This is a genomic window from Staphylococcus simiae, assembly GCF_017357005.1.
GTDB classification, from domain to species: domain Bacteria; phylum Bacillota; class Bacilli; order Staphylococcales; family Staphylococcaceae; genus Staphylococcus; species Staphylococcus simiae_A.
Window position 1 is genome coordinate 1,153,430 of record NZ_CP071589.1, and the last position, 57,671, is coordinate 1,211,100.

General features: G+C 30.6%; 47 protein-coding genes (2 of these 47 running past the window's edge). 34 read left to right on the plus strand and 13 right to left on the minus strand.

What is annotated here, in order from left to right; translation table 11 throughout:
• Both guaC and J3R86_RS05225 read left to right on the plus strand, forming a co-directional pair.
• On the plus strand, positions 1-420 hold the 3' end of the coding sequence (gene guaC / locus J3R86_RS05220) for a GMP reductase (RefSeq protein WP_207518364.1). It extends 558 nt beyond the left edge of the window; only the last 420 of its 978 coding nucleotides appear in the window; its start codon lies beyond the left edge, outside the window; its stop codon occupies positions 418-420.
• Positions 421-440: 20 nt separating this feature from the next.
• Positions 441-1,457, plus strand: coding sequence for a CAP domain-containing protein (locus J3R86_RS05225; protein WP_207518519.1), 1,017 nt, complete (start codon positions 441-443; stop codon positions 1,455-1,457).
• A gap of 326 nt (positions 1,458-1,783) precedes the next feature.
• Here J3R86_RS05225 and lexA read toward each other — a convergent pair whose 3' ends face one another.
• Positions 1,784-2,407, minus strand: a complete 624-nt coding sequence (gene lexA / locus J3R86_RS05230; protein WP_207518365.1) for a transcriptional repressor LexA — start codon at positions 2,405-2,407, stop codon at positions 1,784-1,786.
• Positions 2,408-2,550: 143 nt separating this feature from the next.
• Between lexA and sosA the strand changes: the two genes are divergently transcribed.
• The 8 genes from sosA (at position 2,551) to sbcC (ending at position 12,820) form a co-directional block, all read left to right on the plus strand.
• A complete protein-coding gene (sosA, locus tag J3R86_RS05235) occupies positions 2,551-2,784 on the plus strand; it encodes a DNA damage-induced cell division inhibitor SosA (RefSeq protein WP_207518366.1) in 234 nt (77 codons plus the stop codon).
• A 184-nt stretch (positions 2,785-2,968) separates the two neighbouring features.
• Complete coding sequence (locus tag J3R86_RS05240; protein WP_207518367.1) at positions 2,969-3,208, plus strand: DUF896 domain-containing protein; 240 nt, start codon at positions 2,969-2,971, stop codon at positions 3,206-3,208.
• Between the two features lie 120 nt (positions 3,209-3,328).
• A complete protein-coding gene (tkt, locus tag J3R86_RS05245) occupies positions 3,329-5,317 on the plus strand; it encodes a transketolase (protein WP_207518369.1) in 1,989 nt (662 codons plus the stop codon).
• Between the two features lie 549 nt (positions 5,318-5,866).
• Positions 5,867-7,153 (plus strand): group II intron reverse transcriptase/maturase, encoded by a 1,287-nt coding sequence (gene ltrA / locus J3R86_RS05250; RefSeq protein WP_207518488.1) that lies wholly within the window; start codon positions 5,867-5,869, stop codon positions 7,151-7,153.
• Positions 7,154-7,660: 507 nt separating this feature from the next.
• Positions 7,661-7,903, plus strand: a complete 243-nt coding sequence (locus tag J3R86_RS05255) for a YneF family protein (RefSeq protein WP_002465162.1) — start codon at positions 7,661-7,663, stop codon at positions 7,901-7,903.
• Between the two features lie 168 nt (positions 7,904-8,071).
• Positions 8,072-8,539, plus strand: coding sequence for a CcdC family protein (locus tag J3R86_RS05260; RefSeq protein ID WP_207518370.1), 468 nt, complete (start codon positions 8,072-8,074; stop codon positions 8,537-8,539).
• A gap of 123 nt (positions 8,540-8,662) precedes the next feature.
• A complete protein-coding gene (sbcD, locus tag J3R86_RS05265; protein WP_207518372.1) occupies positions 8,663-9,787 on the plus strand; it encodes an exonuclease subunit SbcD in 1,125 nt (374 codons plus the stop codon).
• A 3-nt stretch (positions 9,788-9,790) separates the two neighbouring features.
• Positions 9,791-12,820: an exonuclease subunit SbcC gene (gene sbcC / locus J3R86_RS05270; protein WP_207518373.1), complete on the plus strand. Its 3,030-nt coding sequence runs from the start codon at positions 9,791-9,793 to the stop codon at positions 12,818-12,820.
• 369 nt (positions 12,821-13,189) lie between these two features.
• Here sbcC and mscL read toward each other — a convergent pair whose 3' ends face one another.
• Positions 13,190-13,546 (minus strand): large conductance mechanosensitive channel protein MscL, encoded by a 357-nt coding sequence (gene mscL / locus J3R86_RS05275; protein ID WP_207518375.1) that lies wholly within the window; start codon positions 13,544-13,546, stop codon positions 13,190-13,192.
• Positions 13,547-13,685: 139 nt separating this feature from the next.
• Here mscL and J3R86_RS05280 point away from each other — a divergent pair, with 139 nt between their 5' ends.
• The 4 genes from J3R86_RS05280 to menI all read left to right on the plus strand — a co-directional run bounded on the left by J3R86_RS05280 (position 13,686) and on the right by menI (position 21,224).
• Entirely contained in the window at positions 13,686-14,759 is a 1,074-nt protein-coding gene (locus tag J3R86_RS05280; protein ID WP_207516515.1) for an IS30 family transposase, read from the plus strand.
• Positions 14,760-15,094: 335 nt separating this feature from the next.
• A complete protein-coding gene (locus J3R86_RS05285; protein ID WP_207518377.1) occupies positions 15,095-16,738 on the plus strand; it encodes a glycine betaine uptake BCCT transporter in 1,644 nt (547 codons plus the stop codon).
• Between the two features lie 1,016 nt (positions 16,739-17,754).
• The gene (gene acnA / locus J3R86_RS05290) at positions 17,755-20,460 is read left to right on the plus strand and encodes an aconitate hydratase AcnA (RefSeq protein ID WP_207518378.1); all 2,706 of its coding nucleotides are present in this window, start codon (positions 17,755-17,757) and stop codon (positions 20,458-20,460) included.
• Between the two features lie 296 nt (positions 20,461-20,756).
• Complete coding sequence (menI, locus tag J3R86_RS05295) at positions 20,757-21,224, plus strand: 1,4-dihydroxy-2-naphthoyl-CoA hydrolase MenI (protein ID WP_207518379.1); 468 nt, start codon at positions 20,757-20,759, stop codon at positions 21,222-21,224.
• Positions 21,225-21,342: 118 nt separating this feature from the next.
• Here menI and J3R86_RS05300 read toward each other — a convergent pair whose 3' ends face one another.
• Both J3R86_RS05300 and plsY read right to left on the minus strand, forming a co-directional pair.
• Entirely contained in the window at positions 21,343-21,639 is a 297-nt protein-coding gene (locus tag J3R86_RS05300) for a HesB/YadR/YfhF family protein (RefSeq protein WP_207518381.1), read from the minus strand.
• 169 nt (positions 21,640-21,808) lie between these two features.
• On the minus strand, positions 21,809-22,417 hold the full coding sequence (gene plsY / locus J3R86_RS05305; protein ID WP_207518383.1) for a glycerol-3-phosphate 1-O-acyltransferase PlsY: 609 nt from the start codon (positions 22,415-22,417) through the stop codon (positions 21,809-21,811).
• A gap of 206 nt (positions 22,418-22,623) precedes the next feature.
• On the opposite strand from plsY, the gene parE reads away from it, so the two are divergent.
• The 6 genes from parE (at position 22,624) to mprF (ending at position 34,334) form a co-directional block, all read left to right on the plus strand.
• Positions 22,624-24,618 (plus strand): DNA topoisomerase IV subunit B, encoded by a 1,995-nt coding sequence (parE, locus tag J3R86_RS05310; protein WP_207518520.1) that lies wholly within the window; start codon positions 22,624-22,626, stop codon positions 24,616-24,618.
• Positions 24,615-27,017 carry a DNA topoisomerase IV subunit A gene (gene parC, locus J3R86_RS05315; RefSeq protein ID WP_207518384.1) on the plus strand — a complete coding sequence of 801 codons (2,403 nt, stop codon included), beginning with the start codon at positions 24,615-24,617 and terminating at the stop codon, positions 27,015-27,017. The genes parE and parC overlap by 4 nt, the downstream gene beginning before the upstream one ends.
• A 273-nt stretch (positions 27,018-27,290) precedes the next feature.
• Positions 27,291-28,751, plus strand: a complete 1,461-nt coding sequence (locus tag J3R86_RS05320) for a glutamine transporter AlsT (protein WP_207518386.1) — start codon at positions 27,291-27,293, stop codon at positions 28,749-28,751.
• A gap of 647 nt (positions 28,752-29,398) precedes the next feature.
• A complete protein-coding gene (glcT, locus tag J3R86_RS05325; RefSeq protein WP_207518387.1) occupies positions 29,399-30,250 on the plus strand; it encodes a glucose PTS transporter transcription antiterminator GlcT in 852 nt (283 codons plus the stop codon).
• Between the two features lie 133 nt (positions 30,251-30,383).
• A complete protein-coding gene (locus J3R86_RS05330; RefSeq protein WP_207518388.1) occupies positions 30,384-31,592 on the plus strand; it encodes an AI-2E family transporter in 1,209 nt (402 codons plus the stop codon).
• A gap of 219 nt (positions 31,593-31,811) precedes the next feature.
• Entirely contained in the window at positions 31,812-34,334 is a 2,523-nt protein-coding gene (gene mprF, locus J3R86_RS05335) for a bifunctional lysylphosphatidylglycerol flippase/synthetase MprF (protein ID WP_207518389.1), read from the plus strand.
• A 149-nt stretch (positions 34,335-34,483) separates the two neighbouring features.
• On the opposite strand, the gene msrA is transcribed toward mprF, so the two are convergent.
• Positions 34,484-34,993, minus strand: coding sequence for a peptide-methionine (S)-S-oxide reductase MsrA (gene msrA / locus J3R86_RS05340; RefSeq protein ID WP_207518390.1), 510 nt, complete (start codon positions 34,991-34,993; stop codon positions 34,484-34,486).
• A gap of 136 nt (positions 34,994-35,129) precedes the next feature.
• Here msrA and J3R86_RS05345 point away from each other — a divergent pair, with 136 nt between their 5' ends.
• Complete coding sequence (locus J3R86_RS05345; protein ID WP_207518391.1) at positions 35,130-36,113, plus strand: LCP family protein; 984 nt, start codon at positions 35,130-35,132, stop codon at positions 36,111-36,113.
• A gap of 360 nt (positions 36,114-36,473) precedes the next feature.
• On the opposite strand, the gene J3R86_RS05350 is transcribed toward J3R86_RS05345, so the two are convergent.
• A complete protein-coding gene (locus J3R86_RS05350) occupies positions 36,474-36,659 on the minus strand; it encodes a 2-hydroxymuconate tautomerase (RefSeq protein ID WP_002464985.1) in 186 nt (61 codons plus the stop codon).
• 147 nt (positions 36,660-36,806) lie between these two features.
• Between J3R86_RS05350 and J3R86_RS05355 the strand changes: the two genes are divergently transcribed.
• Positions 36,807-38,069 (plus strand): Y-family DNA polymerase, encoded by a 1,263-nt coding sequence (locus tag J3R86_RS05355; protein WP_207518392.1) that lies wholly within the window; start codon positions 36,807-36,809, stop codon positions 38,067-38,069.
• A gap of 159 nt (positions 38,070-38,228) precedes the next feature.
• Here J3R86_RS05355 and J3R86_RS05360 read toward each other — a convergent pair whose 3' ends face one another.
• The gene (locus J3R86_RS05360) at positions 38,229-39,320 is read right to left on the minus strand and encodes a prephenate dehydrogenase (protein WP_207518393.1); all 1,092 of its coding nucleotides are present in this window, start codon (positions 39,318-39,320) and stop codon (positions 38,229-38,231) included.
• Between the two features lie 153 nt (positions 39,321-39,473).
• On the opposite strand from J3R86_RS05360, the gene J3R86_RS05365 reads away from it, so the two are divergent.
• From J3R86_RS05365 to J3R86_RS05415, 11 genes are all read left to right on the plus strand, one after another.
• Positions 39,474-40,505, plus strand: coding sequence for a M42 family metallopeptidase (locus tag J3R86_RS05365; protein ID WP_207518394.1), 1,032 nt, complete (start codon positions 39,474-39,476; stop codon positions 40,503-40,505).
• A gap of 498 nt (positions 40,506-41,003) precedes the next feature.
• Entirely contained in the window at positions 41,004-42,410 is a 1,407-nt protein-coding gene (locus tag J3R86_RS05370; protein WP_207518395.1) for an anthranilate synthase component I, read from the plus strand.
• Positions 42,407-42,979 carry an anthranilate synthase component II gene (locus J3R86_RS05375; protein ID WP_207518396.1) on the plus strand — a complete coding sequence of 191 codons (573 nt, stop codon included), beginning with the start codon at positions 42,407-42,409 and terminating at the stop codon, positions 42,977-42,979. Before J3R86_RS05370 ends, J3R86_RS05375 begins: the two co-directional genes overlap by 4 nt.
• Positions 42,979-43,983 carry an anthranilate phosphoribosyltransferase gene (trpD, locus tag J3R86_RS05380; protein ID WP_207518397.1) on the plus strand — a complete coding sequence of 335 codons (1,005 nt, stop codon included), beginning with the start codon at positions 42,979-42,981 and terminating at the stop codon, positions 43,981-43,983. Before J3R86_RS05375 ends, trpD begins: the two co-directional genes overlap by 1 nt.
• Positions 43,980-44,768, plus strand: a complete 789-nt coding sequence (trpC, locus tag J3R86_RS05385; protein ID WP_207518398.1) for an indole-3-glycerol phosphate synthase TrpC — start codon at positions 43,980-43,982, stop codon at positions 44,766-44,768. The genes trpD and trpC overlap by 4 nt, the downstream gene beginning before the upstream one ends.
• Positions 44,768-45,394: a phosphoribosylanthranilate isomerase gene (locus tag J3R86_RS05390; protein ID WP_207518399.1), complete on the plus strand. Its 627-nt coding sequence runs from the start codon at positions 44,768-44,770 to the stop codon at positions 45,392-45,394. The genes trpC and J3R86_RS05390 overlap by 1 nt, the downstream gene beginning before the upstream one ends.
• A complete protein-coding gene (trpB, locus tag J3R86_RS05395) occupies positions 45,395-46,609 on the plus strand; it encodes a tryptophan synthase subunit beta (RefSeq protein WP_207518400.1) in 1,215 nt (404 codons plus the stop codon).
• Complete coding sequence (trpA, locus tag J3R86_RS05400; RefSeq protein WP_207518401.1) at positions 46,602-47,333, plus strand: tryptophan synthase subunit alpha; 732 nt, start codon at positions 46,602-46,604, stop codon at positions 47,331-47,333. The genes trpB and trpA overlap by 8 nt, the downstream gene beginning before the upstream one ends.
• A 283-nt stretch (positions 47,334-47,616) precedes the next feature.
• Positions 47,617-48,879 (plus strand): aminoacyltransferase, encoded by a 1,263-nt coding sequence (locus J3R86_RS05405; RefSeq protein ID WP_207518402.1) that lies wholly within the window; start codon positions 47,617-47,619, stop codon positions 48,877-48,879.
• Between the two features lie 17 nt (positions 48,880-48,896).
• Positions 48,897-50,156, plus strand: coding sequence for an aminoacyltransferase (locus tag J3R86_RS05410; RefSeq protein WP_207518403.1), 1,260 nt, complete (start codon positions 48,897-48,899; stop codon positions 50,154-50,156).
• A gap of 584 nt (positions 50,157-50,740) precedes the next feature.
• Positions 50,741-51,508 carry a Cof-type HAD-IIB family hydrolase gene (locus J3R86_RS05415; RefSeq protein ID WP_207518404.1) on the plus strand — a complete coding sequence of 256 codons (768 nt, stop codon included), beginning with the start codon at positions 50,741-50,743 and terminating at the stop codon, positions 51,506-51,508.
• A gap of 121 nt (positions 51,509-51,629) precedes the next feature.
• Here J3R86_RS05415 and J3R86_RS05420 read toward each other — a convergent pair whose 3' ends face one another.
• The 6 genes from J3R86_RS05420 to J3R86_RS05445 form a co-directional block, all read right to left on the minus strand.
• Positions 51,630-52,088 carry an SWIM zinc finger family protein gene (locus J3R86_RS05420; protein WP_207518405.1) on the minus strand — a complete coding sequence of 153 codons (459 nt, stop codon included), beginning with the start codon at positions 52,086-52,088 and terminating at the stop codon, positions 51,630-51,632.
• A gap of 226 nt (positions 52,089-52,314) precedes the next feature.
• On the minus strand, positions 52,315-53,013 hold the full coding sequence (locus J3R86_RS05425) for an ABC transporter ATP-binding protein (protein WP_207518406.1): 699 nt from the start codon (positions 53,011-53,013) through the stop codon (positions 52,315-52,317).
• Complete coding sequence (locus J3R86_RS05430) at positions 53,006-53,779, minus strand: ATP-binding cassette domain-containing protein (protein ID WP_207518407.1); 774 nt, start codon at positions 53,777-53,779, stop codon at positions 53,006-53,008. The genes J3R86_RS05425 and J3R86_RS05430 overlap by 8 nt, the downstream gene beginning before the upstream one ends.
• Positions 53,766-54,584, minus strand: coding sequence for a nickel transporter permease (nikC, locus tag J3R86_RS05435; protein ID WP_431607773.1), 819 nt, complete (start codon positions 54,582-54,584; stop codon positions 53,766-53,768). Before nikC ends, J3R86_RS05430 begins: the two co-directional genes overlap by 14 nt.
• A 1-nt stretch (position 54,585) precedes the next feature.
• Complete coding sequence (gene nikB, locus J3R86_RS05440; protein WP_207518409.1) at positions 54,586-55,569, minus strand: nickel ABC transporter permease; 984 nt, start codon at positions 55,567-55,569, stop codon at positions 54,586-54,588.
• A 295-nt stretch (positions 55,570-55,864) separates the two neighbouring features.
• Positions 55,865-56,209, minus strand: coding sequence for a hypothetical protein (locus J3R86_RS05445; RefSeq protein ID WP_207518410.1), 345 nt, complete (start codon positions 56,207-56,209; stop codon positions 55,865-55,867).
• A 416-nt stretch (positions 56,210-56,625) separates the two neighbouring features.
• Here J3R86_RS05445 and pepF point away from each other — a divergent pair, with 416 nt between their 5' ends.
• Positions 56,626-57,671: the 5' portion of an oligoendopeptidase F gene (gene pepF / locus J3R86_RS05450; protein ID WP_207518411.1), read on the plus strand. The gene runs 766 nt beyond the window's last position; only the first 1,046 of its 1,812 coding nucleotides appear in the window; it begins with the start codon at positions 56,626-56,628; the stop codon falls past the right edge of the window.

Sequence of the window (57,671 nt, forward strand, 5' to 3'; positions counted from 1 at the left end):
TGGCAACTTGCTGCTTTAAATTTATGTAGTAAAGCAGCACGTAAGCCGTTGATTGCAGATGGTGGTATACGTACTCATGGTGATATTGCGAAATCAATTCGCTTTGGAGCATCAATGGTTATGATAGGTTCATTATTCGCTGCTCATGAAGAGTCTCCAGGAGAAACAGTTGAGCTAGATGGTAAACAATATAAAGAGTATTTTGGTAGTGCTTCTGAGTTCCAAAAAGGTGAACATAAAAATGTTGAAGGTAAGAAAATGTTTGTTGAACATAAAGGTTCGTTAACAGATACGTTAACTGAAATGCAACAAGATTTACAAAGTTCAATTTCATACGCCGGTGGTAAAGACTTGAAATCATTGCGAACAGTAGATTATGTTATTGTCAGAAACTCTATATTTAATGGAGATAAAGACTAATTTAATAGAAGGTGTTATAAATTAGAAGAATTTTTGGATTAATAATCATTCTTTTATGTTTAGCTTTAATACTACCTATAAAAGAATTTAAGCCACTTGTAACTTTGCAAAGTGAAGTTAAAGACTATATAGATATTCATATAAATAAAGAAATATCTTCGTCAGAAAATAAATTAGATACACCCAAAAAACAAGAATTTGCATTTAATAATGTTCAAATGAATAGTTCTAAAAAACAAATAGAAAAAGATTTGGGCAAAGCAAAAAGAGTAACATACAATGAATATGGTACTAAATGGTATACATACTATAATAATGATTATGATAATTTTATTATGGTGAGCTATATAAATGATAAAGTAAATGCACTATATTCAAATCAAAATGTTATTACTTCAAAAAATAAAATTAAATACAATACTCCTAAAGATATAGTGAGAAATCGTTTGGGTGAACCGGAAAAAGAAATCGATAAAGGTAATATTCGCTTCGAACAAAATAATAAAGAATACGATGTTTTTCATAATAAACATATATATACAACCGTGTTTTATGATGAACATAATAAAAATTCAGTTACTGCAATTTTACAAGTAAGTGATAGTATGGAAAATAGGTTGAAACAACAATATGGAGCGCCTTCTCAGTCATTAGCGAATAGTTTCGAACTGCAAAATTTTGACTTGGTAAATGCTGAACGTCGACAACATCAATTGCCAACTTTAAAATATTCTAAAGAAAATTCTGATACGGCTCGTGAGCATAGTAAAGATATGGCTACAAAGTATTACTTTGACCACACAAATTTAAAAGGGCAGTCACCGTTTGACCGATTGAAACAAGATGGAATAGAATTTAATGCAGCTGGTGAAAATTTAGCGTATGGACAAACTAGTAGCATATTTGCACATCAAGGGTTAATGAATTCACTTGGTCATAGAAAAAATATTTTAAATCAATCATTTACTAAGTTAGGTGTTGGTGTGTCCTTTAACGATGAAAGACAACCGTATTGGACAGAAAATTATACTAATTAACGTTTGTTTTATTGTTAACATGGGTATCTATATCTTGTAAGGAAGTAGATAATATGACAACAAAACAACAACATAAAAATGAGGATATTTTAGAGAAAATTAAAAAAATTCTTAGCTCAGAAAAATCAAATAACAATAAGAAAAAATGATATTTAAAATAAGAGACCAATTCTAAAAAAATGAATTGGTCTTTTATTATATGGTCAAATATTGAGAGGTAATATAAAACTATAATAAATTTGAAATGAGCGTATTTTGACAATTGATATTTCGATTGAATAAAGTATTGAAGAATAGTTGGATGATACAATTATATTAAACTAGGATTACATTTCTCGATATAATCCAATGACTTTACCAATTACTATTACTTTATCTAAATAGATTGGATCCATTGTATTATTTTCAGGTTGCAATCTGTATCTGTTCTTTTCTTTGAAAAATCTTTTTACTGTTGCTTCTTCTTCCTCTGTCATTGCAACAATGATATCTCCATTTTCAGCAAAAGTTTGGCTTCGTACAATTACTTTGTCACCATCTAAAATACCTGCTTCAATCATGCTGTCACCGACAACATTTAAAATAAATATGTCGCTATTATGAGTAGAAGTTAAATGCTCAGGCAATGGAAAATATTCTTCTATGTTCTCGACAGCAGTTATAGGTATACCTGCAGTTACTTTACCAATTACTGGTACGTGGATCGTCTCTTCCATATTAATATTGTCATTGTTTTGCTCACTTACTATTTCGATTGCACGAGGTTTCGTAGGGTCTCGTTTGATATAGCCTTTTTCTTCTAATCTAGATAAATGTCCGTGGACTGTTGAACTAGAGGCTAATCCAACTGCTTCTCCAATTTCACGAACACTCGGTGGATAACCTTTTGACTGAACTACTTGCTTTATATAATTGTATATTTCACTTTGTCGCTTTGTTAATTCTCTCATATATTGGCACTCCCTAATTTGATTTAAACTAATTATAGCATTAATTATAAAATTGAACAAACGTTTGTTCGTAAAAATGTTGACATAGAACACGCGTTCTGTTAAAGTTTGAATACAAACAAATGTTCTAGGAGTGATTTTAGGTGTTCAATAATATAAATAAAGCTGTTTTAACATATATATCAATCTTTTTAATTTCATGTGCTGTTTTTACAGTGTTTATCATAAGTGTTAACATTAGTGCTCATACAGAACAAACGTACGAAATGACTGACCATCAGTTACGTCAGAATAATAACAATCGTTCGTACGAACATACGAACTCTGCAAACGATAACGAACAAAGTTCGCAAAAAGTGTTCGCATCAATAAATTAATTTCTGATGAATATCAATGTTAAACAAAATTCTAGCCTACTATGAGAAATCATATAGTGGGCTTTTTGTTATTTTTTACTTCTATAATTAAAATGTTTCATTAAAGATTTAGTTACTTTTATAAATGATGGATATTTGTTATATTTCTCGTAGAATGAACTAACTAGAGAAAGTAGGAATTGTTATGAGTGAGAATGATTTGAATATAGACAGAATTAATGAACTTGCTAGGAAGAAAAAAGAACAAGGTTTAACAGAGGAAGAAGCGAAAGAGCAATCTAAATTACGAAAAGCCTATTTAGATAGTTTTAGAAAAGGATTCAAACAACAAATTGAAAATACAAAAGTGATTGATCCTGAGGGAAATGATGTTACTCCTGAAAAAATCAAGGAAATACGTGATAAAAATAACGAAAAAAAGTAATTTGTAACAAATTAAAGAAGATTCTGATAAATAGCTAAAATGTAAGTGTTTTACTTATCTTTTTATTATATAATCAGTTATAATGAACGTGATAAAATAGAAGAAGGGAAGATATAATTTATGTTTAATGAAAAAGATCAATTAGCTGTTGATACAATTCGTGCTTTAAGTATTGACACTATCGAAAAAGCGAATTCTGGACACCCGGGATTACCTATGGGCGCAGCTCCAATGGCATACACTTTATGGACACGTCACATGAATTTTAATCCTCAATCAAAAGATTACTTTAACAGAGATCGTTTTGTTTTATCTGCAGGTCATGGTTCAGCTTTGCTTTATAGTTTATTACATGTATCTGGTAGTCTTGAATTAGAAGAGCTAAAACAATTTAGACAATGGGGTTCTAAAACTCCTGGACATCCAGAATTTAAACATACTGATGGCGTTGAAGTTACAACAGGTCCATTAGGACAAGGTTTTGCTATGTCAGTAGGTATGGCTTTAGCTGAAAGTCATTTAGCTGGTAAATTTAATAAAGATCAATTCAATGTTGTTGATCATTACACTTATGTTTTAGCTTCAGATGGAGATTTAATGGAAGGTATTTCACATGAAGCCGCTTCATTTGCTGGACATAATAAATTAAGTAAATTAATCGTATTATATGATTCAAATGATATTTCATTAGATGGTGAATTAAATAAAGCATTTTCCGAAAATACTAAACAACGCTTTGAATCATATGGCTGGAATTATTTATTTGTTAAAGATGGTAATGACTTAGAAGAAATTGACAATGCTATCAATGAAGCTAAATCACAAGAAGGTCCTACTATTATCGAAGTTAAAACTACTATCGGATTTGGATCTCCAAATAAAGCTGGTACAAATGGCGTTCACGGTGCTCCTCTAGGCGAAGATGAAAGAAAATTAACTTTAGAGAATTATGGTTTAGACCCTGAAAAACGTTTTAATGTTCCTGATGAAGTATATGAAATCTTCCAAACAACAATGTTACAAAGAGCTAATGAAGATGAGTCTAAATGGGAAGCATTAATTAAAGAATATAGTGATGCGTATCCTGAACTTGCTGAAGAGTTTAAATTGGCAGTTAGTGGTAAATTACCAGCTAATTATCGTGATGAGTTACCTCGTTTCGACTTAGAGCATAACGGTGCATCACGTGCAGATTCTGGCGAGGTAATCCAAGCTTTAAGTAAATCTGTACCATCATTCTTTGGTGGCTCAGCTGACCTTGCTGGTTCAAATAAATCAAACGTTAAAGATGCAGCAGACTATACTCCATCAACACCAGAAGGTAAAAACATATGGTTTGGTGTACGTGAATTTGCAATGGGCGCTGCAGTAAATGGTATGGCAGCACACGGTGGATTACATCCATATGGCGCTACATTCTTTGTATTTAGTGATTATTTGAAACCGGCACTACGTTTATCATCAATTATGGGCTTAAATTCAACATTTATTTTCACACACGATTCAATTGCTGTAGGTGAAGATGGTCCTACTCATGAACCAATCGAACAATTAGCTGGATTAAGAGCTATCCCTAATATGAATGTTATCCGTCCAGCAGATGGTAACGAAACAAGAGTTGCTTGGGAAGTAGCATTAGAATCAGAAAGCACACCAACTTCTCTAGTATTAACTCGTCAAAACTTACCAGTACTTGATGTACCAGAAGATGTAGTTGAAGAAGGCGTTCGTAAAGGTGCATATGTTGTTTATGAAACTTCAGAAACTCCTGAATTCTTACTATTAGCAACTGGTTCAGAAGTGAGTCTAGCAGTAGATGCTGCTAAAGATATTGAAAAACAAGGTAAAGGAGTTCGCGTTGTTTCAATGCCAAACTGGAATGCATTTGAACAACAATCTGATGAATATAAAGAATCAGTTATTCCTTCTTCTATTACAAAACGAATTGCTATTGAAATGGCTTCTCCACTTGGTTGGCATAAATATGTTGGCTCTGAAGGTAAAGTTATCGGAATAGATGGTTTCGGTGCAAGTGCCCCTGGAGATTTAGTAGTAGAAAAATATGGTTTTACAAAAGAGAATGTATTAAACCAAGTATTAAACTTCTAAATAATACACTTATAAGAGTCTAGTTTAACTAGGCTCTTTTTTAATTGTGCGCCCGGCATGGGTAATTACTAGACGGTGAAAGTCCGTTACAGGCTTGGTAGTAGGAACTGTTAGCGAAAGACAAGGGTGTCCATTGTGAAATGGAATCTGAAGGAAGTCGGACGCAAACACTCGCACTGACGAACAGAAATATCATACAAGGCTATGTGGAATGGATGAATCTGCAATACAAGATAAAGTCCGATACTACCCGAGTTCTATATAGTAAATGATGCAGTGGAATGAGTGGAAAGTGGTTACTCTTACCCGGGGAGGTCTCATCAGCGATAAAAAAAATCGTAGTAATAACGAATGATGAGAAGTCAGCAGAGGTCATAGTAGGTAGAAATACTGAAGGACTGAACAATATTCATACAAAGTAAAGAATGGAGGTTAGAGATTTACAACGTACAGAATACAATTAATGATTGGCAACTCATAGAAAGATAAGTAGTGGAACGAAAAAGGATATATGAGTGCGTACAGTAAATCTTAGGTGAAATGAAAGAAATGTATCGTGAGTCTCCATCTATGATGGAGCTTGTTGTAAGAGAGAATAATATACAAAAAGCAATTAAGAAAGTGAAGAAAAACAACGGTGCACCTGGCATCGATGGCATGCGAGTAAGTGAATTAACATCACATTTCGCAAAATACTTTCCACAAATTAAACAAAAACTGCTTGATGGCACGTATAAGCCACAAGCAGTAAGAAAGGTTGAAATACCTAAATCAAATGGGAAAAAGCGCGTGCTTGGAATCCCTGTCGCAAGAGACAGAGTTATCCAACAAGCCATTAAACAAGTCATTGAACCTAGTATCGACCGTACTTTCTCAAAACACAGTCATGGCTTTAGACCGAATCGTAGTACAGGAACTGCACTTAAAGAATGTGCAACATACTATGAAGAAGGTTACTTAGTTGCAGTTGATTGTGATTTAAAACAGTGCTTTGATATGTTGAACCATGATAAATTAATGTATCTATTTGAACGACATGTTCAAGATAAAGCCATTTCTAAATTTATTCGTAGAAGCCTACAGGTTGGTGCAATCGACCTCAATGGTAATTATCGAAGTAGAGAAATAGGTGCACCGCAAGGTGGTGTTATTTCCCCGTTACTTTGTAATATTTATCTTCACGAATTAGATAATGAATTGGAGAAACGTGGTCATCGCTTTGTTCGTTATGCAGATGACTTCGTCATCTTTGTACGTACAAAACGAGCGGGTCAACGTGTCATGGAAAGTGTGACAAAGTTTATCGAAAAAGACCTTAAACTTATTGTAAATAGTGAAAAGAGCAAGGTAGGTTCTATCACACGTTTAAAGTTCTTGAGTTGTCTAATGACCAAAGTAAATGGGACTTATCGTTTCAGACCGACTATGGAAGCAAGAAGAAATTTAAAACGCACCTTAAGACGTCTAACGAAACGAAATAGACCAGGTACCTTTAAAGAGATTATATCAGAAATTAATCAAGTAACACGAGGGTGGATAAATTACTTTGGTAAAGGATTTATTACAGGTTTTGTAACGAAGTTACAATCATGGTTAAACCGACGCATTAGACAACTAATCCTCAAAAGATGGAAAAGAATAAAAACCAAATATAAGATGTTACGTAAGTATGGACTTGACCATAAGAGTGCAATGAAAATTGCCAATTCAAGAAAGAAATACTGGCGCTTATCATCAACGCATGAAGTTCATCGTGCACTTACAACAAAACGTCTCTACAAGTGGGGGTTAGAACCATTAACCCAACTCGCAGAGACGGCTTACGCAAGATATTGAACCGCCGAGTACGGAACCGTACGCTCGGTGGTGTGAGAGGACGGATAATCAAATAATGGTTATCCTCCTACTCGATTTTAAAGATTATATATTTGTAAGTATTTTATTAAGGTTGATAAGTTGAGTTTAATTAAAGTAGTTTGAAGTCGTCTTTTTAAAATATGGTCAAATATATCAAAGTCTGTTTAAATAATTTTAACGATAGTTTGTTAGTCGGAATAGTAATCCGGTGTTATAAAATTATGACTATTGAATGTTTATTGAATTAGAGAACAAAAAGGTTTGTCGGTAATTGAACTGTTAGTCTAATTAATAAAACAAACAAACAACAATCAATAATCCGTGATAAATTATAAATTGTTAAATAAATATTTTTAAAGCACTGTTATAACCCTCTAATCTTTGGTATCATTTTGAGTGGCGAAATAAATGCTAAGATCAATAAGTTATTGAAATAATTAGTTGAATTTAGTAAAATTCAGAAGAATACAGAAAGCAGGTGAAACAATGGCAACTTGGTTAGCAATTATTTTAATTTTAATAGCCCTAATCGCAGGATTAGTAGGTGGATTCTTCTTAGCAAGAAAATACATGATGGATTATTTAAAGAAAAACCCACCAATTAATGAAGAAATGCTTCGTATGATGATGATGCAAATGGGTCAAAAACCATCTCAAAAGAAAATTAATCAAATGATGACTATGATGAATAAAAATATGGATCAAAATATGAAAAATCCAAAAAAATAATATCATTTATTGCAGTAAAGATTGTTCACACGATGGAACAATCTTTATTTTTTTATAAATTTCAAATATTTGCTGATATTGAATATACTAAATGACTTCACAATGAATAAGTGATATAATTTTTTGGTGTAATTGATATAATAGTATATTAATAAGAAGGTGTCTTTAGTGCTATATTTAATTTTTTCAATTGTTGTGGCTTTTTTTATGGGTGCAATGGTTATAGTTATAAGAATGAAAGCACAAAATTATCCAGTAAATGAAAAGAAAATTATATTACCACCATTTTTTATGTCAACAGGTGCGTTAATGTATGTTGTTCCATATTTTAGACTAACCGGTCAAGAAATGTTAGAGTCACTTATTTTAGGTGTACTATTTTCAACTGTGCTTATATGGACATCCCGTTTTGAAATTAAAGGCTCAGATATATATATGAAACGTTCAAAAGCATTTCCAGTGATTTTAATATCTTTATTAGTTATTAGAACAGTAATGAAAATATTTATTAGTAAAGAAATTGATCCAGGAGAAATAGGTGGAATGTTCTTCTTATTAGCATTTTGTATGATAGTACCATGGAGAATAGCTATGCTTTATCAATATAAAAAGTTAAAAAAATCACTAATACAATAAAACTATAGCCACTTATTTGTAGCGTTTAACGTTATTGATAAGTGGTTTTGTTTTAACTTGATTTCAATATAAGAAATGTATAAAATAATAATAAGCGAACAAACGTTCTTATAGGAGGATTAAATGAAGATAATACATACTGCTGACTGGCATTTAGGAAAAATATTGAATGGGAAGCAATTGCTTGAAGACCAAAAATATATATTGACTAAATTTATAGACCAAATGAAGCAACAACAACCAGATGTTATTGTGATTGCTGGGGATTTATATGATACAACTTATCCTAGTAAAGATACTACAAAATTATTAGAAGAGACTATTGCAAAGCTAAATTTAGAACTTAAGATTCCAATTATCATGATAAGCGGAAATCATGATGGTAAAGAAAGATTAAATTATGGAGCTGGTTGGTTTGAACACAACCAATTATATATTAAGACGAAACTAGAAGATTTTTTAGAACCAATAATATTGAATGGCATAAATTTTTACACTTTACCGTATGCAACAGTTAGTGAAATGCAATTTTACTTTGAAGATGATCAGATAAAGACACACCAACAGGGGATAGCCAGGTGTATATCAGAAATAACCAATCATATTAATACTAATGGGATAAACATACTCATTAGTCATTTAACAGTTCAAGGTGGTAAGACATCAGACTCTGAACGTCCTTTAACAATAGGTACAGTGGAATCTATAGAATCATCAGTTTTTAATCCTTTTAATCATGTCATGCTAGGTCATTTACATCACCCTTTCAGCATTAATGATAAAAAGATTAAATATAGTGGTTCATTACTACAGTACTCGTTCTCAGAAGCAGGACAAGCAAAAGGATATAGACAGGTCACGATTGATAAAAATGACAATATAGAAGATACGTTTGTACCATTAATTCCTTTAAGACAACTTGAAATAGTTGAAGGAGAGTATCAAGACGTGATAGAAGAAAAAGTTAAGGTCAAAAATAAGGACAATTATTTTCATTTTAAATTAAAAAATATGTCTCATATTATTGATCCAATGATGCATTTGAAGGAAATTTACCCTAACACACTAGCTTTAACAAATGAGACTTTTAGTTTTAATGAAACTAATGACCAGGTAGATATTGAAGAACGTGACGATTTTTCAATTATTGAACAATTCTTCCAATACATTACTGATGAAACATTAACTGATGTTCAATCGAAAAAAATAATCAATATCTTAGAGGACATTGAGAGAAAGGAGGAATAAAATATGAAACCATTAGAATTGCAATTAGTAAATTTTGGCCCATTTTTAGAGGAACATATAGATTTTAGACAGATTGAAGATAATGAGTTATTTTTGATAAGTGGTAAAACTGGTTCTGGTAAAACAATGCTTTTTGATGCTATGGTGTATGCATTATTTGGAGAGGCTTCAACTAAAGATAGAAAAGAATCAGATTTGAGAAGTCATTTTGCGGATGGAAAAGAACCGATGACAGTAACTTTTATATTTGAATTACATAATAGGCAATATAAAGTTACAAGACAGGGGCCATTTTTAAAAGAAGGAAATGTTACAAAAACTAATGCCAAACTTGATGTTTATGAAAAAATAGATAATAAATTTGAATTAAGAGAAAGCAAAGTTACACTTGGAAATCAATTTATTATTGATTTATTAGGTGTCAATGCTGACCAATTCAGACAACTATTTATTTTACCTCAGGGTGAATTTAAAAGATTTTTATTATCTAATAGTAGGGAGAAACAAGGCATATTAAGAACTTTGTTTAATAGTGAAAAATATGAAAATATACAAAATGTAATAACAGATGATGTAAAGTCAGAAAAGCAACAGATAGACAATAGATATCAACAAATTGATGCATTGTGGCAAAGTATTGATCACTTTGATGACGAAGTTTTAATGATGATACTATCGACATCAAGTCAACAAACTGAAAAAATACTTTACTATATTCCAGAAATATATAAGATATCTGAGAAAATCTTAAATGAATATCAACTCAAACAACAACAAAGTAGCAAGGACTTTGAAAATATCGAACGAAAATTAAATCAAAATATTGAACTTTTAAATAATATCAAATTATTAGAACAACAACAGTACAATCTTAGTTTATTAAAAGAACATCAAAATGAGATAGACAATAAAAAACAAATTATATTTAACTTGAATGAAATTGCCACTTTAACTACATATTTAGATAATAAAGAGCAAATAACTGTAAAATACAACAATACTATAAATAGTATTAACCAAAGTAACAAACTAATTGAGTCTATTAATTCAGAGAAATTAGCAATTAATCATCAATTTGAACAACTTAATGCTAAAAAAGAAATTGTTAAAAATAAAGAAGAGTTTATCAATGCAACTCAATATATAGAACAACACATTGATAAATACAAGAATAGTTATCAAGATATTGAACAAGTTAAACAACAATTTGAACAAGATTATATTAAACAAGGCGAATTAAAAAACAATTTAAATCAATTAAATAATGATTTAGAATTCCATCAACAAGACTATGATATAGTAATCACGTTAACAACTGAAATAAACAATTTAAACAATAATATTAAAAATATGAAAGACCAATTAGATGCAAAAGCAAAAATGAAAGAAAAACAACAACAGTTGACTGAATTACAATTACAGAAAAGTAATCAATTAGATTTAATGACTGAATTGAAAAATAAACATAACAGCTTAGATAAAGATTTATTAGACTTAACTAATAAAGAAGATTTTGTTAATGAAATAAAAGCGGCAGTATCAATTGGAGAAGTATGTCCTATTTGTGGTAATGAAATAAATGATTTAGGAGAACATATTGATTTTAATTCAATCAATAAGAGACGTAATGATATAAAGAAAATAGAAGCTGATATTGCAACTGTCCAATCAAATATAGCTGTAAAAGATAATGAAATTAAAAATGTTGAGGAACAAATTGCTAATATTTCTATAAATGATATAAATACAAATAATCTACAAGATTTACAATATAAACTAACCGTAAAACAACAACAGTTAGAGCAACAACAAGAAATAAATAAAAGAGTTGAGAATAAAGTAAAACAAAAAGAAAGTTTCATTCAACAACTACATCAAACAGAACTATCATTAAATAATAATGACAGTAAACTACGTCAACATAGAGAGAATATAATGGAGTTTAAAAAAGTAACAAACTTTGATGATATTTCTGAATTTTTAAATGTATATAAAGAATATGTGGAAAGTATACAGAGGTATCATGAGCAACTAGACGACTTAACTAAACAACTAAATGAAGTCGAACAGAAAGGTAAGATTGAACATAACAACTTTGAACATTATCAACAACAATTAAATGATTATGAGGTACAGTTAAACGATATAAACCTTCATATTGAACAAGAGCAACAACGCCTAAATATAACTTCATTACAAGAAATAGAAGATCTTGTCCAATATCGACAACAAAAAGAACAAATACAACATGATATTGATCAATATTATCAACAGTTACACGAATACGAAATAGAAATTAAAAGATTAAAGCAATTAACAGAACATAAAGAATTATATAATCACGAGAAGTTAATAAAGGACTATGAAATAGCTAAGCAACAGCAAGAACATGATATAAGTGAGTTGTCTAAAGTTCAATTTCAATGGCAAGAAATATTCAAGAAAATTAAAGATATTGAACAGCATATAAACTATTTGAATAAAGAATTGAAAGAACAACAACAAATTTTCCAATTATCAGAAATACTAAATGGTAAAAATAACAAAAAATTAAATCTTGAAAATTATGTTTTGATTTACTATTTAGATAAAATTATTACTCAAGCTAATTTACGTTTAGCAAACATGACAGATAATCGTTACCAATTGAAGCGGAGAGAAGCGGTATCACAGGGATTAAGTGGTTTAGAAATCGATGTTTTTGATTTGTATTCTAATAAATCAAGACATATAAGTTCTTTATCAGGGGGAGAAACATTCCAGTCTTCATTAGCACTGGCATTGGGTCTTAGTGAAATTGTGCAACAACAAGCAGGTGGTATCTCACTTGAATCTATATTCATTGATGAAGGCTTTGGTACACTAGATCAAGAAACTTTAGAAACTGCATTAGATACTTTGTTGAATATTAAGTCGACTGGTAGAATGGTAGGCATAATTTCTCATGTAAGTGAGTTGAAGAATAGGATACCATTAATTTTAGAAGTGAAAGCAAATCAATACCAAAGTACTACTGCTTTTAGAAGAAATTAATATCATTTTAATTATGTAATAGAAATAAGATTGAACTATTTTTACTTACCATATTATATATTTCTATTAATTATAAAACTATGATAGTTATCTATAAATATATGGTGAAAATAGAAAAATAATATTTGATAAATCAAATGATACTTTAATGTGAATACAATTTGAAACAACACATTGTTATGATAATAATTATGTCATTTTAATAGAGGAAATAGGGATAATAGTCGAACTGGTATGAAGTATATTTATTTAATTAACTAGGGAGATAAAAAAACACGACAATATCGTTAAAAGTATAGTCTTAAAGCAAATTACTAAATTTGTAAAGACTAACTATAGATATTGTCGTGTTTTTTTATAAAGACTAATTTAGTTTTTTTCTCTTAATAAGTCTCTGATTTCTGTAAGTAAGACAGTATTTTCTTCAAGTACTTCTTCTTCATCTTCTTTTTTCATTAATGTGTTAGCAATTTTTACGAAGATGAATAATGCAAATGCGATAATGATAAAGTCGATAATTGACTGGATAAATAGACCATATTTAATTCCCCAGAATGACCATTCTTTTGCAAAGTCAACTGAGCCGAAAATTTTACCAATTAATGGCATTATAATATATTGAACTAATGCTGTTACAATCTTGTTGAATGCAGCTCCCATAACAACAGCTACAGCTAAATCAAGTACATTCCCTTTTGAAGCGAACTCTTTAAATTCTTTTAACATAATACTACCTCTCTTTTTTTAAATGTAAATTTCATTGGTGGATTTTATAATCAACTTAGCCACCTATAAATAAAAAACGTCACGTGAATTTCATGTTATTATTGAGGCTCTCACACTCTTCAATAAAGGATGAATTCACATGACGCAAAATCATTGTAACACGATAAAACATAAAGGAACACACCTAACTTATGAAGAACGCATTCGTATCGAAACCCTTAAAGATTTAGGCTTTTCTAATCGTGCTATTGCACGTGAATTAGGACGTGCGCCTCAAACTATCCATAATGAAATAAAACGCGGTACTACACGTCAAATTTCACGCCAAAAATATCAAGATAAAGTTTATGAATATGAACAATTCCAATATATTCCATCACTCGCACAACAAAATTACTACAAGAATCGACAACGTTGTGGCGCACAATCTTTATGGCGGAAAAATCCTCATTTTATAGCTTGGGCTGATGACTTAATGATTCAACAACGTTGGTCACCTGAAGCTGTTGTGGCATGTGCTCATCGTGAAAATGTATTCCGTAAAGATTTAATACCATGTGTGACAACTTTATATGCTTGGATTAATGATAATATCATGGCGACTAAAAATATCCATCTTTTAGAGAAGTTAAAACGTCGAATGTCTAATCAAACTTATCATCGTACACATCGTCGTATTTTAGGTCCAAGTATTGAACAGCGTCCACAGGACGTCCAATCTCGTCAAACCTTTGGACATTGGGAAATCGATACTGTCATCAGTACCAAAGATAAATCTAAACCTGTCATCTTAACACTCGTTGAACGTGCTACACGTTTTGAAATCTTAAAGCTGATTAATGATAAAAGCGCTCATTCAGTCTCACAAGGATTAACATCAATATTTAAGCATTTAAAGTCGCTCACACCACATATATTCAAATCAATCACAGCAGATAATGGCTCAGAATTCGCATCATTATATGAAGAATTTGGTCATGACATCAATATTTATTTCGCACATCCATTTTCATCATTTGAACGTGGTACCAGTGAAAATCAACATAAAATGTTACGTCGATTTATACCTAAAGGAACTGATCTATCAACCGTGAGTCAATGTCGCTTAAAACAAGTGCAACAATTTATGAATGATTATCCTAGAAAAATCCTAGGCTATGACACAGCTCATCATAGAATGGCTCAAGCATTAAAAGTATTAAATCTATTATAGTTATTTAACAGCTAAATACTTTAGCTGTTACTAACCCAAGATGAGTCATAGATAGAATATCTACCACTCATCTTGGGTTTACAAAACAGAAAAGAGCCTAAAACGTTAGTACTACTTAAAAAATATAAGTGGCTAACTTAAACTTGAAATTTACGTGTAAATTTCATTATACAACATATAAAAAAATTAGAAAATACTAATTTTAAGAAAATTTGATTATCGAGTTGAGCTTTGTTATCCTATACAGGTGCGTTAGTATAAATTAATTTTTTTAGATAAAACTTTAATTTATTTCTATTGAAAACTAAATATTGAATTGAAGGGAGTAATTAATTATGAATTCTTCTTCACCAAATAATGGTAGTGAAAAGAAGTTTTCTCCAGTCTTTATTTATAGTGCTATTGTAGTTGCAATAGTTGTGTTGATTGGTGCGATTTTACCTGAACAATTCAACAGTGTAACGAATAGTATTAAAATGTGGATTACTGAAAATTTAGGTTGGTATTATTTAATACTGACAACTGTTATTGTTTTCTTTTGTGTATTCCTTATCTTTAGTCCAATTGGTAAACTCAAATTAGGTAAACCTAATGATAAACCAGAATTTAATACTGTTTCTTGGTTTGCAATGTTGTTTAGTGCAGGTATGGGAATTGGATTAGTCTTCTATGGTGCAGCAGAGCCAATGGCGCATTTTGCAACACCACCTACTGCTGATCCTAAAACAACTGAAGCATATACAGAAGCTTTAAGATCAACATTTTTCCATTGGGGATTCCATGCTTGGGCAGTGTATGGTGTAGTAGCACTGGCATTAGCTTATGCTCAATTCCGTAAGGGAGAACCAGGATTACTTTCAAGAACTTTACGTCCAATATTAGGAGATAAAGTAGAAGGACCTATTGGAACGTTTATTGATGTTCTCTCTGTTTTTGCCACTATTGTAGGTGTAGCTGTATCATTAGGTATGGGTGCATTACAAATAAACGGTGGTTTAAACTATCTGTTTGGTGTTCCCAATGCAACTTGGGTACAAGCAATTATTATTGTTATAGTCACTATTTTGTTTATAGCTAGTGCATGGTCTGGTTTAAGTAAAGGTATTCAATACCTTAGTAACTTAAATATTGGATTAGGAACTGTACTCATGATAGCTGCATTAATTGTTGGTCCAACAGTTCTAATTTTAAATATGCTAACTAGTTCTACTGGTAGCTTGTTAAATACATTCCTATATAATAGCTTTGACACAGCAGCACTTAATCCTCAAAAACGTGAATGGATGTCTTCATGGACACTTTACTATTGGGGTTGGTGGTTAAGCTGGAGCCCATTCGTAGGTGTGTTTATTGCAAGGGTATCTAAAGGACGTTCAATCAGAGAATTCATTTCTGGAGTTCTTTTAGTTCCTGCAATTGTAAGTTTCATTTGGTTTAGTGTCTTTGGTGTCTTAGGTATTGAAACAGGTAAAAAATACAAAGAAGTATTTAATATGACTCCAGAAACACAACTCTTTGGAGTATTCAATCATGTACCATTCGGCGTTGTACTATCATTAGTTGCATTATTATTAATTGCATCTTTCTTTATTACTTCAGCCGATTCTGCGACATTCGTTTTAGGAATGCAAACAACATTTGGTTCATTAAATCCATCTAGTATGGTTAAAGTTGTTTGGGGTGTTGCACAAGCACTTATCGCTTTCGTACTATTATTAGCAGGTGGCGGTAATGGTTCTGAAGCACTTAATGCTATTCAAAGTGCAGCAATCATAAGTGCATTCCCATTCTCCTTTGTCGTCATACTCATGATGATAAGTTTCTACAAAGATGCTAATCAAGAACGAAAATTTTTAGGACTTACATTAACGCCTAATAAACATCGTTTACAAGAGTATATTAAGCATCAACAAGAAGATTATGAATCAGATATTCTTGAAAAACGTCAATCACGTAGAAATCAAGAAAAAGAACAATAGAATTATTTAATTAGACCTATGAGCAACTGCTCGTAGGTCTTTTTGTGATTATTTAATTTTTTAGGACTGATAAATAAAATGTAAATAATTAAAAATAGAAATTATTTTAAGGACAAGACACCTGTGGTTGGGACCCAGCAAAGAGAAACTTCGAAACAGTTTCAACAAGCAATGTAGAGACCCGTCATAGAAAAAAATTAAAAGGATTACAGTTGCACTATATGTACAACTGCATAAAAGCTACTAAAGATTGTAAATCTAAGTAGCTTTAAATGTGCAAGACGGGCAAGGTTGGGAAAGAACTAGTAAAGATTAAAAATTTAAGTAGTTTTAAAGGATTACAATTGATTGCTATGAAAAAGGTTTACAGTTTATTAATTCATAATAAACTGCATAAGATTTTCTAGCTATTAAAATAGCAGAAACTCTAACAATTGCATTGGGACCCAGCATAGAGAAACTGTTTCACAGTTTCTACAAGCAATGCAAGCTGGGCAAGAGCTACTAAAGATTAAAAATCTAAGTAGCTCTAAATGTGCAAGCTAGGTTGCGAGGCTTAAAAATTATTATGTATTAATCTAATTTGAGAGAGAACCTTTTTAAACGAATAAAAATGAAATATATAATAGGATGGCTAAACTCTTACTTCAGAAATTCACTAAATTATGCATCCAGTAATTTAGTATTTAAAATAGCATAATTTTAATATGTGATTGTAATTGAAGATATAATGTCAAACAATGACAGTATTAAAAAAACGTTAAAGTTAATACCCAATACAAATATTGATATTTGATTATAACATTGCCCTTAATTGACATTGATAACTATTCTCAATTAATAATAAATACTTATTACACTTTAACTTTATGATAAGTTTTGCTTATAGATACCGATTAAAAAGTCGAAACGATATTTAAGCGTTTTCTAGTCTAGATGAGTTGTTAAACAATACATATAATTATACAATTTAATTAAGGCATATAAATATAAATTTAACCAAGGGGGATTAATTTATGGCTGCAAATATGAAAGAACAATCAAAAAAGCAATTTTCATTAAATGGTCAAAATTATACTTATTATGATTTGAAATCTTTAGAAGACAATGGCTATACAACAATTTCAAAATTACCTTATTCTATCCGTGTGTTACTTGAATCTTTACTTCGTCAGGAGGACGATTTTGTTATTACTGATGAGCATATTAAAGCACTAAGTCAATTTGGAAATGAAGGTAACGAAGGGGAAGTTCCATTTAAACCTTCACGTGTTATTTTACAAGACTTCACGGGTGTGCCAGCAGTAGTAGATTTAGCATCTTTACGTAAAGCTATGGATGATGTAGGTGGAGATATTAACAAAATTAACCCGGAAGTACCTGTTGATTTAGTTATTGATCACTCAGTACAAGTTGATAGCTATGCCAATCCAGATGCGCTTGAACGCAATATGAAATTAGAATTTGAACGTAACTATGAACGTTATCAATTTTTAAACTGGGCAACAAAAGCATTTGACAATTATAACGCTGTTCCACCTGCAACAGGTATTGTCCACCAAGTTAACTTAGAATATTTAGCTAATGTAGTTCACGTGAGAGATGTAGATGGTGAACAAACAGCTTTCCCTGATACATTAGTAGGTACAGACTCACATACAACTATGATTAATGGTATTGGTGTTCTTGGTTGGGGTGTTGGTGGTATCGAAGCTGAGGCAGGAATGCTTGGTCAACCATCTTATTTCCCAATTCCTGAAGTAATTGGTGTTAGATTAACAAATGCATTACCACAAGGTGCTACAGCTACTGACTTAGCATTACGTGTGACACAAGAATTACGTAAAAAAGGTGTTGTAGGAAAATTTGTTGAATTCTTTGGTCCTGGTGTACAACATTTACCATTGGCTGACCGTGCAACAATTGCGAACATGGCACCTGAATATGGTGCAACATGTGGTTTCTTCCCAGTTGATGAAGAATCACTTAAATATATGAAGTTAACTGGTCGTTCTGACGAACATATCGCTATTGTTAAAGAATATTTACAACAAAATCATATGTTCTTCGATGTTGAAAATGAAGATCCTAATTATACTGATGTTATTGAGTTAGATTTAGCAACAGTTGAAGCATCATTATCAGGTCCAAAACGTCCTCAAGACTTAATTTTCTTAAGTGATATGAAAACAGCTTTCGAAGATTCAGTTACTGCTCCTGCAGGTAACCAAGGACATGGATTAGATGCTAGTGAATTTGATAAAACTGCTGAAATTGAATTTGCAGATGGTTCAAAAACTACAATGACTACTGGAGATATTGCTATAGCCGCAATTACGTCATGTACAAATACATCTAACCCATATGTTATGTTAGGTGCTGGATTAGTTGCTAAAAAAGCTGTCGAAAAAGGCTTACAAGTACCAGAATATGTTAAGACTTCATTAGCACCAGGTTCAAAAGTTGTAACTGGGTACTTAAGAGATTCAGGTTTACAAGAATATCTTGATGATTTAGGATTTAATTTAGTTGGATATGGTTGTACTACTTGTATTGGTAACTCAGGTCCATTGTTACCAGAAATTGAAAAAGCAATTGCTCAAGAAGACTTATTAGTTACATCTGTTTTATCAGGTAACCGTAACTTTGAAGGTCGTATTCATCCATTAGTTAAAGCTAACTATTTAGCTTCTCCACAATTAGTAGTGGCATATGCGTTAGCTGGTACAGTTGATATTGATTTAGAACATGAGCCAATTGGTAAAGGTAAAGATGGCGAAGATGTTTATCTTAAAGATATTTGGCCATCAATTAAAGAAGTTTCTGATACAGTAGATAGTGTAGTTACACCAGAACTATTTAAAGAAGAATATGAAAATGTATATAGTAATAATAAATTATGGAATGAAATAGATGTTACTGACAAACCATTGTATGATTTTGATCCTAATTCAACTTATATTCAAAATCCAACATTCTTCCAAGGCTTATCAAAAGAACCTGGTAAGATTGAACCTTTAAATAATTTACGTGTTATGGGTAAATTTGGTGATTCAGTGACAACAGACCACATTTCTCCAGCCGGAGCCATTGGTAAAGATACACCAGCAGGTAAATATTTATTAGATCATGATGTACCAATTCGTGAATTTAACTCTTATGGTTCTCGTCGTGGTAACCATGAAGTAATGGTACGAGGTACGTTTGCTAATATTCGTATCAAAAACCAATTAGCACCAGGAACTGAAGGTGGTTTCACAACTTATTGGCCAACTAATGAAATTATGCCAATTTTCGATGCAGCAATGAAATATAAAGAAGATGGTACTGGCTTAGTTGTTCTTGCAGGTAATGACTATGGTATGGGTTCTTCTCGTGACTGGGCTGCCAAAGGTACTAATTTATTAGGTGTTAAAACTGTTATAGCACAAAGTTATGAACGTATTCACCGTTCAAACTTAGTAATGATGGGTGTACTTCCATTAGAATTTAGAAAAGGTGAATCAGCTGACTCATTAGGTTTAGATGGTACTGAAGAAATTTCAGTTAATATTGATGAATCAGTTCAGCCTCATGATTTTGTTAAAGTTACAGCTAAAAAATCTGATGGCGAATTAGTAGAATTTGATGCTATGGCACGTTTTGACTCATTAGTAGAAATGGATTACTATCGTCATGGTGGTATTTTACAAATGGTATTAAGAAATAAATTAGCTCAATAATTAAATTTAAACAAGACTATGCTATGTGTTTCATGGCATAGTCTTTTATTATATATGTTAAACTTAGGGGGGGGATTATGGTTCTGTACTAAATTGGACTGATGCATAATTATTTTTTCAAGCCTCGCGTTGCCCAACCTGCATTGCATGAAAAAACTGGATAACCAGTTTTTCTATGTTGGGTCCCTACCTCAGGAGTCTCGGCTTCAAAATAATTTATATTTTAAACTATTCACTTTTTATTTATCAGTCCTAAAAAACAAAGAACCGGAATTATATGTGAAAGAAGGAATAAAATGATATATAGTATTACTGAAATTGAAGCTAGATATGCAGAAACTGATAAGATGGGTGTCATATATCATGGTAATTATGCAACTTGGTTTGAAGTTGCACGTTTAGATTATATTTCAAAATTAGGTTTTAGTTATGCAGCAATGGAAAGAGAGGGTATTATTTCTCCTGTAACTGAATTAAATGTTAATTATAAAAAGTCTCTATTTTATCCTGAAAAAGTTAAAATAAAAACATGGGTAGAAAAATATTCAAGACTTCGCTCATTATATCGTTATGAAATTTATAATGAACAAGGTGAACTAGCAACAACCGGATCAACTGAGTTAATTTGTATTAAAGAAGATACTTTTAAGCCAATTCGCTTAGATCGCTATTTTCCAGATTGGCATGCTGCGTATAGTAAAGTAGATCAATTGAATAAACAACAACTAAATTTTGAAGTTGTTAATGGTATAGATGAACTATAAAAAAAGCAGTTGCAAATTAAGATAGTTTCTTAATTTAAGCAACTGCTTTTCAACTGTTGTTATTTCAATTTCTTTATAAATTAGGTGGATTAGTTAAAGTATAATTATGAAATAACCTTTACTTAACAGTGTATGAAATTTCATCTTCGTGATCAACAACGTCAACCACAATTTGGTCATCTTCAAAATACCATAAATCTTTTTCGGCAACGACAATATCTAAGCCATTGTATTGTTGCTCATAGCCAATTTCAATGTCATCTTTATTTTCAACGGTAAATGCGGGACTAAATCCTTGTTTCAATTGAAATTCGCCACCATAACGAACAAAGAAGACTAATACTTTATTACCCTCAGGTAATTCTAATTCATCTTTAAACCAGTCTACTGCTTCATTAGTTAATTCTATTTTCATTAAAATGACCTCCACAATTAAGTTAATTTTAATCATTTTGACCATTGAATTATAGCATAGACTGATAATTTTTTATATTAATTGATTTATTATAAATAAAAAATACTCCATTAGTTGCAAAAAAATAAATTTTGCGAACAGTGGAGTAAAGTATAGTGTTATGATGTAATTACATCCATTTAATTTTAGGTTCTTCACCTTTAAAAATTCTGATAATATTAGTTCGGTGTCTTATTATAAGTATAATCGCAACCAAAGCACTTACAACTAATAAGATATAGTCTTGAATAATCAACGATCCAATAACACAACAAATTGCAGCTACTATACTTGATAAAGAAACATATTTAAATATTTTAAGTACTGCAAAGAATATAACTGCTAGAATTAAGAGTAAAATAGGATTAACACCTAAGACTACTCCGGCACTAGTTGCAACCGCTTTGCCACCTTTAAATTTTAAATATACTGGATAAACATGACCCAGAATAGCAAATAATCCTACAATAAGTCCGTTAGTAAAAAAAGAACTTATCGGACCGTCAGCATGTACAGGTAACCAAATAGGAAAGAATACAGTTATAAATCCTTTGAAAATATCTAAAAATGTTACAACAAACCCTGCAGGTCTTCCGAGTACTCTGAAACTATTTGTTGCACCAGTATTACCACTACCAAATTGTCTAATATCTTTTTTGAAAAACAATTTACCAATTACAAACCCGCTAGGGAATGCACCAATGAGATAACTCAGTAGTAACATGATGATTATCATCATAATTATTACACATCCTTTATTGACTTAGCATCATTTTATCACATTCGTTTTAGTTAGGGCGAATAAATTTTAATACTAATCATTATTATCTATAAAAAGTAGTTGAAACTTAATTGATACTTGCAATTTAAGGAGATTTATATAAGAATAACTATTGTATAGTTTTAAAAACGAACGTACGTTTGCAGGAGGCGAAATCATTGGCAATGAATAAACAAAATAATTATTCAGATGATTCAATACAAGTATTAGAGGGTCTGGAAGCAGTTAGAAAAAGACCAGGTATGTATATTGGATCTACTGATAAGCGTGGACTACATCATCTGGTATATGAAGTTGTCGATAACTCCGTCGATGAAGTATTAAACGGTTACGGAAATGAAATAAACGTAACAATTAACCAAGATGGTAGTATTTCAATAGAAGATAATGGACGTGGGATGCCAACAGGTATACATAAATCAGGGAAACCTACAGTAGAAGTAATATTTACTGTATTACATGCAGGAGGGAAATTTGGTCAAGGTGGCTATAAAACTTCTGGTGGATTACACGGTGTTGGTGCCTCAGTAGTGAATGCTTTGAGTGAATGGTTAGAGGTTGAAATACATAGAGACGGCAATATTTATCAACAAAGTTTTAAAAATGGTGGTGTACCTGCATCAGGGTTAATAAAAAAAGGTAAAACTAAAAAGACAGGTACTAAAGTAACATTTAAACCAGATGCAACAATCTTTAAAGCATCAACTTCTTTTAACTTTGATACTTTAAGTGAACGTTTACAAGAGTCAGCTTTTCTTCTTAAAAATTTAAAAATTAACTTAGTTGATTTAAGAAGTGGCAAAGAACGCCAAGAATTATATCATTATGAAGATGGTATTAAAGAATTTGTAAGTTATATCAATGAAGGAAAAGAAGTTTTACATGATGTAGCTACTTTTTCAGGTGAATCTAACGGAATTGAAGTAGATGTAGCTTTTCAATATAATGATCAATATTCTGAAAGTATTTTAAGCTTTGTAAATAATGTTAGAACTAAAGATGGCGGTACTCATGAAGTTGGTTTTAAGACTGCGATGACACGTGTGTTTAATGATTATGCAAGACGTATTAATGAATTGAAAACTAAAGATAAAAATTTAGATGGTAATGATATACGCGAAGGTTTAACCGCAGTTATTTCTGTTCGAATTCCCGAAGAGTTATTACAATTTGAAGGACAAACTAAATCTAAATTAGGTACTTCTGAAGCTAGAAGTGCTGTAGATTCAGTTGTTGCTGACAAACTACCATTTTATTTAGAAGAAAAGGGTCAATTGTCTAAATCATTAGTGAAAAAGGCTATTAAAGCGCAACAAGCTCGTGAAGCCGCACGTAAAGCTCGTGAAGATGCACGTTCAGGTAAAAAGAACAAACGTAAAGATACATTATTATCAGGCAAACTAACACCTGCACAAAGTAAAAATACCGATAAAAATGAATTATATCTAGTCGAAGGAGACTCAGCAGGTGGTTCAGCTAAATTAGGAAGAGATCGTAAATTCCAAGCAATCTTACCTTTAAGAGGTAAAGTTATTAATACTGAAAAGGCTAGACTTGAAGATATATTTAAAAATGAAGAAATCAACACTATTATTCACACTATAGGTGCTGGTGTAGGTACAGATTTTAAACTTGAAGATAGTAATTATAATCGAGTTATTATTATGACAGATGCCGATACTGATGGAGCACATATTCAAGTATTACTATTAACATTCTTCTTTAAATATATGAAACCGTTAGTTCAAGCAGGAAGAGTATTTATCGCTTTACCACCGTTATATAAACTTGAAAAAGGTAAAGGCAAAACAAAACGTATTGAATATGCGTGGACAGATGAAGAATTAGGTAAATTACAACAAGAATTAGGAAAAGGATTTACTTTACAACGTTATAAAGGTCTAGGTGAAATGAATCCTGAACAATTATGGGAAACGACAATGAACCCAGATACCCGTACGTTAATTAGAGTTCAAGTTGAAGATGAAGTTCGATCATCTAAACGTGTTACAACATTAATGGGTGATAAAGTTGCGCCACGTCGTGAATGGATTGAAAACCATGTAGAATTTGGTATGCAAGAAGATCAAAGTATTCTTGATAATTCTGAAGTTCAAGTACTAGAGCAAGAACAATTTAATGAGGAGGAAACGAAGTGAGTGAAATAATTCAAGATCTATCACTAGAAGATGTTATTGGTGATCGTTTTGGTAGATATAGTAAATATATTATTCAAGAACGTGCACTCCCTGATGTTAGAGATGGTTTAAAACCAGTACAACGTCGTATCTTATACGCTATGTACTCTAGTGGTAATACCTATGATAAAAACTTCCGTAAGAGTGCTAAAACTGTCGGTGACGTTATAGGACAATATCATCCTCATGGTGACTCCTCAGTTTATGAAGCAATGGTACGTCTTAGTCAAGATTGGAAATTAAGACATGTATTGATCGAAATGCACGGTAATAATGGTAGTATCGACAATGATCCACCTGCTGCAATGCGTTATACGGAAGCTAAATTGAGCCAATTGGCAGAAGAGCTATTGAGAGATATCAATAAAGAAACGGTCGCATTTATTCCTAACTATGATGATACAACATTAGAACCTATGGTATTACCATCAAGGTTCCCTAATTTATTAGTTAATGGCTCAACAGGTATATCAGCTGGATATGCAACAGATATACCACCTCATAATTTAGGTGAGGTTATTCAAGCCACTTTAAAATATATCGATAATCCTGATATTACAGTAAGTCAGCTTATGAAATATATGAAAGGTCCTGATTTTCCAACTGGTGGAATAATTCAAGGTGTTGATGGTATTAAAAAGGCCTATGAATCAGGTAAGGGACGTATTATTGTACGATCGAAAGTGGATGAAGAAACGCTACGTAATGGACGTAAACAATTAATTGTTACTGAAATTCCATATGAAGTTAATAAAAGCAGTTTAGTTAAGCGTATTGATGAACTGCGTGCAGATAAAAAAGTGGACGGTATTGTTGAAGTTCGCGATGAAACTGATAGAACTGGTTTACGTATTGCTATTGAACTTAAAAAAGATGTCAATAGTGAAGCCATCAAAAACTATCTATATAAAAATTCTGATTTACAAATATCTTATAACTTTAATATGGTTGCTATTAGTGATGGTAGACCTAAATTAATGGGTATTAGACAAATTATAGATAGTTATTTAAATCATCAAATTGAAGTTGTGGCAAATAGAACTAAATTTGAATTAGATAATGCTGAAAAGCGTATGCACATCGTTGAAGGATTGATTAAAGCGTTATCTATTTTAGATAAAGTAATTGAATTAATTCGTAGTTCTAAAAATAAACGTGATGCTAAAGAAAATTTAATTGCTACCTATGATTTTACTGAGGAACAAGCTGAAGCTATTGTTATGTTGCAATTATATCGTTTAACAAATACAGATATTGTAGCATTACAAGAAGAACATAAAGAACTTGAAGAATTAATTAATTATTTACGTAATATTTTAGATAATCATGATGCCTTATTAACAGTTATTAAAGATGAATTAACAGAAATTAAGAAGAAATTTAAAACTGATAGGTTATCTACTATTGAAGCTGAAATTTCTGAAATTAAGATTGATAAAGAAGTGATGGTACCTAGCGAAGATGTTGTGTTAAGTTTAACAAGACATGGTTACATTAAACGCACATCAATTAGAAGCTTTAATGCTAGTGGTGTGACAGAAATTGGATTAAAAGATGGCGACAGTTTACTGAAGTTCCAAGAAGTAAATACGCAAGATACTGCAATTGTATTTACTAATAAAGGACGTTATCTATTTATTCCTATTCATAAATTGACAGATATCCGTTGGAAAGAATTAGGACAACATGTTTCTCAAATCGTTCCAATCGATGAAGATGAAGCGGTTATTGATATATTTAATGAAAAAGATTTTAACACTAATGCTTTTTATATCTTTGCAACTCGAAATGGTATGGTGAAGAAAAGTACGGTGCCACAGTTTAAGACTAGTAGATTTAACAAACCGCTAATAGCAATAAAATTAAAAGATTCTGATGAAGTAATTAATGTGATGCGTTTCGAAGATGATCAATTAATTACTGTTATTACTCATCGTGGAATGTCGTTAACATATAATACGTCAGAGTTATCAGATATAGGATTACGTGCTGCAGGTGTTAAATCAATTAATCTTAAAGATGATGATAAAGTTGTAATGACTGAGGGAATTCATGACAAAGATTCAATATTAATGGCTACACAACGTGGTTCATTAAAACGTATTGGATTTAAAGTTCTACAAATTGCTAAACGTGCACAACGTGGTATTACACTTTTAAAAGAATTGAAGAAAAATCCTCATCGCATTGTAGCTGCTCATGTCGTAACAGCACAACATCAACAATATAAAATTTATTCAACAACAAATGAAGAGGTTGGTATTATCACTGATATTCACAAGTCAGAGCAGTATACTAATGGATCATTTATTGTTGATGTAGATGACTTTGGTAATATTATTGATATGTATGTAGATTAAAAAAATATATGCAATCAATCAATTAAATGATAAAATAAAGTAATGTTTATTTGTAAAAAAACAAGGGATTTATATTAAAATACTGTCGATTCAGTTTTTCTAATGATTTAAGTTGAATTGATTATATTAATATAGATCTCTTGTATTGTATAAACAAAATGATGATCAATATGATAAATTAAAAGAAGGATAATAAAAGTTATTGGTTTTTAACTTTAATATTGATCAATTGATTAACACAAAACATACATAGAGGATGCGAGGGGTTGTATTTTGAAAGATTTTGATAATTTAATTCCGGGATGGTTTAAAGATTTTGTCCAAATCGGAAATGATTTAATATGGTCGCAGTACTTAATTGGCTTGCTCTTAACAGCAGGGTTCTTTTTCACAATTAGTTCCAAATTTGTGCAATTAAGAATGCTACCAGAAATGTTTAGAGCATTAGTAGAAAGACCTGAAACATTAGAAGATGGAAAAAAAGGAATCTCACCATTCCAAGCATTTGCAATTAGTGCTGGTTCAAGAGTTGGTACTGGTAATATTGCAGGTGTTGCGACAGCAATCGTTCTTGGTGGTCCTGGCGCAGTATTTTGGATGTGGGTCATTGCATTTATCGGGGCTGCAAGTGCTTTTATTGAAGCAACGTTAGCTCAAGTTTACAAAGTCCATGATAAAGATGGTGGTTTCCGTGGTGGACCAGCTTATTATATTACTAAAGGTTTAAATCAAAAATGGTTAGGTATTACATTTGCAATTTTAATTACAGTTACATTTGCCTTTGTTTTTAATACAGTACAATCAAATACTATTGCTGAATCATTAAATACACAATATAATGTTAGCCCAGTTATTACTGGTATTATTTTATCAATTATTACAGCGATAATCATTTTCGGCGGTGTACGTAGTATTGCAACATTATCTTCTTACATCGTTCCAATCATGGCTATTATTTATATTGGTATGGTATTAGTTATTTTAATTTTTAATATTGATCAAATTGTTCCTATGATTGGTACAATTATTAAAAGTGCTTTTGGCTTTGAACAAGTTACGGGTGGTGCTGTAGGTGCTGCTGTGTTACAAGGAATTAAACGTGGTTTATTCTCTAACGAAGCTGGTATGGGTTCAGCACCCAACGCTGCAGCTACTGCGGCTGTGCCACACCCAGTAAAACAAGGTTTAATTCAATCATTAGGTGTATTCTTTGATACTATGTTAGTTTGTACAGCTACAGCGATAATGATTTTATTATATTCTGGTTTGAAATTTGGTGAAAGTGCACCTCAAGGTGTTGCAGTAACACAATCAGCTTTAAATGAACATTTAGGTTCAGCTGGTGGAATATTCCTTACAATTGCAGTGACTTTATTTGCGTTTTCTTCAGTTGTTGGTAACTATTACTATGGTCAATCAAATATCGAATTTTTATCTACTAATAAGATTATTTTGTTTATTTTCAGATGTTTAGTAGTTGCATTAGTATTTATTGGTGCAGTCGCTAAAACAGAAACTGTATGGAGTACAGCAGATTTATTTATGGGATTAATGGCCATTGTAAATATTATTTCCATTATTGGTTTATCTAACATTGCTTTTGCATTGATGAAAGATTACCAGCAGCAGAAAAAAGAAGGCAAGAACCCTGTATTTAGACCTGAAAACTTAGAAATCAACTTATTTGGTATAAGTGCTTGGGGTATTAATAAATCTAATAAATTAAATAAATAACAAACTACATTATAAATACAATATGTATATATTGAGTTTAAATAAAAACAACTTCTATTTTAGCGAATAGAAGTTGTTTTTTTAGTATACTTTTTTAGTTCTCTAACAAATTGGATTGAGTCATAATTAATTTTTCAAGTCTCGCACTCCAGCTTGCACATTTAGAGCTAGTTAGATTTATAATCTTTACTAGCTCTTATGCAATTGTTACGCTAGCAATCAATTGTAATCTTTTATTTTTGATTTTTAATCTTTAGTAGCTCTTGCCCAACTTGCACATTATTGTAAAAATTCTTTGTTAAGAATTTTTCTGTGTTGGGTCCCTTGCCCAGCTTGCACATTATTGTAAAAGTTCTGTTAACAGAACTTTTCTTTGCTGGGTCCCTGCATCAAGAGTTTCGGTTTCAAAATTATTTTCATTTTAAATTATTCGCTTTTTAGCAGTCTTAAAAATAGAGAGCTTTTTTGAACTTGTTTCTAATAATCATGCTAAGTATTTCAATTTTTAATAAATCATTTTATAATAATAAACTATATTTTGTCATTATACTTAATTTGTATTTGAATAGTTCAGCTTTACAAGGTTTAATACTTTTAACATGTTGCTATACAAGATATAATTTAAAAAGGAAAAATAGGTGATGTTAATGGGAAGATATAAAGTATCAAAAGCTTTAAATAATAATGTTGTTATATGTACAAAAGATCGTCAAGAAGTAATCTTAATTGGCAAAGGCATTGGTTTCAATAAAAAAGAGGGAATGATCTTGAACAATGACCTTATTACTATAGATAAAATTTACACTTTAGAGAGTGAACAACAAAAAGAACATTATAAAACTTTAGTTGAAATTGCTGATGATGATGTATTGCAAGTTATTATTGAATCATTAAATTTTATTTCCAATACAGCAATCAATGTGGATGCTAAACAATTGGTAGTTTCTCTAACTGATCACATTATTTTTGCATATAAGCGTTTAAAACAAAACCAAATTATTGCAAATCCATTTGCGATGGAAACAAAGCAATTATATAGTGAAGCTTATCAAATAGCCCAGCAAGTTATAGATAAGTTGAATGTTGATCTAGATGTTAACTTCCCTGAAGATGAAGTGGGGTTTATAGCTTTACATATTGCCTCTAATACAGAAGATTTATCAATGAGAGAAATGACGTTGATGAATGATATTATGAATAGAAGTATTAAAATTATTGAAAGTGATTTAAATACTGTTGTAGATAAGCAATCACTTCAATATCAGCGATTTATAAGACATGTACAGTTTTTAATTCGACGCTTAAAAAAACAAGAATATGTACATGCACAAGATGACTTCATAAAAATGATAAAAGGTCATTATCCAATTTGCTATAATACAGCATTTAAAATCTTAACTATGATTCAAAAACAATTTGATGTTCATATTAGCGACTCTGAAATAATTTATTTAACTTTGCATATTCATCATTTTGAAGGGAATATAAAGCGGAGTTAAAGTTTCGTTAAAGATAAAATTCAAGTGTTTTTAAAACTTAATTATGTGGTATGATAATTATTAGCAAATTTTACATTAATTTATTGAAATATTAAATTAATTATAAACTTTAGTAGTGGTGGTGTTTATATCATTGAATGAAAATGACAAAGTAACAAGAAAAAATTTATTGAAATTTACTGAATCACGATATATGAAATTTATTGGTGGTAATGATTTAGTATTTTCTTTAATTGCGTTAGTTTTATTAGGTATTGTGATTTTTATCTTTGATAAGGTTTCTTATGTATTTGAACCTTTTATCATTATTTTTAAAACAATTGCAGCGCCTATTATTGTATCTTTAATTCTATTTTATTTATTAAATCCTATAGTGAATTTGATGGAACGATATAGAATTCCAAGAATTGCAGGCATTACAATTATTTATTTAGCAGTTGTTGGTATTATTACATTAATAATTAATTTATTGATACCTATTATTGGTTCGCAAATAGAGAGTTTGGTTAAAAATTCACCTCATTATCTTGAAAAAGTAATTAACTCTTTTGATAAAATTATGAATAATACTATGTTTTCAGCATACTATAGTCAAGTTAATGACTGGTTAAATGGCTTGCCTAAAAAATTACCTTCAATGATTTCTGAATATACTGATGGTTTTGGTTCGAAAATAGCGTCATTTGCTGAAACAATTGCAAATATCGGTGTTGTTATTGCAACAACTCCTTTTGTGTTATTCTTTATGTTAAAAGATGGACATCATTTTAAAGACTTCACAACAAAAATTATGCCACCAAAATTCAGAAATGATTTTCATGATTTACTCGAAAAAATGAGTGTGCAAGTTGGTTCATATATTCAAGGACAAATTATTGTGTCATTTTGTATTGGTATTTTATTATTTATTGGTTATTCAATTATTGGATTGAAATATAGCCTTGTATTAGCTAGTATTGCTGCTGTCACAAGTGTTGTGCCATATCTTGGACCAACTATTGCTATATCACCAGCAATTATTATTGCTGCAATTACATCTCCATGGATGCTGTTAAAATTAGCAATAGTATGGACATTAGTACAATTCTTTGAAGGACACTTCATTTCACCTAATATAATGGGTAAAACACTGAAGATTCACCCATTAACAATTATATTTATCTTGTTATGTGCCGGTAAATTATTAGGTATCGTAGGTGTTATTTTAGGTATACCAGGATATGCAATATTAAAAGTATTAGTTACTCATTTATTCTTATTATTTAAACGTCGTTATAACCGTTATTATGGTGATGATGTTGGTGAGTACGATATTAAGGAAAGTAATAAAATCGTTGAATAATATTAACAGAGTCATCAACTGAATGTTTTAGTTGGTGACTTTTTTGTATTTGATAACAAAGTGAGTAACTTTTGAAAGTTTAAATTGCTAGAGTCTACATATTTATGAATGTATATTACAAAAATGTTATATAAATTAGAGGGAAATGATGTGATAATGAGGTATATGGTATGATATATTTTGAAATATATTAGAATTTTGTAGAATTGATGTGAAAAAATGAAACAAGAAGTAAAAAACAAACTGTTTTCTATCCTGAAAATTAGTTTTGCTACTGCATTATTTATTTTTGTAGTGATTACGTTATATAGAGAATTATCAGGAATAAACTTTAAAGAAACATTATTTGAATTTAGTAAGATTAATAGACTATCTTTAGTCCTTTTATTTATTGCTGGTGGTGCTTCACTAGTTTTACTATCTATGTATGATATTATTTTAGCTAAAGCTTTAAAAATGAACATCCCAATAGGAAAATTACTTAGAGTCAGCTACATCATTAATGCCTTAAACGCAATTGTTGGATTTGGAGGCTTTATAGGTGCTGGCGTTAGAGCGATGATTTATAAAAACTATACAGAAGATAGAAAGAAATTAGTTCATTATATATCGTTCGTTTTAATATCAATGTTAACAGGACTTAGCTTGTTGTCGTTGTTAGTTGTTTTCCATGTTTTTGATGCTACGATGATCATGGATAAAATCACATGGGTTAGATGGGTATTATATGTAGTTTCCGCCTTTTTACCTCTATTTATTATTTATACTATAGTTAAGCCACCTGATCGTAATAATAGATTTGTTGGTTTATATTGTACATTAGTGTCATGTGTCGAATGGTTAGCTGCGGCAATGGTGTTATATTTTAGTGCTGTTATTGTACATACACACGTATCATTTATGGCTTTTATTGCCATCTTTATTATTGCTGCTTTATCCGGTTTAGTTAGTTTTATTCCTGGAGGTTTTGGTGCATTTGATTTAATCATGCTACTAGGTTTCAAAACATTAGGTGTACCAGAAGAAAAAGCGTTATTAATGCTACTATTGTATCGTTTTGCATATTATTTTGTACCAGTAATTATAGCGTTAATTTTATCATCATTTGAATTTGGTAAATCTGCTAAAAATTATATCGAAGGATCAAAATATTTTATTCCTGCAAAAGATGTTACATCATTTTTAATGTCATATCAAAAAGATGTTGTTGCAAAGATTCCTGCATTATCATTAGCAATTTTAGTATTTTTTACTAGTATGATTTTCTTCGTGAATAACTTAACCATTGTCTACGATGGACTATATGATGGTGAACATTTTGCTTATTATATTACGTTAGCTATTCATACGAGTGCCTGTTTAATACTTTTAGTTAATGTATTTGGGATATATAAGCAAAGTAGACGGGCAATTATTTTTGCGATGATATCTATTTTATTAATTATTGGTGCTACTATATATACTTATGCATCATATATTTTAATTGCTTGGTTAATCATTGTGTTTGCTTTACTTATCTTTGCTTTTAGAAGAACAAGGGTGTTAAAGCGACCATTCAGAATTAGAAAATTAGTGGGTACGGTTATTTTTAGTGCATTCGTTTTATTTATTAATCATGCCTTTATTGCTGGAACTTTATATGCTTTAGATGTATATCATATAGAAGTAGCTACATCATTGTTACGCTATTACTTCTGGATAACTATCTTAGTTATAGCTATTATTGTTGGTGGCATTGCTTGGTTATTTGATTATCAATTTAGTAAAGTAGGCATATCTGCTAAAGTGGAAGACTGTGAAACCATTATTGATAATTATGGTGGAAATTATTTAAGTCACTTAATATATAGTGGCGATAAAAAGTATTTTGCGAATGAACAAAAGACAGCATTTTTAATGTATCGCTATAAAGCAAGTGCGTTAGTTGTCTTAGGTGATCCTATCGGCGATGAAACAGCGTTTGAAGAGCTATTAGAAAGTTTTTATAATTATGCTGAATATCTTGGTTATGATGTTATTTTTTATCAAGTAACCGATCAGCACATGCCGTTATATCATAATTTTGGTAATCAATTCTTTAAATTAGGTGAAGAAGCAATCATTGATTTAACTGAATTTTCTACGTCAGGTAAAAAACGACGTGGTTTTAGGGCAACATTGAATAAATTTGAAGATTTAAATATTACATTTGAAATTATTGAGCCACCATATTCAGCAGCATGTTTAGCTGAATTACAACATGTTAGTGATTTATGGTTAGGTAAAAGAGATGAAATGCATTTTTCTGTGGGACAATTTAAGGAAGAATATTTGACAAAAGCACCTATTGGAGTTATGCGTAATGAAAAGCAAGAAATTATTGCTTTCTGTAGTTTAATGCCTACGTATTTCAACGATGCAATTTCAGTAGATCTTATCAGATGGTTACCAGAATTAGATTTACCATTAATGGATGGATTATACTTGCATATGCTATTGTGGAGTAAGGAGCAGGGATATAAGAAATTCAATATGGGAATGGCTACTTTGTCTAATGTTGGTCAATTACATTATTCTTATTTAAGAGAGCGATTAGCTGGTAGAGTATTTGAACACTTTAATGGTCTATATAGATTCCAGGGATTACGTAAATATAAAGCGAAATATAATCCGAACTGGGAACCACGTTTCTTAGTTTATCGTAAAGATAGTTCATTATGGCAATCATTATCTAAAGTAATGAGAGTTATTCGACATAAATAATTAACGACTCATATACATGAGGATAAGGACAGTCACTTTGTCTGAACCAACTTTATATATAAATATTTTTATAGCAAATAAGACACCCTTAAAGTTATTCGTAGCTAGTTTAACTTTAAGGGTGTTGTCATATTGTGTGGTATTTATATTTAATTTTTATATTTATAGTTTTGTCTATCTTGTTGTTCTTGAGCATAACGTTCAGGATTTTTCTTATAGAAATCTTGATGGTATTCTTCAGCTTTATAAAAAATACTAGCTGGTAAAACCTTAGTAGCAATCGCTTTATCTGCGTCTATAGTGTGCTTTAATTTATCAATATATTGTTCAGCAAGTTCCTTTTGATGTTCATTAGTATAAAAGATAGCAGTTTGATATTGTGGACCACGATCTTGGAATTGACCATCTGGGTCTAAGGGGTCAATAACAGAGAAGAAGACTTCTAACAACTTGTTATAAGAAAATAAAGCAACATCGTATTCTATTTCAACTGTTTCATAATGACCACTTGTGCCTGATTTAACGTCTTCATATGAAGGGTTCTCTAGATGGCCACCCATATAACCAGATGTAACTTGTTCGATGCCATCAAATGTGTCAAATGGTTTCGTCATACACCAAAAGCACCCTCCGGCAAAATAAGCTGTATTTATATTCATTTTTGACAACCTTTCATTAGACCTTAGTACTATTTATTAAGAAATCACTTGCATTTTGAATTATTTTTGTATAACGTTTATATATGATAATTATAGTACACACGAATATATTTTTGAAGATATAAGGTAGGTAAATATGGAAAAAGAAAATAATGATAATGAATATAGACGTCAAGATGAACAAAATAATATAACGTCTAGAAGAACTAAGAAAAAGAAAGTTAGAAAGTTACCTATCATTATTTTAATTATTGTAGTTATATTAATTGCTTTAATTGCATATGTTATACATAGTTATAATAGTGGTATCAAATACGCAGAAAAACATGCTAAAGATACCAAGGTCCATCAATTTAATGGACCAGTTAAAAATGATGGTAAGATTTCTATTCTTGTATTAGGTGCAGATAAAGCACAAGGTGGTCAATCTAGAACAGACTCTATTATGATTGTTCAATATGATTATATTAATAAAAAAATGAAAATGATGTCTGTCATGAGAGATATATATGCTGATATACCTGGATATGGTCAGCATAAGATTAATTCAGCATATACTTTAGGCGGTCCTGAATTACTTCGTAAAACATTAGATAAAAACTTAGGTATTAATCCAGAATATTATGCTGTAGTTGACTTTACAGGTTTTGAAAAAATGATTGATGAATTAATGCCAAATGGTGTACCAATTAATGTTGAGAAAGATATGTCTAAAAATATTGGTGTATCATTAAAAAAAGGACAACATAATTTGAATGGTAAAGAATTATTAGGTTATGCTAGGTTCCGTCATGATCCAGAAGGTGATTTTGGTCGAGTAAGACGTCAACAACAAGTTATGCAGACACTTAGAAAAGAATTAGTCAATTTTAGAACAGTTGTTAAATTACCAAAAGTTGCAGGTATTTTAAGAGGTTATGTTAATACCAGTATGCCAAATTCAGCAATTTTTCAAACAGGTTTAAGTTTTGGTGTTCGTGGTGATAAAGATGTTAAATCGTTAACAGTTCCTATTAAAAACTCATATGAAGATCTTAATACCAATACAGATGGTAGTGCTCTAAAAATAGATAAAGATACTAATAAAAAAGCAATTAAAGAATTTTTATCAAAAGAATAATTATATAACTACTAAATAAAATAGCCTTCAGATGAAACTTGTTATAGTTCATTTGAAGGCTATTTATTATGTTCTTGCATGATAAATTAAGAATGGAACAGACATTACTTTTCTTAAAATTATGCGTAGGTACCCGTCTTGCACATTTAAAGTTAGTTGAATTTACAATCTTTACTAGCTTTTATGCAGCTGTATTTATAAAGCAACTGTAATCCTTTTAAAATTTTAATGACAGCTTCTGCCAACTCTGACCAGATTTATAAAACATTGATTTTTAACATTTTATAAGCCAATAGTTGCTGCCAAGCACATAATATTAAATATAGTATGCTTTATATCCCAAACTCAAGTAGATCAATATTATTGATCAGATTTTCTAACGCCAGCAACACCATAATGATTTGGTTGCATTTCTTCAATTACTACATGGATAGCTTCTCTATTAGCACCTGTAGTTTTTTCCACGGCATTTGTCACTTCACTAACTAAGTTTTTTAATTGATCATCAGAGCGACCCTCTAATAATTTAACATTGATAATTGGCATATCCCAAACCTCCTAAATTTAATTACTTAGAGTATAACATTTTGACGATAAAAATACATAAAATAATAAAACGAACAATCGTTCTTATTATTATTGAAATAGAACATTTGTTCGTATATAATATTTATATATGAGGGAGGAGTAACGATGTACGATTATCATTTGTTAGAAGATAGAGATATACTTTGTATTGATCAGAAAAGCTTCTTTGCTAGTGTATCTTGCATTGAAAAGGGATTAGATCCATTAACAACAAAATTAGCTGTTGTCGCTGATACGAAAAGACAGGGATCAGTTGTGTTAGCTGCAACACCAAAATTAAAAGAATTAGGGGTTAAAACAGGATCTAGACTGTTTGAAATACCACATAGAAATGATATTTATATTATTAATCCTAGTATGCGAAAATATCTTAATATTTCTGTTGCAATTTCTAAAATTGCTTTACGTTATATTGCACCTGAAGATTTACATCAATATAGTATTGACGAGTTTTTTATGGATGTTACGGATAGTTATCATAGGTTTAATTCAACGGTACAAGCTTTTTGTGAAAGATTAAAATATGAAATTTATGAAGAAACAGGTATTCATTGTACAGTTGGAATTGGTTCTAATATGTTGTTGAGTAAAGTTGCTATGGATATTGATGCTAAACATACAGCAAATGGTATTGCAGAATGGAGGTATCAAGATGTACCAACTAAATTATGGCCGATTCAACCATTAAGTACTTTTTGGGGAATAAATAAAAAAACTGAACGTAAGTTGAATAAAAAAGGGATTTTTAGTATTGGAGATTTAGCTAAGTATCCATATCAATTTCTAAAAAGGGATTTTGGAATTATGGGTATTGATATGCATTTGCATGCAAACGGTATTGACCATAGTAAAGTACGTGATAAATACAAAATTAACAACCCATCTATTTGTAAGAGTCAAATATTAATGAGAGATTATCAATTTGATGAAGCTAAAATTGTGATGCAGGAATTAATAGAAGATGTCGCTAGTAGAGTTAGAGCAAGAAAAAAATTGGCAAAAACTATTCATTTTTCATTTGGTTATAACGATGAAGGAGGCGTTCATAAGCAATATACACTAAAAGATCCGACGAATTTAGAAAGTGATATTATCAAAGTGGTAAATTACTTTGCTGAACAACTTTGTGATCATAAAGCGCTATATCGTACACTAAGTGTGTCCTTAAGTCAGTTTATTAATGAAGATGAACGACAACTAAACTTATTTGAAGATGAATACCAGAGAAAGAGAGAAGAATGTTTAGCCAAAACTATTGATCAGTTACATTTAAAATATGGTAAAGGAATAGTTTCTAAAGCAGTGTCATTTACTGACGCTGGTACTAAACATGGTAGATTAGGATTAATGGCAGGACATAAAATGTAGTTATATTATTTAAAAATCGAAATGAAAGTAACAAATATTTGGTAATAACTGTCTGAGTTGTAAGGGGTTGATACATCAACTTCTTACAACTCTAGTCACTTTTAATGTGGCAAAATAATACAGTTATTAGAACATCTATTTTTATATTATTAGATACATTTATTGAATATAACAATCGAAATCACTCAATGCTTCTAAACCACGTTGACGATCATCGGGAGTTTTAAAGCTAATTTGTAAAGCGCCATAAATATCTTCACGAACTTCTAATATTTTTAAGTTGCTTATAGATATATTATGTAAACTTAAAATATTAGTAACTTTGCTAATCATACCCGGTTTATCCGGAATATCAACATATAGATCATACGCTGTAGTAAGGCCACCTAGTTGACTAACAGGTAAAGCATCTCTATAAGCTTTTGCCTGAGCGAAGAACTTAAATAATTGATCAGCATTATTATTTTTTATCATTTCTTCAATTACCGTGAATTGATTTTTTAACTGTTTGAGCATCTCCAAGATGAATTTTTGATTGCTTAAAGTGATATCTTTCCACATTTCTGCGTTACTACTAGCTATACGTGTAATATCTCTAAAGCCACCAGCTGCCAGTTTAGCAACAAGATCATGTTCTTGACCGTTTTGTTCACTTAAATGTACTAAACTTGAAGCCACAATATGAGGTAAATGACTAATTACACTAGTAACTAAATCATGTTCTTTAGCATTGGTTAAAATAAACTTAGCTAGAGTAGGACTAAACAACTGTTTTAAGTAATCAGCAGCTTGTTTATTAGCAACATCATCATAAACTAAAATGAAATATGCATTTTCAAATAGATGTTTTTTTGCATTAAGAACACCAGACTTGTGACTACCGGCCATAGGATGGCCACCGATAAGATGAATATCATGTTGTAGTAATGCATGTTCTAATTGCTGTATATCAGCTTTAGTACTACCAGTATCTGTAACAATAAGACCTGGTTTAGTATTTAAATTAACTAAATTTAATAAGTATTGTTTGGTAATAGTTACAGGAGTAGCATAAACAATTATATCAGCTTTAGTTACTGCGTCTTCATAATTATGATACTGTTCATCAATAATACCAATTGATATTGCTTTTTCTAGTTGGGAGGGGTCTTTATCAAATGCAATAATATTAATATTTGGATTATGATATTTTAGATTACTAGCTAAACTACCACCAATCAATCCTAAACCAACAAATAGTATGGTTGTCATAAGAATCACCTAGTTTCGAAATTTTCAGAATAATAATATTGTAAATGAGGTGATAACTGAGTGCAATAGAAAATAATATAACTATATTTATTAGAATAAATAACTAAAATAAACTACAATAATATTATCAATTTGATAGAGAGGGATAATGGTATGTCAGAAATTCTAGAAACTATAAAAACACTCACTGAAATAAATAGTCCTTCAGGTGATACAGATAAAGCTATTAATTATGTTAAAGATTATGCACAAGAGCTTGGTTATCAAACAACAATTACCAATAAAGGTGCTTTAATCATTCAAGTGGAAGGTCAAAATAATGACTTACAACGATGTATAACTGCACATGTCGATACTTTAGGAGCAATGGTCAAAGAGATAAAAGAAGATGGTCGACTTGCAATAGAATTAATAGGTGGATTTACATACAATGCAATTGAAGGAGAATATTGCGAAATAGCAACAGAAAGTGGTCAAATATATACTGGAACAATTTGTTTACATGAAACGAGTGTACATGTATATAGAAATAATCACGACATTCCACGAGATAAAGCGCATATGGAAATTCGAATAGATGAAGTTACAACTTCTGCCCAAGAGACCAAACAATTAGGGATTGAAGTAGGGGATTTCGTAAGTTTTGATCCACGCACAGTTATTACATCATCAGGATTTATTAAATCAAGACATTTAGATGATAAAGCTAGTGTAGCGATGATATTACATTTATTACAAAGATTAAAAGCTAATCAAATTCAATTGCCTCATACAACACAATTTTATATTTCTAATAATGAAGAAATTGGATATGGAGCTAATGCTTCAATATCTCCTAAAATTAAAGAATTTATTGCTTTAGATATGGGAGCGTTAGGTGATGGTCAAACATCCGATGAATACACTGTATCAATTTGTGCAAAAGATGCATCAGGTCCTTATAATAAACATTTAAAATCACATTTAGTAAACCTATGTAAGATAAACGATATACCATATAAGATAGATATTTATCCATATTATACTTCTGATGCTTCAGCCGCCTTAAAAGCAGGTGCAGATATTAAGCATGGTCTGTTTGGAGCTGGAATTGAATCGTCTCATGCAATGGAACGAACACATATCGACTCTATAAAAGCAACAGAGCAATTATTATATGCATATTGCTTATCTCCAATAGAATAATTTTAAAATAGTTATTGACAAAATAATCTGAAATCTGTATTATACTGCAATATAAGGTAACTTAATAAAGTTCTAAAGAAGTTAGTAGCATATATAACTTGTAGCAAGTAGAAAGTTGATGGGTGATGCAAATCAACACAATATATATAGTGAATTGGACTTTAGAATACAATAATATAGAATTTAAAGTGAACATTAATTATGTTAACTAAGGTGGCACCACGGTAACGCGTCCTTATATAAGTCATGCGTTTCTGTGGTGTCTTTTTATTTCAACAAAATGTAGTAATTGATATTATCGTAGCAACAAGAAAGTTAGTGGGTGATGCAAACTAACACTAATATTAATGAAATTGGGTTTTGTGTAGTAACAACAAAATAGTGAATAAAGTGAACTGAAAAAAGTTTGAATATTCAGTTAATTTAGGTGGTACCACGCGGCAGCGTCCTTTATATTTTATATATAAGGGCGCTTTTTTTATTGGGAGGAGGAAAAATATGAAGATTTGTTATAAAAAAATTAAAGCTAATGTAACACCAGAAGTTCTAGCGCAATTAAAATCGAAGAAAATTATTTTAGAAAGTACAAATCAGCAACAAACAAAGGGGCGTTACTCAATCGTTATATTTGATATCTATGGCACGATAACGCTAGATAATTCTGAATTAAATATTAAAACAAATGAAAAAAATCTAACAATTACAAATAAACCATATAACTACTTAAAAGAATTGGTCAATGAAGATTACCATAAAATAATAGATTTAGAATTACAGCAACTGCCATTTATATCAGGTTATGTTGGAACCTGTAGCTTTGACTTAGTAAGACATGAATTCAAGAAATTGCAAGACATTGAATTACAAGATCATAAACAACATGATGTCAGATTATATATGGTTGAACAGGTGTATGTTTTTGATCATTATAAAGACGAACTATATGTAATAGCTACAAATCAGTTCTCAAAGGTTGACGACCACATACTTAATCAAAAGGTTGATCAAGCAATTGAACAACTCAAAACAATTAAGCCATTTCAAGATTTACCAACTATTGCGAACTTTGAAAAAGATGTAAAAGCGAATATACCAGATCAGCAATTCATCAATATTATAAAATACTATAAAGAGAAAATTACACAAGGAGATATGTTTCAAATTGTTCCATCGAGGATTTATAGCTATCAACATCAGCAAAAAGAACAGTTAGATCAGTTTTCATTTCAACTGTATCAAAAATTAAAAAGACAAAATCCGAGTCCTTATATGTATTATATAAACCTTGATCAAATTCATATTGTTGGTAGTTCACCTGAAAGTTTTGTTCGTGTTGAGAATAATATCGTAATGACGAACCCGATTGCTGGAACAATTAAAAGGGGAGTGACACCTGAAGAAGATCAGCAAAATATAAAACAGTTACTAAATGACCCAAAAGAAATAAGTGAGCATAGTATGTTAGTTGATTTAGGCAGAAATGATATTCATAGAGTAAGTCAAACTGGCACATCAGCAATTACTAAATTAATGACTGTCGAAAAATACGAACATGTCATGCACATTGTTAGTGAAGTTAAAGCAACACTTCAACCACAACTTTCTCCTATGACAGTCATTGCTAATTTACTGCCTACAGGTACAGTATCTGGGGCTCCAAAATTACGAGCTGTTGAAAGACTTTATGAGCAATTTTCATATAAACGAGGTGTCTATAGTGGTGGTGTTGGTTACATTAATTGCAATCATAATTTAGATTTTGCTTTAGCAATTAGAACAATGATGATTGATGAACAAACAGTCAATGTAGAAGCAGGGTGTGGCGTTGTCTTTGACTCTATACCACAAAAAGAATTAGAAGAGACACAATTAAAAGCTAAAAGTTTATTGGAGGTTGAGCCATGATACTTATTATAGATAATTATGATTCATTTACATATAACTTAGTTGATATTGTTGCTAAAGTGAGCGATGTAACAGTACTTTATCCAGATGACAATGAAGTGCTCAATCAGCAAGTAGATGGGGTTATTATTTCACCTGGACCTGGCCACCCACTCGATAATGATCAACTAATAAGAATTATAAATACTTATCAACATAAACCTATTTTAGGAATATGTTTAGGCGCGCAAGCTTTAACTTGTTTTTATGATGGTGAAGTTATTCAAGGACAAAAGGTAATGCACGGTAAAGTAGATACATTAAACCGAAACAAATTACATCAAAGCGTGCTATATCGTAATTTACCACAACAATTTAATATTATGAGGTATCACTCACTGATAAGTAACAAGATTAATTTTCCACAACGTTTAGTTATAACAGGTGAAACAAATGATTGTATACAGTCATACGAACATGAACATTTGCCACATTTTGGAATTCAATATCATCCAGAATCATTTGCCACGCAATATGGTGAACAAATTATTACTAATTTTATCGACTTTGTGAAAGAGAGGGATTACTAATGACATTATTAGCAAAAATTAAATCTACTTCAGTGCTTCAAGAAACTGACATTCAAAAACTAATAGACATCTTAATAAATCCTGAAATGGCAATAAAAATTAAATATAATTATTTAAATGCCTATTCAAATAGGACTATCAATCAACAAGAGCTAACTTATATGGTGAAAAGTTTAATTAAAACAATGTATCCTGTTCAACCTTACTATGAAGGTGGCATGTGTGTATGTGGTACTGGGGGAGATAAATCAAATAGTTTCAATATATCGACTACAGTTGCATTTATTGTAGCCAGTGCTGGCGTTAAAGTTATTAAACATGGCAATAAAAGTGTGACATCACATTCAGGAAGTTCTGATTTACTGAAACAAATGAATTTAACGACAACTTCTGTCAAAGATACACCACAACAACTTGATAACACAAACTTGTCATTTGTTAGTGCAACTGAATCATATCCCATTATGAAACATATGCAAGAAGTAAGAAAAATGGTAGGCAAGCCTACTATATTAAATTTAGTCGGACCACTAATTAATCCATATAGATTAACGTATCAAATGGTAGGTATATTTGATCCTTCTAAATTACCACTAGTAGTACAAACAATAAAAGATCTAGGTAGAAAAAGAGCAATTGTTGTCCATGGCGCTAATGGTATGGATGAAGCAACTTTATCTGGAGATAATTTGATTTATGAATTAGATGAACATGGACATATCAAGCATTACAAACTTAATGCTAAAGACTATGGCATAGCGTTCGCACCAAATAGTGCTTTAAAAGGAGGAAGTCCAGAAGAAAATTTAGCTATCACACTTAATATTTTAAATGGAACAGATAAATCTTGTCGTCGCGATGTTGTTGTTCTAAATGCAGCTTTATGTCTCTACGTCGCCGAAAAAACACCTTCAATTGCCGCGGGTATTATACTTGCACAACAACTTATTGATAACGGTAAAGCATTTAAAAAATATGAACAATTGAGAGGTGAATTTAAATGACGATTTTACAAGATATTGTTAGCTATAAAAAGAAATTATTAGCTGAAGGTTACTATCAAGAAAAACTTCACAGCTTAAAAAATTTGAAAATTCAGAATAAAAGTTCGCTAATATCATATATAAAAGACAGTCAAGAGTTAGCTATTATTGCAGAAATTAAATCAAAGAGCCCCACAGTTAATAATTTACCAACCCGAAATTTAAATCAACAAGTACAAGCATATGAAAAATATGGTGCTAATGCCATTTCAGTTTTAACAGATGAACACTATTTTGCAGGAAGTTTTGAACGGTTACAAACTTTAACAACACAGACGACCTTACCAATATTATGTAAAGATTTTATTATTGATCCGCTTCAAATCGATGTAGCTAAAAAAGCTGGGGCATCAATTATTTTACTTATAGTAAATATTTTAACTGATCAACAATTGCTAAATCTTTATCAATATGCACATTCTCTAAATTTAGAAGTACTGGTTGAGGTACATGACCAGTTAGAATTAGAACGAGCTTATGCTATTAATGCACAAATTATAGGTATTAATAATCGTGATTTAAAACGCTTTGTTACAGATGTTAATCATACTAATTTAATTCTCAACAATAAACATAAACAGGATAATCACTACTATATTTCAGAAAGTGGAATTCATAGTGTTGATGATGTTAAGCAAATTATCAATAGTGGTATTGATGGATTATTAATTGGTGAAGCTTTAATGAGATGTGACCATTTAGAACAATTTTTACCTCAATTAAAAATACGAAAGGTACAAAAATAATGAAATTAAAATTTTGTGGTTTTCAAACTTTGCAAGATGTTAAAAATGCCTCAGCACTACCTATTGATGCCATAGGTTTTATTCATTATGAAAAAAGTAAACGACATCAAACGATTCAACAAATAGCCCGATTAACAACTTTAATACCCAAACAAATTGATAAAGTTGTAGTAGTAGTTAATCCAGATTTTTCAACTGTAAAGCAACTTGTCAGTGAAACTTGTATTAATGCTATACAATTCCATGGTTTAGAATCTTTAGATTTGATAACAACTGTTAAACATGACTTCCCAACTTTAAAAATAATAAAAGCTCTACCTGCTGATAACAGTTTAAGTGACCGAATAAACAAATATAATGATATTGTTGATTTGTTTATTATAGACACACCTTCAAATAATTATGGAGGTACTGGCAAAAGTTATGATTGGGCAATTTTAAATTCTATACCCACTGATATTTCTTACTTAATAGCTGGTGGCATTGACGCTCAAAGTATTGATGAGATATCAAAATTAAACCTTACACACCAAGGTTATGATATTGCTTCAGGTATAGAAACTAATCATAAAAAAGACTTTATAAAAATGACAAATATCGTAAATAAGGTAAAAGGAGATTTATAAATGAAACAGAATATACAAACAGAAGCAGATGAACTAGGATTTTTCGGACAATATGGAGGACAATACGTACCAGAAACATTAATGCCTGCAATTATAGAATTAAAAAAGGCATATCAACTAGCTAAAAATGATGTAGCATTTCAACAAGAATTAGAGTATTATTTGAAAAATTATGTTGGAAGAGAAACACCTTTAACGTATGCAAAATCTTATAGTGAAAGTCTAGGCGGAGCAAAAATTTATTTAAAGAGAGAAGATTTGAACCATACTGGTGCACATAAAATTAATAATGCTTTAGGTCAAGCACTATTAGCAAAGCGTATGGGAAAAAATAAATTAGTTGCAGAAACAGGGGCTGGACAGCATGGTGTAGCAAGTGCAACTGTTGCAGCATTATTTGATATGGATTTGGTTGTTTTCATGGGTAGTGAAGATATTGCTAGACAACAATTAAATGTTTTCCGAATGGAGCTACTAGGTGCCAAAGTTATCTCAGTCGATGATGGTCAAGGTACATTATCAGATGCCGTAAATAAAGCATTACAATATTGGGTGAGTCATGTTGATGATACACATTATTTACTGGGATCAGCATTAGGACCAGACCCATTCCCAACAATGGTAAGAGATTTTCAAAGTGTTATAGGAAATGAAATAAAAGATCAAATATTAGCTATTGAAAATCGATTGCCAGATGCTGTGGTAGCCTGCATTGGCGGAGGATCAAATGCTATTGGTACATTTTATCCATTTATTAAAGACGATGTTGCATTGTTTGGGGTCGAAGCAGCTGGCCAAGGTGAAAATACTAATAAACATGCTTTAGCTATCGGTAAAGGCAAACCTGGCGTATTACATGGTTCAAAAATGTATCTTATTCAGGACGACTATGGTCAAGTCCAATTAGCCCATTCTATTTCAGCTGGGTTAGATTATCCTGGTATAGGCCCAGAGCATTCATACTATCAAGATATAGGTCGTGTGAGTTATAAAAATGCAAGTGATCAACAAGCTATGGATGCTTTAATTAACTTTACTAAGCATGAAGGCATAATACCAGCAATCGAAAGCGCACATGCTTTAAGTTATGTTGAAGAATTAGCACCCACATTGTCAAAAGATAAAATAATTGTTGTAACTATTTCTGGACGTGGTGACAAAGATATGGAAACTATTCGTAAATATACTGAACAAAGAGGTGTTCAACATGACTAAATTATTTATACCTTACATTATGGCAAATAAAAATTTCATTCAACATGCTAAATTGTTAAGTGATAATGGTGCAGATATTATCGAGATAGGCGTTCCTTTTTCAGATCCAGTTGCAGATGGTCCAATTATTATGGAGGCTGGTCAACGAGCAATAAAAGAAGGTGTCACAATAAATTATATCTTTGAAGAATTAGAGCAACATAAAAAAGATATTTCAGCTAAATACGTTTTAATGACATATTATAATATTATTTGTAATTATGGCGAAGCTGCATTTATGCAACAATGTCAACAAGCTGGTGTTTATGGACTTATCATTCCTGATCTACCATTTGAATTAACAGAACAATTACGACAACATTATAGTGATTTAAATATCAAAATCATATCATTAGTCGCAATGACTACTGATAAAGAACGTATGACTAACATTATTAATAAAGCTGAAGGATTTATATACACAGTGACAATGAATGCCACAACTGGTTCTGATGGTAAATTCCATCCAAAACTAAAACAAAAAATTAATAACATCAAAGAACAAGCTAAAGTTCCTGTAGTGGCCGGATTTGGAATCAAAACTGTGGAACATGTCCAAGATATTATAGATGTGGCAGACGGTGTAGTCATCGGTAGTGAGATTGTTAAAAGATTTGAGGAACAATCACAGCAAGACATCATCAATTATTTAAACGATATTTCTAATGTATTAAATAATAATTAGTTTTAATACGTTTTAAAATGGTTAAATATAAATGTATTATTCAAGTAATATGGGTGAATTAATTGCCTATATTACTTTTTGTCGTTAGCATTCAAAATGGTTTGATATAACTGATAAAATATATGTTCTTATGTGAGCAAATATTTTAGTTTTGACTATTTCTATTGTATAATAATTTAGATTAGATATATTATCATCTAAGTTATTTTTTAAATAAGAAATAGATATATTTTTGAGTGGAAATGAATATAAATTATGCGAGATAAATATAGGAGTAATGAATATGAAGTTTACAAATTTGACTGCTAAAGAATTCGGCGATTTTACTGATAGTATGCCTTATAGTCACTTTACCCAAATGGTAGAAAATTATGAATTAAAGGTAGCTGAAGGTAAAGAAACACATTTAGTAGGTATTAAAAACAACAACAATGAAGTTATTGCAGCATGCATGCTTACTGCTGTACCAGTATTAAAAATATTTAAATATTTTTATTCCAATCGCGGACCAGTTATTGATTTTGATAATAAAGAATTAGTACATTTCTTTTTTAATGAATTATCAAAATACGTTAAAAATCATCATGCTTTATATTTACATGTTGATCCTTACTTACCGTATCAATTCTTAAATCATGATGGTGAACTGATTGCTAATGCAGGAAATGATTGGTTCTTTGATAAAATGCATCAATTAGGTTTCAACCATACAGGTTTTCATAAAGGATTTGATGATGTCTTACAGATTAGATATCATTCAGTACTTGATTTAACAGACAAAACGGCTAATGATGTTTTGAAAGGCATGGATAGTTTAAGAAAGAGAAATACTAAAAAGGTTAAAAAGAACGGGGTAAAAGTTAGATTCTTAACTGAAGACGAATTACCTATTTTCAGATCGTTTATGGAAGATACATCGGAAACTAAAGACTTTGCTGATAGAGCTGATTCATTCTATTATAATCGTCTTAAGTATTATAAAGGTCGCGCATTAGTGCCATTAGCATATATTGATTTTAATGAATACCTCATTGAACTTAACAATGAACGTGAAATATTAACTAAGGATATTAATAAAGCGTTAAAAGATATAGACAAACATCCAGATAATAAAAAAGCTTATAATAAAAGAGATAACTTGCAACAGCAATTAGATGCTAACCAACAAAAAATCGATGAAGCTAAACAATTACAGCAAGAACATGGAAATGAATTACCAATTTCAGCTGGTTTCTTCATTATCAATCCATTTGAAGTTGTTTATTATGCTGGTGGTACTGCCAATGAATTTAGACATTTTGCAGGAAGTTATGCAGTACAATGGGAAATGATAAATTACGCCTTAAACCATGGTATTGATCGCTATAACTTCTATGGTGTAAGTGGTCGTTTTACTGAAGATGCTGAAGACGCAGGGGTAGTTAAATTTAAAAAAGGTTACAATGCTGAAATTATTGAATATGTCGGTGATTTTATTAAACCAATAAACAAACCTATGTATGCTTTATATAATGGACTTAAAAAAATTAAAGATAGAATTTTATAGGAGAGGAATTAACTAAAATGAAATTTACAGAGTTAACTGTTACTGAATTTGACAACTTTGTTCAAAATCCATCATTAGAAAGTCACTATTTTCAAGTGAAAGAAAATATTGCAACTCGTGAAAATGATGGCTTTGAGGTCGTATTATTAGGTATTAAAGATGATAATAACAAAGTAATCGCAGCGAGCCTTTTCTCTAAAATTCCTACAATGGGAAGTTATGTTTATTATTCAAATCGTGGACCTGTCATGGACTATTCTGATTTAGGTTTAGTAGACTTTTATTTAAAAGAATTAGAAAAATATTTACATCAACATCAATGTTTATATGTCAAAATGGATCCTTATTGGATTTATCAACTATATGATAAAGATGTTGTTCCTTTCCCTGATAGCGAAAAAAATGATGCTTTAGTAAACTTATTTAAGTCTCATGGCTATGAACATCATGGATTTACAACTACCTATGATACTTCTAGTCAGGTTAGATGGATGGGCGTATTAAATTTAGAAGGTAAAACACCTGCTACATTGAAGAAAGAATTTGATAGTCAACGTAAAAGAAATATAAATAAAGCGATAAACTACGGAGTGAAAGTAAGATTTTTAGCAAGAGATGAATTTAATATCTTCTTAGACTTATATCGTGAAACTGAAGAACGTACTGGCTTCGTGTCAAAAACTGATGATTATTTCTATAATTTTGTCGATACTTACGGTGATAAAATCTTAGTGCCATTAGCTTATATTGATTTAGACGACTATGTCTTACAATTACAAACTGATTTAAATGACAAAGAAACTCGTCGAGATGATATGATGGCTAAAGAAAACAAAACGGATAAGCAAATTAAAAAAATCTCAGAATTAGATAAGCAAATAGATCATGATAAAAAAGAACTATTGCATGCCAGTGAACTCAGAAAAACTGACGGACCAATTTTAAATCTTGCTTCTGGCGTCTATTTTGCTAATGCCTATGAAGTAAATTACTTCTCAGGTGGTTCTTCAGAAAAATACAATCAATATATGGGTCCTTATATGATGCATTGGTTCATGATAAATTATTGCTTTGACAATGGTTATGATCGCTACAATTTTTATGGTTTATCTGGAGATTTCACGGAGAATAGTGAAGATTATGGAGTTTATCGCTTTAAACGTGGATTCAATGTTCAAATTGAAGAATTAATAGGGGACTTCTATAAACCTATTCATAAAGTTAAATATTGGTTGTTCACGACTTTAAACCGCCTTCGTCAAAAATTGAAAAAATAATTTACGATTTTAAGCACTTGTGGTTAATATGCCGTAAGTGCTTTTTGTTTCAAAATTAACAAAGTTGATACTATTATTAATTCATATTGCATCTTACACAACATATATTAGCATATGTTAAACATTTCACAATAAATCAATCATGAGAAATTTTTAATTTAATTATTATAAATTGTCATTTTCAAAACATGAATTAAATTTAGATAAGTTGCATTTAAAGTACGCATCTTCTATACAATTATATTATTGTTAAAATAAACATATTCAACTAAAGCTATAGTGAGCTAATTCAATGATAGCAATATAAAAATTAGAAATAACAACTTAGATATAAATTCTATCTTAGGTAATTAGATTTTCAAATTATGTGACTATAGAAATTTAAATGGATATTATGAACAGATCTATAAATATAATGACTATCTATTAGTATAATTGGTTTTCAATATTTAGTTTACATAATATATATTATAGGAAGTTATATATTTAGCTAAAAAAGAGCCATTTGTTGCTTCCTCTTATTATATACGCTTACCTATTAAGTTATGGTATAATCAAATTCAATTTTATTTTGGAGTGATTTGATGAAATTTGTTTTTGATATCGATGGAACGTTATGTTTCAATGGTCAATGTATTGATGCACCAATTATTACCAGTTTAAAACAATTGCAACAACATGGTCATGAACTTATATTTGCATCTGCTAGACCCATACGTGATTTGTTACCAGTTTTACCAGCTGAATTTCATAATCATACATTGATTGGCGCTAATGGCGCTATGTATTCACAACAACAACACATTCAAGTTATCAGACCAATAAGCAATCAAATATATCAACATATTATAGATATCATTACTAAATATAACTTAGATTATATTATTGATGATGACTGGAATTATGCAGCACATATAGACGCTGACAATGCGATTTATGAGCGTTTAGATCCACATAAGCTGGCTCATTGTATCTCAATGTCTCAAATATCAGCACCAATTAAAGTGATTTTATTAAATATAGAACCAACAGCAATCACCGCAATTCAAAAAGAATTAACTCCATATCAAAATCATCTAGAAATCATTAACCATAGTAATGAATTTAACATTGATATTACTGCTAAAGATATTAATAAATACACTGCTTTGCAATATATTTATGGTCGTGATGTTGAATATATTGCATTTGGTAATGACCACAATGATATAGTAATGCTACAACATGCTAGCCAAGGTTTTATTGTAGACTCAACACCACACGAAACATCGATGATTATAGATATGTCAACAATTCAACATCTTAATAATAATAGTAAGGAACTTGCTAATAAAATACTTAGTTTTATATAAAATTTTAATCTCAAAGGCATATCATTCAGCGAATTTGATAATGCGCTATTAACCGAATTAGACATTTACCCTTGTTTAAATCGTTATTATTTCGATTTATAGAAGGGTAAATGTTCCTCTACTAAAAATCATCAAATTCTTCCTCTAATCCATATAAATGTGCCATTTCTCGTTGTTCAATTAATGAAGTTAAATATGCTTGTCTAACTTCTTGTTCCGACATATTATTGACTTGTTCTTTCAAATCATTAATCCATAGATCTTCCCTTTCTTCGTAATCCTCAATTTCTGCATCTATTTTCTGCTGGTAAGCTTGAGCTTCACTTGGAAAGGAACTAAAAAATGTTGCGACAATATGTTTACAAACAACGCGTCTACCATTAGCGTGCGGACAATTGCAATTTGATTTTCTGGGATGATCAGCATCTAAATGAATTCGATAAATTTTATTATGACTACCTTTGACATCAGCATCGAATTGATAATCAGCTAGTCTTTTGAGCGTAATAACACAGTCTTCGTTAAAATAATTAAAACCTCTTACCACTGAACGATAGCTTGCCACATCTAAAATCCCCATATATATCTCACCTTTGCTTTAATCAATTATAGTTTAATAGTTAGTTACTTTAGTGATATAAAAACTTGTCAAATATACATTAACATACATACTTCGTTAAAATACACTAGTCAATAAAAATGTAGCACGAAAAGCATGCGACATGCATACCATTCGTGCTAATTTACCAGTGTATTAAATTCTATCTAAATGGAGCAAATCATAGTTCTCTAATCTTTCGGTTATGTTAATTAAATGTAGCGATTAATTCTTTAGTGTATGGATGTCGATTGCTGTTAAATAATTGAGCCGTTGTAAAATCATCAACAATAACGCCATCTTTCAATACTATGATACGTTCTACTGTGCGCTGTAATACAGATAAATCATGCGAAATAATAATGAGGTTAACTACATTCATTACATCTTGTTGTTTTAATATGTCAATAACATTTTGTTCTGCTATGACATCTAAATTAGATGTGATTTCATCACAAATTAAAATGTCTGGCTGTGCTAATAAAGTTCTCATAACATTAAAACGTTGTAATTGCCCACCGCTCAACGTGAAAGGTAATTGCTGTAATAATTGAGCATCTAAGTTTAATTTTGAAATATAATGATTGATGCTTTGCTCTATATCATGGTCGTTCTTCATATTGTTATAGTATTTTAAAGCTTCCTGTAATGATTCATAAATAGTCCAATCTGGATTAAAACTATCATAAGCATGTTGAAATATTGGTAAAATATTAGAACTATTGCATGTTAGTTGACCTTGAACGGGTTGTAATAATCCCAAAATTAGATTAGCTAAAGTACTTTTACCAGAACCACTTTCACCTAAAATACCTACTTTTTCAAAATCATGAATTGTTAAATTTATATCTTTTAAAATAGGTTGCTTTTTATTATAACTAAATGATAAGTGTTTAATGTCAATCATATGAATCCCTCTTTAATTTAGTTCGATAATTAATAAGTTGTTGAGTATATATGTTTAAGTGATTACTATTAAAGTGTTCTATAGAGCCTTGATCTATGATATGACCATCTTTTAACACATTGATATAATCACTATATCTCAATACGTGACTCATATTATGTGTAATAATTAATAATGTATTATGATGATCACGAACGACATGTTCTAACAATTCCATCACTTTATAACCATTTAAAATATCTAACGATGCTACAGGTTCATCAGCAATGATTAATTGTGGGTCCAACATGAGTACACTAGCGATGTAGATTCGCTCTAATTGACCTCCTGAAAGCTGAAAACTATATCTATCTAATAATGAAGTATCCTTTAAATTTACCCATGTTAATGCCTCAGTTACTTTAGCTAACGCAGCTTTCTTTGACACATTGAAATGCGTACGATAAATCGCTATTAATTGCTTCCCTAATTTAGTATGATCATTAAAGCTTTGAGCATAATTTTGTGAAATATAGCCTATTTTACGACCGAAATAACTATGAATATCTTTTATTGGGTGACTTTCAAATAAATACTGATCATAATGACAGCTAATATTTGAAGGTAAAAAGTCTAATAATGCTTTAGCTGTTAAACTCTTACCTGCCCCACTTTCACCTATCAACGCGTTAATCTTATGTGGATAAATAGTCAAGTCGATACCATCAATAATATTTTGACCATCTTGGCTTGTAATGCGTAGATTTTGTATATCAATGAGACCCATGATCATCACCTCTTCTAGTTAATAAACTATCTCGTAGTGCATCTCCTGTTAAGTTAAACAATAAAATGGTTATAGCAATAACTGTAGCAGGTGCAATAATCATTACAGGATGAGATGCAATGAAATCTCGACCCAATTGTAGCATTGCCCCCCATTCTGGTGAAGGTGGTTGAGCACCTAACCCTAAAAATGATAGTGAACTTATATATAATATAATTTTGCCAAAATCGACAATCATTAAGACAATAATTGAAGGTACGATTTTAGGGACTAAATGTTTTAGCAAAATAACTATTGTTGGAACTTTAAATAGTTGAGCCATTTGGATATATGATTTACTAACTTCACTACTAACAATACTACGAGTAACGCGTGTATAATTCATCCATTTAATTACTGTTATTGCTAATACTAAATTCCATATACTTGGTTGAAAGAAACTAGCTAACGCAATCATAATGACAAATTCTGGAATACTTAGCCCAATATCTATTAATCTTAATATTATACTTTCAATCCATCCTTTTTTATAACCAGCAATTAAACCCAATGGTACTCCAATAATTACCGTAGCAATGAGTGTAAGAATAGTGACAAATAAAGTCGTTCTTGCTCCTACAACTACTCTGGTAAATAAATCGCGACCATAATCATCTGTACCAAGTAAATGATGCCAACTTATAGGTTCAAAAGTCTGAGCTAAATTAACTTTTACTGCATCATCACTATTAACAACAAATTGCAAAATGATGAAAAGTAATATATAGAAAGCAAATAAATAATATATGATATGTTGTTTTTTTATATTAAAGTGCACTTTGATCCCCACTTTCCATTAAAGATGACTTTGTTTTAGATACTTGTCGTTGTAATAGTCGTTGTTTAGGGTCAACAATAATCGTCACTATATCACCTAATGTATTAATGAGTACCACAAAAAATCCAATAAACAATACACATCCTTGAATAACTGGGTAATCTCTTGATTTAATACTATCCATTAATAAATAACCAAGACCAGGTATATCAAATAAATTTTCAATGACTACAGTACCACCAATTAAACTACCTAATGATATAGCTAATAATGGAATAATTGGAAGTAATGTTGGTTTAAGTAAATCGTGCAATAATATGTAACGTTCAGTCATACCTCGTAATCTAGATGCTTCTACAACTGGACTTTGATACAAGTCTAATAAATTCGAACGTATAAGACGTATCATATAAGCGCACATACCGAGAGACAAGGTGAATATTGGTAAAATATATTGAGTAAATAAACCATTATCAATATGTAATAGACGGTTAAATATGTAAATTAACATAATACCAATAAAAAATGATGGCAAACTAACTGATAAAGATGTCAAAATACGAATGATTTTATCAATTTTACCATGATATGTCTTCGCAGCAATGACCCCTAAAGGTATTGAAATGATTAATGACAATACCAATGTTAACAATGATATCAATAATGTTGGCGGTGCGTAATTAACGATTGCATCTGTAACAGGTTCATTTGTTTCATAACTTGTACCTAAATCCAAATGCAATATTTGATTAAACCAATGCCACCATTGAGAAAATATTGAATCATTCAAACCGAGTTTATCTTCAGTAGCTTTAATTTGTTCTGAAGATACTTGAGCAACGTCTAAATGTAATATTTTATCAACAGGATTACCTGGTGATAATTTCATTAAGGTAAAGGTCAGCAATGAAATGATAAATAATACCACTATCATTTGAAGCAACCTTTTTATTAATGCTTTGATAAGTGTCATGAAGTGACCTCCTCTTTTTATTAAATACTATTGTAATTTTAATTATATATTTAATTTTTATGAAAAAAGCACAGTACAAAATATTATAGTATTAATAACAACAAAATAATAGCCGTTTGCTTTATATAGAAAATTGTCAGAAAGTTACCTAGAAAATTAGTAGATATATATAATGAAAAATGTTGTTAAATATTAAAATTGTTTCAATAAAGTATTTGCAAATAAAATTTTTTATACCCACATAAAAAAGCATCAATATCACATGATTGATGTGACATTAATGCTTACAATATCATTACTTTCTGTCTTTACGACGTAATTCTACGCCATCAGCGCCATATTTTTCAATTTGCTTTTGTAATTTACGACTTTTACGTTCTTTACGCCAATTTCTAGTGAAATACCATATTAAAAAGCTTAATAATAAACTCATAATAGCTAGAAAAGCCGCATAACCTAATAACGGTTGATATTTGATTTGCTCAAAATTTGGGATGAAAAAAGCTAATACTCCTAAAATAACAAAAGTTATTACAGCAGAGACAAACCATTTATTTAACACTAAACAACAAAATACTGTTAATAATATCATTAATAATGTTGTTATCCATAAATAATTAGGCATATCAAATAATGTCATAATTTTTCTCCTTAAATAAATTCTTGTTTCTATTTTATAACATAAAGAGTCAAATAGAAACTAAGTCAATCTACCAAATCAATAGTACGATTATGCTGAACAAATATCATAGCTTTTTTTAGAAGGTAAAGTGATTAAAATTTGTTTCTGTTCCACCCCTGAAAGACTGACTAGTTTTGTAAAACTTTGCTTTTGCAACATTTTACAAACCAGACAGTTACTACCAAATACTTGAATTTAAGTGTGTAATGTTTTGTCCTAGTAGGCTCTCCAAATATAAAAATAGCTGTGAGAAAATCTATCGTCATAAAGTTTCTCACAACTAATCTTAGTATCTTTACGTTATCTTATCATCATTTAACTACAATTTCTGTTATCATGAATATAGAGTATATTCAAAAGAATGGAGCGATTATATGTCTCAAGGTTTACCATTAAGAAGTAATATTCCTACAACTGAAAAATGGGATATCACTGATTTATTTAATAACGATGAACAATATTATGAAACTATTAATCAATTACTTAAACAAGCTCAAGCTTTTAATCAACAATTTAAGGGACAATTAACAAATCATAAGATAATTGAACAAGCTTTACATGACTATGAGAATATTTTGATTTCATTAGATAGCTTAGCAAATTATGCAGAACTGCGTTTAAGTGTTGATACGCAAGATGATTCAGCCCAAACGGTCAGTGCTAAACTATCAACGACTTATGGCAAAATTGTCAGTCAGTTATCATTTGTAGAATCAGAAATATTAGCGTTGTCTCAAAATGAACTAACTACATTAGCAGAATATACAAAATTTACACATTATATTGAACAACTTATTCAGCAAAAGCCACATCAATTATCTTCAGATGTCGAACAGGTATTAGCAAGTCTATCACCAACATTGAATAGTCCATATGATTTATATGGCACTACTAAAATGTTAGATATCACTTTCGAATCTTTCGAACATCAAGGTACAATCTACCCAATGGACTATGCCACATTAGAAAATGAATATGAAGATAATGCAGATGCAGAATTTAGACATCAAGCATTTCAAAACTTTAGTAATGCTCTTAAAAAATATCAACATACTACAGCAGCTACTTATAATATGCAAGTACAGCAAGAAAAAATTGAGGCAGATTTACGGGGCTATGACTCTGTCATTGACTACTTATTACACGGCCAAGAAGTTACACGCGATATGTTTGATCGTCAAATTGACGTCATTATGAGTGACTTAGCACCCGTTATGCAAAAATATGTTAAATTATTACAACGTGTTCATGGATTAGAAAAAATGCGATTTGAAGATTTGAAAATCTCTATAGATCCTAATTATGAGCCTGATATTACAATTGAATCATCTAAAGAGTATATATTTGGCGCGCTTAGTGTGCTTGGAGATGACTATGTCGACATGTTACATCAGGCGTATGATCAACGATGGATTGATTT

Coding starts and splice junctions, on each gene's coding strand:
- lexA (WP_207518365.1), bottom strand. CDS start 2,407: ATGAGAGAATTAACAAAGCGACAAAGTGAAATATACAATTATATAAAG.
- J3R86_RS05240 (WP_207518367.1), top strand. CDS start 2,969: ATGAGTGAGAATGATTTGAATATAGACAGAATTAATGAACTTGCTAGG.
- tkt (WP_207518369.1), top strand. CDS start 3,329: ATGTTTAATGAAAAAGATCAATTAGCTGTTGATACAATTCGTGCTTTA.
- ltrA (WP_207518488.1), top strand. CDS start 5,867: ATGTATCGTGAGTCTCCATCTATGATGGAGCTTGTTGTAAGAGAGAAT.
- J3R86_RS05255 (WP_002465162.1), top strand. CDS start 7,661: ATGGCAACTTGGTTAGCAATTATTTTAATTTTAATAGCCCTAATCGCA.
- sbcD (WP_207518372.1), top strand. CDS start 8,663: ATGAAGATAATACATACTGCTGACTGGCATTTAGGAAAAATATTGAAT.
- sbcC (WP_207518373.1), top strand. CDS start 9,791: ATGAAACCATTAGAATTGCAATTAGTAAATTTTGGCCCATTTTTAGAG.
- mscL (WP_207518375.1), bottom strand. CDS start 13,546: ATGTTAAAAGAATTTAAAGAGTTCGCTTCAAAAGGGAATGTACTTGAT.
- J3R86_RS05280 (WP_207516515.1), top strand. CDS start 13,686: ATGACGCAAAATCATTGTAACACGATAAAACATAAAGGAACACACCTA.
- J3R86_RS05285 (WP_207518377.1), top strand. CDS start 15,095: ATGAATTCTTCTTCACCAAATAATGGTAGTGAAAAGAAGTTTTCTCCA.
- acnA (WP_207518378.1), top strand. CDS start 17,755: ATGGCTGCAAATATGAAAGAACAATCAAAAAAGCAATTTTCATTAAAT.
- menI (WP_207518379.1), top strand. CDS start 20,757: ATGATATATAGTATTACTGAAATTGAAGCTAGATATGCAGAAACTGAT.
- J3R86_RS05300 (WP_207518381.1), bottom strand. CDS start 21,639: ATGAAAATAGAATTAACTAATGAAGCAGTAGACTGGTTTAAAGATGAA.
- plsY (WP_207518383.1), bottom strand. CDS start 22,417: ATGATGATAATCATCATGTTACTACTGAGTTATCTCATTGGTGCATTC.
- parE (WP_207518520.1), top strand. CDS start 22,624: ATGAATAAACAAAATAATTATTCAGATGATTCAATACAAGTATTAGAG.
- glcT (WP_207518387.1), top strand. CDS start 29,399: ATGGGAAGATATAAAGTATCAAAAGCTTTAAATAATAATGTTGTTATA.
- mprF (WP_207518389.1), top strand. CDS start 31,812: ATGAAACAAGAAGTAAAAAACAAACTGTTTTCTATCCTGAAAATTAGT.
- msrA (WP_207518390.1), bottom strand. CDS start 34,993: ATGAATATAAATACAGCTTATTTTGCCGGAGGGTGCTTTTGGTGTATG.
- J3R86_RS05345 (WP_207518391.1), top strand. CDS start 35,130: ATGGAAAAAGAAAATAATGATAATGAATATAGACGTCAAGATGAACAA.
- J3R86_RS05350 (WP_002464985.1), bottom strand. CDS start 36,659: ATGCCAATTATCAATGTTAAATTATTAGAGGGTCGCTCTGATGATCAA.
- J3R86_RS05355 (WP_207518392.1), top strand. CDS start 36,807: ATGTACGATTATCATTTGTTAGAAGATAGAGATATACTTTGTATTGAT.
- J3R86_RS05360 (WP_207518393.1), bottom strand. CDS start 39,320: ATGACAACCATACTATTTGTTGGTTTAGGATTGATTGGTGGTAGTTTA.
- J3R86_RS05365 (WP_207518394.1), top strand. CDS start 39,474: ATGTCAGAAATTCTAGAAACTATAAAAACACTCACTGAAATAAATAGT.
- J3R86_RS05370 (WP_207518395.1), top strand. CDS start 41,004: ATGAAGATTTGTTATAAAAAAATTAAAGCTAATGTAACACCAGAAGTT.
- J3R86_RS05375 (WP_207518396.1), top strand. CDS start 42,407: ATGATACTTATTATAGATAATTATGATTCATTTACATATAACTTAGTT.
- trpD (WP_207518397.1), top strand. CDS start 42,979: ATGACATTATTAGCAAAAATTAAATCTACTTCAGTGCTTCAAGAAACT.
- trpC (WP_207518398.1), top strand. CDS start 43,980: ATGACGATTTTACAAGATATTGTTAGCTATAAAAAGAAATTATTAGCT.
- J3R86_RS05390 (WP_207518399.1), top strand. CDS start 44,768: ATGAAATTAAAATTTTGTGGTTTTCAAACTTTGCAAGATGTTAAAAAT.
- trpB (WP_207518400.1), top strand. CDS start 45,395: ATGAAACAGAATATACAAACAGAAGCAGATGAACTAGGATTTTTCGGA.
- trpA (WP_207518401.1), top strand. CDS start 46,602: ATGACTAAATTATTTATACCTTACATTATGGCAAATAAAAATTTCATT.
- J3R86_RS05405 (WP_207518402.1), top strand. CDS start 47,617: ATGAAGTTTACAAATTTGACTGCTAAAGAATTCGGCGATTTTACTGAT.
- J3R86_RS05410 (WP_207518403.1), top strand. CDS start 48,897: ATGAAATTTACAGAGTTAACTGTTACTGAATTTGACAACTTTGTTCAA.
- J3R86_RS05415 (WP_207518404.1), top strand. CDS start 50,741: ATGAAATTTGTTTTTGATATCGATGGAACGTTATGTTTCAATGGTCAA.
- J3R86_RS05420 (WP_207518405.1), bottom strand. CDS start 52,088: ATGGGGATTTTAGATGTGGCAAGCTATCGTTCAGTGGTAAGAGGTTTT.
- J3R86_RS05425 (WP_207518406.1), bottom strand. CDS start 53,013: ATGATTGACATTAAACACTTATCATTTAGTTATAATAAAAAGCAACCT.
- J3R86_RS05430 (WP_207518407.1), bottom strand. CDS start 53,779: ATGGGTCTCATTGATATACAAAATCTACGCATTACAAGCCAAGATGGT.
- nikB (WP_207518409.1), bottom strand. CDS start 55,569: ATGACACTTATCAAAGCATTAATAAAAAGGTTGCTTCAAATGATAGTG.
- J3R86_RS05445 (WP_207518410.1), bottom strand. CDS start 56,209: ATGACATTATTTGATATGCCTAATTATTTATGGATAACAACATTATTA.